The sequence below is a fragment of the Nonomuraea composti genome (assembly GCF_012034275.1).
In the GTDB taxonomy this organism is placed as follows: domain Bacteria; phylum Actinomycetota; class Actinomycetes; order Streptosporangiales; family Streptosporangiaceae; genus Nonomuraea; species Nonomuraea composti.
Genome location: NZ_JAATEP010000005.1, coordinates 1 through 54,427 on the forward strand (window position 1 = coordinate 1; position 54,427 = coordinate 54,427).

At 71.0% G+C, this 54,427-nt stretch carries 59 protein-coding genes and 2 tRNA genes (1 of these 61 cut by a window edge); 27 read left to right on the top strand and 34 right to left on the bottom strand.

The window, feature by feature from the left end; translation table 11 throughout:
- Positions 1-55: 55 nt before the first annotated feature.
- Together HCN51_RS08945 and HCN51_RS08950 are read right to left on the bottom strand one after the other, a co-directional pair.
- Positions 56-604 (bottom strand): hypothetical protein, encoded by a 549-nt coding sequence (locus tag HCN51_RS08945; RefSeq protein WP_168008638.1) that lies wholly within the window; start codon positions 602-604, stop codon positions 56-58.
- Positions 605-1,121: 517 nt separating this feature from the next.
- A tRNA-Arg gene (locus HCN51_RS08950) sits at positions 1,122-1,194 on the bottom strand.
- A gap of 862 nt (positions 1,195-2,056) precedes the next feature.
- Here HCN51_RS08950 and HCN51_RS08955 point away from each other — a divergent pair.
- Positions 2,057-3,115, top strand: a complete 1,059-nt coding sequence (locus HCN51_RS08955; protein ID WP_080044981.1) for a D-alanyl-D-alanine carboxypeptidase family protein — start codon at positions 2,057-2,059, stop codon at positions 3,113-3,115.
- A 10-nt stretch (positions 3,116-3,125) separates the two neighbouring features.
- On the opposite strand, the gene mscL is transcribed toward HCN51_RS08955, so the two are convergent.
- From mscL to HCN51_RS08970, 3 genes are read right to left on the bottom strand one after another with little or no spacing between them, the layout of a single operon-like run.
- Complete coding sequence (mscL, locus tag HCN51_RS08960) at positions 3,126-3,527, bottom strand: large conductance mechanosensitive channel protein MscL (RefSeq protein WP_168008640.1); 402 nt, start codon at positions 3,525-3,527, stop codon at positions 3,126-3,128.
- Positions 3,528-3,550: 23 nt separating this feature from the next.
- A complete protein-coding gene (locus HCN51_RS08965) occupies positions 3,551-4,138 on the bottom strand; it encodes a CpaB family protein (protein WP_168008641.1) in 588 nt (195 codons plus the stop codon).
- On the bottom strand, positions 4,135-4,941 hold the full coding sequence (locus HCN51_RS08970; RefSeq protein ID WP_168008643.1) for an S-methyl-5'-thioadenosine phosphorylase: 807 nt from the start codon (positions 4,939-4,941) through the stop codon (positions 4,135-4,137). Before HCN51_RS08970 ends, HCN51_RS08965 begins: the two co-directional genes overlap by 4 nt.
- Positions 4,942-5,100: 159 nt before the next feature.
- On the opposite strand from HCN51_RS08970, the gene HCN51_RS08975 reads away from it, so the two are divergent.
- Both HCN51_RS08975 and HCN51_RS08980 read left to right on the top strand, forming a co-directional pair.
- On the top strand, positions 5,101-7,071 hold the full coding sequence (locus tag HCN51_RS08975; RefSeq protein WP_168008645.1) for an MDR family MFS transporter: 1,971 nt from the start codon (positions 5,101-5,103) through the stop codon (positions 7,069-7,071).
- A 515-nt stretch (positions 7,072-7,586) separates the two neighbouring features.
- The gene (locus HCN51_RS08980) at positions 7,587-8,348 is read left to right on the top strand and encodes a class I SAM-dependent methyltransferase (protein WP_168008647.1); all 762 of its coding nucleotides are present in this window, start codon (positions 7,587-7,589) and stop codon (positions 8,346-8,348) included.
- Between the two features lie 590 nt (positions 8,349-8,938).
- Here HCN51_RS08980 and HCN51_RS08985 read toward each other — a convergent pair.
- The 3 genes from HCN51_RS08985 to HCN51_RS08995 form a co-directional block, all read right to left on the bottom strand.
- Complete coding sequence (locus tag HCN51_RS08985) at positions 8,939-9,247, bottom strand: FmdB family zinc ribbon protein (protein ID WP_168008649.1); 309 nt, start codon at positions 9,245-9,247, stop codon at positions 8,939-8,941.
- 71 nt (positions 9,248-9,318) lie between these two features.
- Positions 9,319-10,824, bottom strand: coding sequence for a potassium/proton antiporter (locus tag HCN51_RS08990; protein ID WP_168008651.1), 1,506 nt, complete (start codon positions 10,822-10,824; stop codon positions 9,319-9,321).
- 24 nt (positions 10,825-10,848) lie between these two features.
- A complete protein-coding gene (locus HCN51_RS08995; protein WP_168008653.1) occupies positions 10,849-11,418 on the bottom strand; it encodes a 5-formyltetrahydrofolate cyclo-ligase in 570 nt (189 codons plus the stop codon).
- Positions 11,419-11,442: 24 nt separating this feature from the next.
- Here HCN51_RS08995 and galU point away from each other — a divergent pair, with 24 nt between their 5' ends.
- The 7 genes from galU (at position 11,443) to HCN51_RS09030 (ending at position 16,045) form a co-directional block, all read left to right on the top strand.
- Positions 11,443-12,345, top strand: coding sequence for a UTP--glucose-1-phosphate uridylyltransferase GalU (galU, locus tag HCN51_RS09000; protein WP_080044989.1), 903 nt, complete (start codon positions 11,443-11,445; stop codon positions 12,343-12,345).
- Positions 12,332-13,519, top strand: coding sequence for a molybdotransferase-like divisome protein Glp (glp, locus tag HCN51_RS09005; RefSeq protein WP_168008655.1), 1,188 nt, complete (start codon positions 12,332-12,334; stop codon positions 13,517-13,519). The genes galU and glp overlap by 14 nt, the downstream gene beginning before the upstream one ends.
- Entirely contained in the window at positions 13,516-13,992 is a 477-nt protein-coding gene (gene moaC / locus HCN51_RS09010) for a cyclic pyranopterin monophosphate synthase MoaC (protein ID WP_168008657.1), read from the top strand. The genes glp and moaC overlap by 4 nt, the downstream gene beginning before the upstream one ends.
- 31 nt (positions 13,993-14,023) lie before the next feature.
- Positions 14,024-14,503: a MogA/MoaB family molybdenum cofactor biosynthesis protein gene (locus HCN51_RS09015; RefSeq protein WP_168009087.1), complete on the top strand. Its 480-nt coding sequence runs from the start codon at positions 14,024-14,026 to the stop codon at positions 14,501-14,503.
- Between the two features lie 57 nt (positions 14,504-14,560).
- Positions 14,561-15,214 (top strand): GNAT family N-acetyltransferase, encoded by a 654-nt coding sequence (locus HCN51_RS09020; RefSeq protein ID WP_186404701.1) that lies wholly within the window; start codon positions 14,561-14,563, stop codon positions 15,212-15,214.
- 124 nt (positions 15,215-15,338) lie between these two features.
- Positions 15,339-15,923 carry a divisome protein SepX/GlpR gene (gene sepX, locus HCN51_RS09025; RefSeq protein ID WP_168008659.1) on the top strand — a complete coding sequence of 195 codons (585 nt, stop codon included), beginning with the start codon at positions 15,339-15,341 and terminating at the stop codon, positions 15,921-15,923.
- A gap of 48 nt (positions 15,924-15,971) precedes the next feature.
- Positions 15,972-16,045, top strand: a tRNA-Ala gene (locus tag HCN51_RS09030).
- Between the two features lie 763 nt (positions 16,046-16,808).
- Here HCN51_RS09030 and HCN51_RS09035 read toward each other — a convergent pair.
- The 5 genes from HCN51_RS09035 to HCN51_RS09055 all read right to left on the bottom strand — a co-directional run bounded on the left by HCN51_RS09035 (position 16,809) and on the right by HCN51_RS09055 (position 19,917).
- Positions 16,809-17,285 carry a hypothetical protein gene (locus HCN51_RS09035; protein WP_168008661.1) on the bottom strand — a complete coding sequence of 159 codons (477 nt, stop codon included), beginning with the start codon at positions 17,283-17,285 and terminating at the stop codon, positions 16,809-16,811.
- 106 nt (positions 17,286-17,391) lie between these two features.
- Positions 17,392-18,378 (bottom strand): hypothetical protein, encoded by a 987-nt coding sequence (locus HCN51_RS09040; RefSeq protein WP_168008663.1) that lies wholly within the window; start codon positions 18,376-18,378, stop codon positions 17,392-17,394.
- Between the two features lie 106 nt (positions 18,379-18,484).
- Entirely contained in the window at positions 18,485-19,153 is a 669-nt protein-coding gene (locus HCN51_RS09045) for a transglutaminase domain-containing protein (protein ID WP_206066765.1), read from the bottom strand.
- Between the two features lie 23 nt (positions 19,154-19,176).
- Positions 19,177-19,335: a hypothetical protein gene (locus HCN51_RS09050; protein ID WP_168008665.1), complete on the bottom strand. Its 159-nt coding sequence runs from the start codon at positions 19,333-19,335 to the stop codon at positions 19,177-19,179.
- A 9-nt stretch (positions 19,336-19,344) separates the two neighbouring features.
- Positions 19,345-19,917 (bottom strand): dihydrofolate reductase family protein, encoded by a 573-nt coding sequence (locus tag HCN51_RS09055; protein ID WP_168008667.1) that lies wholly within the window; start codon positions 19,915-19,917, stop codon positions 19,345-19,347.
- Between the two features lie 73 nt (positions 19,918-19,990).
- Between HCN51_RS09055 and HCN51_RS09060 the strand changes: the two genes are divergently transcribed.
- Complete coding sequence (locus tag HCN51_RS09060; protein ID WP_346433583.1) at positions 19,991-20,581, top strand: TetR/AcrR family transcriptional regulator; 591 nt, start codon at positions 19,991-19,993, stop codon at positions 20,579-20,581.
- On the opposite strand, the gene HCN51_RS09065 is transcribed toward HCN51_RS09060, so the two are convergent.
- The 3 genes from HCN51_RS09065 to HCN51_RS09075 form a co-directional block, all read right to left on the bottom strand.
- Positions 20,568-21,548 carry an NADPH:quinone reductase gene (locus HCN51_RS09065; protein WP_168008671.1) on the bottom strand — a complete coding sequence of 327 codons (981 nt, stop codon included), beginning with the start codon at positions 21,546-21,548 and terminating at the stop codon, positions 20,568-20,570. The genes HCN51_RS09060 and HCN51_RS09065 overlap by 14 nt on opposite strands.
- Positions 21,545-22,705, bottom strand: a complete 1,161-nt coding sequence (locus HCN51_RS09070) for an alpha/beta hydrolase (protein WP_168008673.1) — start codon at positions 22,703-22,705, stop codon at positions 21,545-21,547. Before HCN51_RS09070 ends, HCN51_RS09065 begins: the two co-directional genes overlap by 4 nt.
- A 76-nt stretch (positions 22,706-22,781) precedes the next feature.
- Positions 22,782-23,675: a LysR family transcriptional regulator gene (locus HCN51_RS09075; RefSeq protein WP_168008675.1), complete on the bottom strand. Its 894-nt coding sequence runs from the start codon at positions 23,673-23,675 to the stop codon at positions 22,782-22,784.
- Between the two features lie 116 nt (positions 23,676-23,791).
- Here HCN51_RS09075 and HCN51_RS09080 point away from each other — a divergent pair, with 116 nt between their 5' ends.
- Positions 23,792-24,952, top strand: coding sequence for an MFS transporter (locus tag HCN51_RS09080; RefSeq protein ID WP_168008677.1), 1,161 nt, complete (start codon positions 23,792-23,794; stop codon positions 24,950-24,952).
- 4 nt (positions 24,953-24,956) lie between these two features.
- Here the strand turns inward: HCN51_RS09080 and HCN51_RS09085 are convergent, their stop codons facing one another.
- From HCN51_RS09085 to HCN51_RS09095, 3 genes are all read right to left on the bottom strand, one after another.
- Positions 24,957-26,150 (bottom strand): benzoate/H(+) symporter BenE family transporter, encoded by a 1,194-nt coding sequence (locus HCN51_RS09085; protein WP_240972654.1) that lies wholly within the window; start codon positions 26,148-26,150, stop codon positions 24,957-24,959.
- 168 nt (positions 26,151-26,318) lie between these two features.
- Positions 26,319-27,638, bottom strand: a complete 1,320-nt coding sequence (locus HCN51_RS61210; RefSeq protein ID WP_168008678.1) for an FtsX-like permease family protein — start codon at positions 27,636-27,638, stop codon at positions 26,319-26,321.
- Positions 27,635-28,402 carry an ABC transporter ATP-binding protein gene (locus HCN51_RS09095; protein ID WP_168008680.1) on the bottom strand — a complete coding sequence of 256 codons (768 nt, stop codon included), beginning with the start codon at positions 28,400-28,402 and terminating at the stop codon, positions 27,635-27,637. The genes HCN51_RS61210 and HCN51_RS09095 overlap by 4 nt, the downstream gene beginning before the upstream one ends.
- A gap of 69 nt (positions 28,403-28,471) precedes the next feature.
- Between HCN51_RS09095 and HCN51_RS09100 the strand changes: the two genes are divergently transcribed.
- A complete protein-coding gene (locus HCN51_RS09100) occupies positions 28,472-29,017 on the top strand; it encodes a TetR/AcrR family transcriptional regulator (RefSeq protein WP_168008682.1) in 546 nt (181 codons plus the stop codon).
- A 114-nt stretch (positions 29,018-29,131) separates the two neighbouring features.
- Here HCN51_RS09100 and HCN51_RS09105 read toward each other — a convergent pair whose 3' ends face one another.
- The gene (locus HCN51_RS09105; RefSeq protein ID WP_206066767.1) at positions 29,132-29,701 is read right to left on the bottom strand and encodes a DUF5937 family protein; all 570 of its coding nucleotides are present in this window, start codon (positions 29,699-29,701) and stop codon (positions 29,132-29,134) included.
- On the opposite strand from HCN51_RS09105, the gene HCN51_RS09110 reads away from it, so the two are divergent.
- The 4 genes from HCN51_RS09110 (at position 29,675) to HCN51_RS09125 (ending at position 32,819) form a co-directional block, all read left to right on the top strand.
- The gene (locus tag HCN51_RS09110) at positions 29,675-30,550 is read left to right on the top strand and encodes an MFS transporter (protein WP_206066768.1); all 876 of its coding nucleotides are present in this window, start codon (positions 29,675-29,677) and stop codon (positions 30,548-30,550) included. The two genes, HCN51_RS09105 and HCN51_RS09110, sit on opposite strands and share 27 nt — an antisense overlap.
- 105 nt (positions 30,551-30,655) lie before the next feature.
- Positions 30,656-30,817 (top strand): hypothetical protein, encoded by a 162-nt coding sequence (locus tag HCN51_RS09115; RefSeq protein ID WP_155129040.1) that lies wholly within the window; start codon positions 30,656-30,658, stop codon positions 30,815-30,817.
- Between the two features lie 59 nt (positions 30,818-30,876).
- Entirely contained in the window at positions 30,877-31,851 is a 975-nt protein-coding gene (locus tag HCN51_RS09120; RefSeq protein WP_168008688.1) for an MvdC/MvdD family ATP grasp protein, read from the top strand.
- Positions 31,851-32,819 (top strand): TIGR04500 family putative peptide maturation system protein, encoded by a 969-nt coding sequence (locus HCN51_RS09125; RefSeq protein WP_168008690.1) that lies wholly within the window; start codon positions 31,851-31,853, stop codon positions 32,817-32,819. Before HCN51_RS09120 ends, HCN51_RS09125 begins: the two co-directional genes overlap by 1 nt.
- Positions 32,820-32,854: 35 nt before the next feature.
- On the opposite strand, the gene HCN51_RS09130 is transcribed toward HCN51_RS09125, so the two are convergent.
- From HCN51_RS09130 to HCN51_RS09140, 3 genes are all read right to left on the bottom strand, one after another.
- Complete coding sequence (locus HCN51_RS09130; RefSeq protein ID WP_168008692.1) at positions 32,855-33,610, bottom strand: hypothetical protein; 756 nt, start codon at positions 33,608-33,610, stop codon at positions 32,855-32,857.
- Entirely contained in the window at positions 33,607-34,107 is a 501-nt protein-coding gene (locus tag HCN51_RS09135; protein ID WP_168008694.1) for a SigE family RNA polymerase sigma factor, read from the bottom strand. The genes HCN51_RS09130 and HCN51_RS09135 overlap by 4 nt, the downstream gene beginning before the upstream one ends.
- A gap of 67 nt (positions 34,108-34,174) precedes the next feature.
- A complete protein-coding gene (locus HCN51_RS09140; RefSeq protein ID WP_206066769.1) occupies positions 34,175-34,948 on the bottom strand; it encodes a helix-turn-helix domain-containing protein in 774 nt (257 codons plus the stop codon).
- Between the two features lie 78 nt (positions 34,949-35,026).
- On the opposite strand from HCN51_RS09140, the gene HCN51_RS09145 reads away from it, so the two are divergent.
- From HCN51_RS09145 to HCN51_RS09155, 3 genes are all read left to right on the top strand, one after another.
- Positions 35,027-36,406, top strand: coding sequence for an MFS transporter (locus tag HCN51_RS09145; protein WP_206066770.1), 1,380 nt, complete (start codon positions 35,027-35,029; stop codon positions 36,404-36,406).
- Positions 36,407-36,496: 90 nt separating this feature from the next.
- Positions 36,497-38,047, top strand: a complete 1,551-nt coding sequence (locus tag HCN51_RS09150) for a PP2C family protein-serine/threonine phosphatase (RefSeq protein ID WP_240972636.1) — start codon at positions 36,497-36,499, stop codon at positions 38,045-38,047.
- Entirely contained in the window at positions 38,044-39,072 is a 1,029-nt protein-coding gene (locus HCN51_RS09155; RefSeq protein ID WP_168008698.1) for a cobalamin-dependent protein, read from the top strand. Before HCN51_RS09150 ends, HCN51_RS09155 begins: the two co-directional genes overlap by 4 nt.
- Before the next feature lie 62 nt (positions 39,073-39,134).
- Here HCN51_RS09155 and HCN51_RS09160 read toward each other — a convergent pair whose 3' ends face one another.
- From HCN51_RS09160 to HCN51_RS09170, 3 genes are all read right to left on the bottom strand, one after another.
- Entirely contained in the window at positions 39,135-40,964 is a 1,830-nt protein-coding gene (locus tag HCN51_RS09160) for a rhamnogalacturonan lyase (protein ID WP_168008700.1), read from the bottom strand.
- Between the two features lie 321 nt (positions 40,965-41,285).
- Positions 41,286-41,681: a hypothetical protein gene (locus tag HCN51_RS09165; RefSeq protein WP_168008702.1), complete on the bottom strand. Its 396-nt coding sequence runs from the start codon at positions 41,679-41,681 to the stop codon at positions 41,286-41,288.
- A complete protein-coding gene (locus tag HCN51_RS09170) occupies positions 41,678-42,280 on the bottom strand; it encodes a hypothetical protein (RefSeq protein WP_168008704.1) in 603 nt (200 codons plus the stop codon). The genes HCN51_RS09165 and HCN51_RS09170 overlap by 4 nt, the downstream gene beginning before the upstream one ends.
- A 283-nt stretch (positions 42,281-42,563) precedes the next feature.
- Between HCN51_RS09170 and HCN51_RS62200 the strand changes: the two genes are divergently transcribed.
- The gene (locus HCN51_RS62200; RefSeq protein WP_346433584.1) at positions 42,564-43,781 is read left to right on the top strand and encodes a cytochrome P450 family protein; all 1,218 of its coding nucleotides are present in this window, start codon (positions 42,564-42,566) and stop codon (positions 43,779-43,781) included.
- Between the two features lie 124 nt (positions 43,782-43,905).
- Positions 43,906-44,178, top strand: a complete 273-nt coding sequence (locus tag HCN51_RS09180; RefSeq protein WP_168008708.1) for a hypothetical protein — start codon at positions 43,906-43,908, stop codon at positions 44,176-44,178.
- Positions 44,179-44,329: 151 nt separating this feature from the next.
- Here the strand turns inward: HCN51_RS09180 and HCN51_RS09185 are convergent, their stop codons facing one another.
- A complete protein-coding gene (locus HCN51_RS09185; protein ID WP_168008710.1) occupies positions 44,330-45,232 on the bottom strand; it encodes a LysR family transcriptional regulator in 903 nt (300 codons plus the stop codon).
- A gap of 73 nt (positions 45,233-45,305) precedes the next feature.
- Here HCN51_RS09185 and HCN51_RS09190 point away from each other — a divergent pair, with 73 nt between their 5' ends.
- On the top strand, positions 45,306-45,698 hold the full coding sequence (locus HCN51_RS09190; protein ID WP_168008712.1) for a RidA family protein: 393 nt from the start codon (positions 45,306-45,308) through the stop codon (positions 45,696-45,698).
- A 203-nt stretch (positions 45,699-45,901) separates the two neighbouring features.
- Here the strand turns inward: HCN51_RS09190 and HCN51_RS09195 are convergent, their stop codons facing one another.
- The 3 genes from HCN51_RS09195 to HCN51_RS09205 form a co-directional block, all read right to left on the bottom strand.
- The gene (locus HCN51_RS09195; RefSeq protein WP_168008714.1) at positions 45,902-46,090 is read right to left on the bottom strand and encodes a hypothetical protein; all 189 of its coding nucleotides are present in this window, start codon (positions 46,088-46,090) and stop codon (positions 45,902-45,904) included.
- An 84-nt stretch (positions 46,091-46,174) separates the two neighbouring features.
- Positions 46,175-47,197, bottom strand: coding sequence for a hypothetical protein (locus HCN51_RS09200; protein ID WP_168008716.1), 1,023 nt, complete (start codon positions 47,195-47,197; stop codon positions 46,175-46,177).
- 340 nt (positions 47,198-47,537) lie between these two features.
- Positions 47,538-48,761 carry a hypothetical protein gene (locus HCN51_RS09205; RefSeq protein ID WP_168008718.1) on the bottom strand — a complete coding sequence of 408 codons (1,224 nt, stop codon included), beginning with the start codon at positions 48,759-48,761 and terminating at the stop codon, positions 47,538-47,540.
- A gap of 117 nt (positions 48,762-48,878) precedes the next feature.
- Here HCN51_RS09205 and HCN51_RS09210 point away from each other — a divergent pair, with 117 nt between their 5' ends.
- The 3 genes from HCN51_RS09210 to pip all read left to right on the top strand — a co-directional run bounded on the left by HCN51_RS09210 (position 48,879) and on the right by pip (position 51,299).
- Positions 48,879-49,661 (top strand): neutral zinc metallopeptidase, encoded by a 783-nt coding sequence (locus HCN51_RS09210; protein WP_168008720.1) that lies wholly within the window; start codon positions 48,879-48,881, stop codon positions 49,659-49,661.
- Between the two features lie 64 nt (positions 49,662-49,725).
- Complete coding sequence (locus HCN51_RS09215; RefSeq protein WP_168008722.1) at positions 49,726-50,283, top strand: DUF6624 domain-containing protein; 558 nt, start codon at positions 49,726-49,728, stop codon at positions 50,281-50,283.
- A 47-nt stretch (positions 50,284-50,330) separates the two neighbouring features.
- On the top strand, positions 50,331-51,299 hold the full coding sequence (pip, locus tag HCN51_RS09220; protein ID WP_168008724.1) for a prolyl aminopeptidase: 969 nt from the start codon (positions 50,331-50,333) through the stop codon (positions 51,297-51,299).
- Between the two features lie 242 nt (positions 51,300-51,541).
- Here the strand turns inward: pip and HCN51_RS09225 are convergent, their stop codons facing one another.
- Positions 51,542-52,036, bottom strand: coding sequence for an Lrp/AsnC family transcriptional regulator (locus tag HCN51_RS09225; protein WP_080045028.1), 495 nt, complete (start codon positions 52,034-52,036; stop codon positions 51,542-51,544).
- A gap of 114 nt (positions 52,037-52,150) precedes the next feature.
- Between HCN51_RS09225 and HCN51_RS09230 the strand changes: the two genes are divergently transcribed.
- Positions 52,151-52,603, top strand: coding sequence for a DUF2000 domain-containing protein (locus HCN51_RS09230; RefSeq protein WP_080045029.1), 453 nt, complete (start codon positions 52,151-52,153; stop codon positions 52,601-52,603).
- 7 nt (positions 52,604-52,610) lie between these two features.
- On the opposite strand, the gene HCN51_RS09235 is transcribed toward HCN51_RS09230, so the two are convergent.
- The 3 genes from HCN51_RS09235 to HCN51_RS09245 form a co-directional block, all read right to left on the bottom strand.
- Positions 52,611-53,360: an SDR family oxidoreductase gene (locus tag HCN51_RS09235; protein WP_168008726.1), complete on the bottom strand. Its 750-nt coding sequence runs from the start codon at positions 53,358-53,360 to the stop codon at positions 52,611-52,613.
- Positions 53,361-53,441: 81 nt separating this feature from the next.
- Complete coding sequence (locus tag HCN51_RS09240) at positions 53,442-53,840, bottom strand: MerR family transcriptional regulator (protein ID WP_168008728.1); 399 nt, start codon at positions 53,838-53,840, stop codon at positions 53,442-53,444.
- Positions 53,837-54,427: the final stretch of a DHA2 family efflux MFS transporter permease subunit gene (locus HCN51_RS09245; RefSeq protein ID WP_168008730.1), read on the bottom strand. It continues 873 nt past the right edge of the window; the window shows 591 of its 1,464 coding nt (coding positions 874-1,464); its start codon lies beyond the right edge, outside the window; its stop codon occupies positions 53,837-53,839. Before HCN51_RS09245 ends, HCN51_RS09240 begins: the two co-directional genes overlap by 4 nt.

Genomic DNA, 54,427 nt, shown 5'->3' on the forward strand with positions numbered 1-54,427 from the left:
TGCGGCGTTCCGATGAGCTTCAGGCTGTCGATCAAAGCCTCGCTGGCGGGGGAAGTCACTTCTCTATCGTGCCATATGATCGGACATCGACATGCACACTCAGCGCATGTGCTACTTGTACCTTATCGCCCACTTTGACCGACAAGCGAGACACCAAAATCGTGCTCTGGCCGTTGAGGGACACCTTGTAAAGGCGCCAACCTAGAAGGTAGAGCGTCGGATTGACCACCGCTAGGTCGGACTGCACATAGATGGCGAGCGCAGTTGCGAAGTAGAAGACGTATGCCAGTGCATCGCCCCATCCTTGGGGTAGTTCGGTGAGGAATGGGAGTAGATAGGTCGCTAGGTACCCCGAGACGGCACCCCCTTGATCTTCGATGCTCTTGACTTCCATGCGAAGGTGGGCGTGGCGGAGCGAACCTCGTACCAGCCTCCATCCGTCCAGCGCTCCCCAGATGGCGATAGCGCCGAGTGTGCCGGTCCACCACCAATGTGGCGCGCTGCGGGCTGCGAAGATGGCGAAAAGTGGCGCATATGACACTATGAACAATCGTGCCCTTTGGATCCAAAGGGCTTTTTGGCTGCCCGGCCTGTCAACCATCATGCATCTAGGGTAGAACGTATGTACGACAATTTTGGCCCCATGAACGCTGTGGCCATCTGCATCGATTCGAGTCGCAGCATCCTGAGCAAAGGCCTGTGTCGGTTGTCAATGAGGCCCTCCATCGGAAGTCGTGATGCCTAGCGGGCTGCGCTACCAGTCAGGGAAGCCTGGCAGATGCCTTGTCCGGTGCCAGTGAGTGCGCGAGGCCAATGAGGTCCCTCGAGCGGGGCCTCAGGGCTGAGTTCCTTGTTGTGCCGGGTGTAGCCTCGAGACAATCGAGCTGATGGCGGGCTCAACGGACTGGCCGCAGCTCGTGTGGACCGGCAGGCCGGCACCGTCCTGGGGTTCGTGTCTCCTGGCTGCGATGCTGCAGCCATGATCATCCCCCGCATGTCCCCTGATCAAGGTCCTATGGCTGCATACAGGTGCTCTCCGTTACCTATCAAGGGTCTAGAAAGCAAAAGACCTGCGGTCACGAAGCCGCAGGTCAGAGGCCGAAATGCCTGACAGAGAAGCGTGCCCCCGGCAGGATTCGAACCTGCGGCACCCGCTTTAGGAGAGCGGTGCTCTATCCCCTGAGCTACGGAGGCGGACGCTCGTAAGCCTAGCGAAAGTTTGGCACTGTGTGTGACGCGGCCCCCCGCCAGTTTCCCCGGGTTGGTTATGGGTGCTCTGAGCTGCGGTAAAGGCATGACAAGTGATCAGAATCGTGCGCATCGTGCCCGGATACCGTCGGGGCTGTGACCAGGAGGCGATGTGCGCAGGCCCGTCGGCGGCCTGTTGTGCTGTTCGGGGCGTTGCTGGCGCCGGCGATTCTTGCGGGAGGGTTGCTGGCGGGGGAGATGCGTGGGTTTGAGTGGGGGGTCGCTCGTGCGGGGGGTGGGGAGGAGGGTGTAGCGGGGGTGGCGTTCGAGCCGGTGTTGGTGCCGGCGCCTCCGCGGCCTGAGCGGCGGTATGCGGCTGCCATGCCCTCGCCTGTGCGGGAAGTGCCTCGGCGGGTGCGGAGGGTGGAGGTCGAGGAGGCCGCTCCGGAGGAGCGTGGGAAAGAGAAGGAGCCTGTTACGCCGGCTCCCGTGCGGACTCAGGGTGGGTGTCCAGGAGAGTGGGTGGATACCTGGTTGTGGGAGTTGTGCCGGGATCGGGAGCAGGAGCAGGAAGGGGCGGGGCAGGAGGAGGGTTTGGTGGGTGATGGGTGGTTGCCGGGGGTTTGAACCGGTGAGGGCTTGAGGGCGTACACGATTGTGAGGAGCTGAGTGCGCCGGAGGCGTCGTGAGGGGGCGGGGCGTGGTTCGGCGGGCAAAGTGGGCTATTTGTCTCGTAACAGCTCTTCGGAGTTCGGTCCGGGCACTCGGGGGGCTGTAGTAACGTGCGTGCCTGACCAGGGTAACGAGATTGCAAACGGAGGAGTCGGACGTGCCAGCCCCTCGATCAGCGGGTCTGATCGCGGTTGTCATGGCGGTGGCTTCTCTTCTCGTGCCCTTGGGGGGTGTTCCGGCGCAGGCTGAGGTACGGGTTCAGCGCGCGCAGCAGGAAGCTGTGCGGAAGGATCCGGGCAATCTGACCGAGCTGCGGAAAGAGGCCGAGCGGTCGGCCAAGGAGCTCGAGGACGCCACCAAGGCGCTGGAGAAGCGGCGGGCCGAGATCGCGGCGTCCGAGAAGGAGCTCAAGAGCAAGCTGACCACGCTGCAGGAGCTCGAGCGGCGGCTGGCCGTGATGCGGCAGCCTGTCTCGCAGATGGCGGAGCTGTTGTACCAGCAGCCGTTCATCGCCGGCGGCATCGTGCCGTTCCTGTCCGGTAGTGCGGATGAGAAGACGTTGCGGGCGCTGATGGACGCCAACCAGATCGTGGCGGTGCGGCAGCAGGCCGTCGAGCAGACGAGCGCCCTGTACAAGGAGACCGAGCGGCTGGCGGGCGAGGCGCAGGAGCTGCGGGCGGGGAATCTGCTGGCCGAGGCGCAGTTGGCCGCTGAGGTCGACACCCTGCGGCAGCGGTCGGACAAGATCGTGAAGTCTCTGACGGCGGCGCTGGTCAAGCTGGGGATCAAGGTCGACAAGGTGGGGCGGGCGGCGCTCGGGTGCAATCCGCTCCGGGCGGCCACCGCTGATCAGTATCCCAACGGGCTGATCCCGAAGGCCATGCTCTGTCCGTTGCAGCAGAAGGGGTTCAGTCTCAGGGCGGATGCCACGATCGCGTTCGTCAGCCTGAACGAGGCTTATCGGCAGCGGTTCGGGAAGCCCATGTGCGTGACCGACGCCTATCGGAGCCTGGCCGAGCAGCAGTCGGTCTACTATCGGCGGCCTGGGTTCGCCGCTGTGCCGGGGCGGAGCAACCACGGGCTCGGGCTGGCTGTGGACCTGTGCGGTGGGGTGGAGAGGTCCGGGTCCGCGGAGTTCGTGTGGATGGAGAAGAACTCCAAGCGGTACGGGTGGTTCCACCCCTCCTGGGCCTACAGCAGCCCGTTCGAGCCGTGGCACTGGGAGTACGATCCTAAGATCGACAAGCTGCTCTGAGCCGTCGGGCTCAGGCGGCCGGGGCCACCTGAGCGCTGCAGTAGGCGCAGCGGGAGGCGGGCTTGGGGATCTCCGACAGGCACTCTGGGCAGTCGCGGGTCTTCGACTCGACCTTGGCGGCACCGCGCTCCTTGAGGTGGGTGTACGGCTTCACCACCAGGAAGTAGATCACGCCTGCGACCAGCAGGAACGATACGACCGCGTTGATGAAGTTGCCGTACATGAAGTTGGACCGGCCGACCGTCACCTTGAGCGAGGAGAAGTCGGGCAGGCCGCCGAAGGCGGAGATGAGTGGTGTGAGCAGGTCGGCCACGAACGACTGCACGATCGAGTTGAAGGCGGCCCCGATGACGACTGCCACGGCCAGGTCGATGACGTTCCCCTGCATGAGGAACTTCTTGAATCCGTTCATGGGAATGGATCGTAGTCGAACGATTACCGTAAGTTAGGTTTGATGGTGAGCGACAGGCGGGCGTGAGCCTGGGCGGTGGCCAGGTCGGCTGCTTGGGTCGGGGTTGTGGCCAGAACGATCAGTGTGCCGGCGTCGTCGTCGGTGGTGGTGGGCTTCGGGATGGACAGGACCGTGGTGTCCTCGGCGAGCCGGCGGGCGGGGGTGCTCGCATCGTAGGCGGCCAGGAGGGTGATCGTCGAGCCGGGGGAGACCAAGGCCGCCGCGGCGGCGTCGGCTATGCGGACCGGGGTGGCGACCAGGCCCGGCGGGAGGCGGTAGGAGGCGAGCAGGCGGACGTCGGTGAGAGGCTCGCCCTTGCGCATGGGGGTGGCCAGGGTCTGGCCTGCCGGGATCGTACGTATGGCTCCTGTGGGTGGAGGGACGAGGGCGGCCGGGTGGAAGTCAGCGGCGTTGAGTGGGCCGGGGGAGAGGTCGCGGGAGGCCACCAGGACCGTGGGGGCGGAGCCGGCGGGGCGGGTGGCGGCGAAGGCCGCGACGACGGAGACGGCGGCGAGCGCCGCCGCTACGAGGCGGCGGCGACGGCCGTGGCGCGAGAGCCAGGACTGGATCACGGCAGCTCGAAGGGGAGCTTGATGCCGTCGAGCGCCGACCCGCAGGGGCAGGTGCGCTCCTCCGGCAGGGACTGAACGGTCTCCGAGACCAGAGTGCGCATGCGGGTGACGTTTTGCGCGAAGAACTCGAGGACCTCGTCGTGCGTCACGCCCTGGCCGGCCTCCACTCCGGCGTCGTGGTCGGTCACGAGGGAGATGGACGTGTAACACAAGGCCAGCTCGCGGGCCAGGATCGCCTCGGGGAAGCCGGTCATGCCCACGATCGACCAGCCGTTGCCCGCGAACCACTGCGACTCCGCGCGGGTCGAGAAGCGCGGGCCCTCGATGACCACCAAGGTGCCGCCGTCGACCGTCTCCCAGCCGCCCGCGCGGGCCGACGCCACGGCCGTCGAGCGGCCCGCCGGGCAGTAGGGGTCGGCGAAGGAGACGTGGACCGCGCCGTCGATGTCGTAATACGTCTGGGTGCGGCCAGAGGTGCGGTCAACGAGCTGATCGGGGACGACGATGGCGCCGGGGCCGTACTCGGCTCTGAGCGAACCTACGGCGCTCGGCGCGAGCACCTGCCGGACGCCGAGCGAACGCAGTGCCCAAAGGTTGGCACGATAGGGGATGCGGTGCGGGGGGAAACGGTGATCTCGCCCGTGTCTGGGGATGAACGCCACCGAGCGGGAGCCGATGCGCCCGACGGTGACGACATCGCTCGGGGGGCCGTAGGGTGTGGCGAGCTCGATCTCCTCCGCGTCGTCGAGCAGGGAGTAAAAGCCGGAACCGCCGATGACACCGATATCTGCACGAGTGACCATGGCGCAGAGAGTATCCGGAGCGGTGGTGGGTGAGGCGGACACGAACGACGTTCTGTGGATAACCGCGACTGGCACGCGGTGAGCTGTGGACAGCGGGGTCGGCTGTGGATAGTTGGTCGCGCGGAGTAGGCACACCAGTACGAAGAGTAGGATCGCCGCATGCGGCAACAGGGCCTCGGGCTCATCATCCTCGCGCTCATGCTCGGCATGCTGCTCGCGGCGCTCGATCAGACGATCGTGTCCACGGCGCTGCCGACGATCGTGAGCGACCTCGGTGGGCTGGAGCGGCTGTCGTGGGTCGTGACCGGTTACCTGCTGGCCTCGACCGTCTCCACGCCGCTCTGGGGCAAGCTCGGCGACCAGTACGGGCGCAAGAAGCTGTTCATCGGGGCCATCTGCATCTTCCTGGCCGGGTCGGCGCTGTGCGGGCTGAGCCAGAACATGGGCGAGCTCATCGCCTTCCGGGCCGTTCAGGGGCTGGGCGGGGGCGGGCTGATGGTGCTGGCCCAGGCGATCGTGGGCGATGTCGTCTCGGCGCGGGAGAGGGGGAGGTACCAGGGCTTCTTCGGGGCGGTCTTCGCGGTTTCCAGCATCGTGGGGCCGCTGCTCGGCGGGCTGTTCGTCGATCATCTGTCGTGGCACTGGGTGTTCTACGTCAACCTGCCGCTGGGGGCGGTGGCACTGTTCGTCATCGTGGCGGTGCTGCCGGGGGACGACACGCGTACCAAGCACACCATCGACTACGCGGGGGTGGTGCTGCTCGGTGCGGCGACCTCCTGTCTGGTGCTGATGACGACGTGGGGCGGCACCACGTACAGATGGACGGATCCGATCATTCTGGGCTTGGCGGGGGCGGCGGCGGTCCTGCTGGCCGGGTGGGTGCTCGTGGCGCGGCGGGCGAAGGAGCCGGTGCTGCCGCTCGGGCTGTTCCGGGTGCGGGCGTTCGCCATGTCGTCGGTGGTCGGGTTCGTGGTGGGGTTCGGGCTGTTCGGGGCGCTCACGTACCTGCCGCTGTTCCTGCAAGTGGTGCACGGGGTCAGCCCGACGCTGTCGGGGGTGTACCTGCTGCCGATGATGGCCGGGATGCTCACCCTGTCGATCGTGAGCGGGCAGATCATCTCGAAGACCGGCAAATACCGATTCCTTCCCATCGCGGGCACGGCTGTCGCGACCGTGGGGATGTTCCTGCTCTCGACGCTCACGGAGGGGAGCAGTCTGCTCGCGATGGGGGTCTACCTGCTGGTCCTCGGCGTCGGGCTGGGGATGACCATGCAGGTGCTGGTCATCGTGGTGCAGAACGCGGTCAGCTTCAAGGATCTCGGCGTCGCCACTTCCGGGGCCACGTTCTTCCGGTCCATCGGAGGGTCCTTCGGGGTGGCGACCTTGGGATCGGTGTTCTCGGCCACGCTGAACGACGATCTGCGGGAGGTGCTGCGCGGGGTGCGGCTGCCGGCCGGGTTCGATCCTGGGCGGGTTCAGCAGGACCCCACTGTCATTCAGCGATTGCCGCGCGGGCTCGCGCAGGGATTCCTGCATGTGTACGCGGATGCGATCGCGTCCGTCTTCCGCGTGGCGGCGCCCGTGATGTGCGGGGCGTTCCTGCTGAGCTGGTTCATTCCGCAGGCGCGGCTCAGGGAGACGACGAAAGCGGCGGACCTGGGCGAAGGGCTGGGGGCCACGTCCGCCGAGCGGTCGTCGCTGGCCGAGGTCGAGCGGGGGCTGGTACGGCTGGCCGATGCGGACCTGCGGCGCGGCTACTACGACCGGCTCGGGGCATTGGCCGGGCTGGACGGGATCGCGCCCCAAGGGGTGTGGGTGATCGCCCGGCTGAGCGGTGAAGGGTGGGTGCGGGCTGAGGAGCTGGCCGCGCGGGCCGAGGTGAGCAGGGAGTACGGGCGGCCTTATGTCGATCAGCTCGTGGCGGTGAATCTGGTGCGCCGATCCGCGGACGGGGACGCGTTGTGCCTCACGGAGGCGGGGGAGGAGGCGGCTGCGCGGCTGCTGGGGTGTGCTTGTGAGGGGCTTCGGGGGCTGGTGGCGGATTGGGGGGCGGATCCGCAGCTTGAGCGGCTTGTTGAACGGATCGCGCCGGAGCTGCTCGGTGCGCCGGCTGATCGGCCTTCTCGATGAGGGAGTGGTGCTTCGGCGGGTGGTGAGGGTGAGGGGGAGTCAGGCGCTTCGATGAGCGCCGGGCGGCGTTCCGGCGGCTGGTGGGCGGAGTCTCGGGGGCTGGCGGGTGCTGGGCGGATGGGTCCAAGCGGCTGGCGGTTGCTGCGTGGATGGGGTCCAAGCGGCTGCGCGTGCTGTGGCGGCGGAGTTTCGGGAGCCGGCGGGTGCTGTGCGCTGGCCTTGGGTGCTGGTGAAGGTGCTGTGCGGGTGTGGGCTCGGTTGCTGGTGAAGGGCTGCGCGGGTGTGGGCTCGAGAGCTGGCCAAGGGCTGTGCGGGTGTGGGCTCGGAGCTGGCGAAGGCTGTGCCGGATGTGGTGCCGGATGTGGTGCCGGGAGGTTGTGGAGTCGTTGGGCGGAATCGGGCGAGGTCGGGATGGGCTCTTGCCGCTGGGGTCAGTGCCGCCTATCGTCTCGATGTATCGGCTCGATATATCGGGCTGGAGGCTTTGCGAGTAGTTCGACTGACCGGGAGCGGTGATGAGGCGGATCGACTACGACAAAGAGCAGTACCGGAACTACGCGCGCGGCCGAGCGCTTAGCGAGCAGCAGTCGCAGGTGTGGATCAGGGCGTTCGAAGCGGTGTTGCCCGAGCGGCGTCCGCTGGCGGGGCTGGACGTCGGGTCGGGGACCGGGAGGTTCACCCCTGCGTTGGCGCGGGCGTTCGGGCCGGTTGTCGGGGTCGAGCCGGCCGTTCGGATGCGGGAGATCGCGGAGGCGGAGTCGCGGCATCCTGATGTGCGGTACGTGGCGGGTTCCGCCGAGGACATGCCGGTGCCGTCCGGGAGTGCTGATTACGCGCTCATGTTTCTGGCCTGGCACCACGTTCAGGACAAGGTGCGGGCGGTCGGGGAGCTGGGCAGGGTGCTCCGGCCGGGCGGGCGGCTGCTTCTGCGGGCGAATTTCCGGGATCATCACCCCAGGCCGTGGTGGCTGGAGCACTTTCCTCGTGGCCTTGAGGCGGACACCGCGTTGTTCCAGCCGCTGCACGAGGTGATCGCCATGTTCACGTCGGACGGGTGGCGCGTCGCCGGCTTCGGTACGGTCACCGAGCCGTCCTCCGGCACCTACAGTGACGTGTTCGAACGGCTGCGGTTGCGGACCCTTTCGATCTTCGGGCAGCTGAGCGACGAGGAGATAGAGATCGGGTTCCGGCGGCTGGAGGAGGTTGTGGCCGCGAATTCCGGAGCGCCTGCGCCTGTCTTCGCTGAGCCGCTGCTGACGCTCGAACGGTGCCAGTGAGGTCGAGGACGCAGCCTTGGGGGTCCGAGAGTCTCGTAGCCGCAGGTGGTGCCGAGGGCCGGCCCGGTCTTGCCGTGGAGTTCTGTGAGCGTGATCGATGCGGTCCTGCGGCGGAGTCCCGTGAGCGTGATCGATGCGATCCTGTGGCAGAGTCCGCGAGCGTGATCGTGCGATCCTGTGGCAGAGTCCGCGAGCGTGATCGTGCGATCCTGTGGCGGAGTCCCGCGGGCGTGATCGTTCGGTCTTATGGCAAGGGTCCCGCGAGAACGGCCGCCCGGTAGCGCGGAGATAGTCTCCGCGGCCGTGGCCGTCCGCTGGGCGCGCGGCGGTGGCCTTCCGGGGTGGGAGGCTCCGCGGCTGCGCGCGGATGGGCGCAGTGTAGGCAGGCCAAGACCAGGCCGGGTGGGAGGTCGGTGGCGGCATGCGAAGCGCGCGGGACCTCCCGCCGACCGCCTCTTACCGCCACCGGTTCAGTCGCAGCAGCTCCAGAGCACTTGCCGCGCGTGCCGGATGGGCGCCGCGGGCCAGGCGAGGGGCAGCGGCGCGCCGTACGGGCACGGCTCCGCAGGTGGTGGGAGCCGTGCGGGACCTCAGCTGGACGCGGCAGCCGGGGCAGGGGTCGAGCTGGTGGTGGACGAGCTCGAGTCCGACGACTTGCTCTCCCCGGACTTCGACGAAGACGAAGAGGAAGAAGAGGTCGAGGACGACGAGGTCGACGAGGACGAACGGTTGTCGGTCTTGTAGAAGCCAGAGCCCTTGAACACGATGCCGACCGCGGAGAACACCTTCCGCAGGTTGCCCTGGCACTTGGGGCAGACCGTCAACGCATCGTCGGTGAACTTCTGGACGACCTCGAGCTGCTCACCGCAGTCGTTGCAGGCGTACTGATAGGTCGGCACGCGCTCCTCCTTTAACAAGCTCTAGCACTCGAGCGATGCGACTGCTAATGGTAACCGATCGGGTCAATCACCTATTCCAACCCCCGCTCTCCGTACCATCCGGCCAGCTTGCCGCTGCGGCTGACGGCGCGCAGGCGGCGTTCGGCCTGGTCGCGGCAGGCGGCGGTGGTGACGACGAGGAGCTGGTCGTCCACGCGGACGCGGGTGGTGGAGGCGGGGACGAACGATTTGCCGTCGCGTACGACGAGCGTGACCTGGGCGCCGGCGGGCAGGCGGAGCTCGAAGATCTCCACGCCGTGGAGGCGGGAGCCGGGCGGGATCGTGACCTGCAGCAGGTCGGCCTTGAGCTCCTCCAGGGGCGCGGACTCCACGGAGAGGTCGTGGGCCTCGCCGGGGGCGGACACCCCGAGCACGCGGGCCACGAACGGCAGCGTCGGCCCCTGGAGCAGGGTGAACACGATGACGATCACGAAGACCTGGTTGAAGATGTCCTTGGAGCCCTGGACGCCGGACGCCCAGGGGATGGTGGCCAGGACGATCGGGATCGCGCCGCGCAGCCCCGCCCACGACAGGAACGCCTGGTCGCGCCAGCTCACCCAGCCCAGGCGCACGGCCCAGGCGAGCGCGGAGCTGGCCACGACCGAGAGCGGGCGGGCCAGGAGGACGAGGATGGTGCCGGTGATCAGGGCGGGGACGATGGCCGACGGCATCTCGTGCACGTCGGCCAGCATGCCCAGCATGACGAACAGGCCGATCTGCGCCAGCCACGCGGCTCCCTCGGCGAATCCCCTGGTGGCGGCCCGGTGCGGGAGGCGGGAGTTGCCGAGGATGAGCGCCGTCAGGTAGACGGCCAGGAAGCCGGAGCCGTGCAGGAGGACGGCGCCGCCGTACGAGACGAAGGTGAGCGCCAGCACGGCGATCGGGTAGAGGCCGGAGGCGGGCAGGGCGACGCGGCGCAGGGCGTACGCGCCGGTGGGGCCCACGGCGAGCCCGACGGCCGCGCCGATGATCAGCTCGACGGTCGTCTCCAGCAGGAACGTTCCTAGCGTGGCCTGCGAGCCGGACGCGCCGCTGAGCAGGACCACCGCGATGACCGTGGGGGCGTCGTTGAAGCCGGACTCCGCCTCCAGCACCCCCGCCAGGCGCGGCGGCAGGCGCAGCCTGCGCAGCACGGAGAAGACGGCGGCGGCGTCGGTGGAGGCCAGGACGGCGCCGAGGATCAGCGCGGTGGAGCCGTTGATGCCGAGCAGCCCCTGGACGAGCAGGGCGACCACGACGATGCTCACCGTCACGCCCACGGTCGCCATCACCAGGGCCAACGGGACGGAACGCCGCACATGGGACCAGTTGGTGGTCAGACCGCCCTCGGCGAGGATCACGGCGAGCGCCGACAGGCCGATCTGCTGGGCGAGCTGCGGGCTCTCGAAAGGGATCCCGAACCCCGAAGGCCCCAAGGCCAGACCGAAGCCGAGAAAGATGAGCAGGCTGGGCAGACCGGTACGATGCGCCAGCCGTACGGACGCGATCGCCGCGATGACGATCGCGGCACCGATGAGGAGCCAGAGATCAAGCGTCATCTGGCTCCTCTCCGGTATCTGCGTTCACATAAGCCTAGTGAGTCCTGAAGGGGTCATCGCAAAGCGGACCGGGCGGTCATGGGGCTCCGCGGGGACATCGTCGATCAGCTCGCCGTCGTGCAGCAACGCCACGGTGGGGACGTTCGGGCCGACGCGGGCGAGGGCGCGGTCGTACGAGCCGCCGCCGCGCCCCAGGCGGACCCCCGTGCGCCGGTCGACTGCCAGCGCGGGCACGATCACGAGGGCGGCGGTGCGCACGGCGTCGACGCCGCGGCGGGTGTCGACCGGCTCCATGATCCCGAAGCGGCCGGGCGCGAGGGTGTCGGGCCCGTCGTACACCGCCCAATCCAGGTCATTGTCCTCACGGAGCACCGGGAGGACAACGGTGGCTCCATGTTTCCAGAGAGCGAACACCAGCCCGTGCGTCTCCGGCTCCGACCCCGCTGACCAGTAGCAGGCCACCAGACCGGCCATCTGGACCCAGGGCTGTTCGAGCAGGGTTTCGCGGACCTTGATGGCGTTTGCACGCAGTTGTTCGGGGGAGAGGGAAGCACGCGCCGCGCTCACCTCGCGACGCAGGTTCAGCTTGTCCACAGGTCCCTCCACTAGGGTCTACTCATGGCTGACTTCGACCCTGTGACGAAAGCCGTCGTGCCCGCCGCGGGTCTGGGCACCCGGTTTCTTCCGGCGACCAAGGCGACACCCAAGGAGATGTTGCCCATCGTCGACAAGCCCGCGATCCAGTATGTCGTCGAGGAGGCCGCCTCCGCTGGGCTCCTCGACGTCCTCATGGTCACCGGCAAGAACAAACGCTCCATCGAAGACCATTTCGACCGGGCGTTCGAGCTCGAGGAGGCCCTTGAAGCCAAGGGCGATGAGCACCGGCTGTCCCAGGTTCGCGAGCCCGCCTCGCTGGCGACCCTGCATTACGTACGGCAGGGCGAGCCGAAGGGGCTCGGCCACGCGGTGCTGTGCGCCAAGCACCACGTCGGCGACCATCCGTTCGCCTGCCTGCTCGGTGACGACCTCATCGACCACCGCGACCACCTGCTGCGCCGCATGATCGAGGTGCGCGACACGTTCGGGGGGAGCGTGATCGCGCTGATGGAGGTCCCCAAGGAGCAGGTTTCGCTGTACGGCGTGGCGACCATCGAGGCGACCGCCGAGGAGGACGTCGTCCGCGTGACGGACCTGGTGGAGAAGCCGCCGGCCGACGAGGCGCCGTCCAACTGGGCGATCATCGGGCGTTACGTGATCGACCCGGCCGTCTTCGAGGTGCTGGAGAACACCCCGCCGGGTCGCGGCGGCGAGATCCAGCTCACCGACGCGCTGCGGACGCTGGCCTCGCGTGGCTCCGAGGAGGGCGGGCCGGTGCACGGCGTGCTGTTCAGGGGGCGGCGCTACGACACGGGCGACAAGCTCGACTATTTGCGGACCGTGGTGAAGTTCGCGGCGGATCGCGAGGATCTGGCGCCGGAGTTCGTGCCGTGGCTGCGGGAGTTCCTCGATGAAATCAGTTGACGCGCATCTGGCCGAGATCCTGGCCACTGTTCGTCCGCTGGCCCCCCTTGAGCTGGAGCTGGAGCAGGCTCTGGGCACGACGCTGGCCGAGGACGTCTCCTCGCCGGTGCCGTTGCCGCCGTTCGACAACTCCGCCATGGACGGCTACGCGGTCCGCGCCGAGGACCTGACAGACCTTCCTGCGACGCTGCCGGTGATCGACGACGTGGCGGCCGGGTCGGTGGAGCTGCGGGCGGTGGGGCCCGGGCATGCCGTACGGATCATGACCGGAGCCCCCTTGCCGGCCGGGGCCGATGCGGTCGTGCCGGTCGAGTGGACCGACGGCGGCACGGTCACCGTACGCATCGACCGCCGCGCCGAGGCCGGCAACGCGATCCGGCGGGCCGGCGAAGACGTGCAGGCCGGCGAGGTCGTGCTCAAGGCCGGCACCGTGATCGGGCCGGCGCAGCTCGGGATCATCGCGGGCGTGGGGCGGCGGCGCGTGTGGGCGCGGCCGCGGCCCCGGGTCGTCGTGATCTCCACCGGCGCGGAGCTGGTGGAGCCGGGCGGCACCCTCCAGCCCGGCCAGATCTGGGACTCCAACAGTTACACCCTGACGGCCGCCGTGCGGGAGGTGGGGGCCGACGGGTTCCGCGCCGGCTCCGTCGGGGACGATCCGGGCGTCCTGCTCGATCGGCTCGACACCCACCTCGTACGCGCCGACGCGATCATCACCAGCGGCGGGGTGTCGATGGGGGCGTACGAGCCGGTCAAGGAGGCGCTGTCGCCGCTGGGCACGGTGCGCTTCGAGAAGGTGGCGATGCAGCCGGGGATGCCGCAGGGGTTCGGGGTCCTGGGTGACGACCAGGTGCCGATCTTCGCGTTGCCGGGCAATCCGGTCTCGTCCTTCGTGTCGTTCATGCTGTTCGTCCGCCCCGCGCTCGACAAGATGCGCGGCTTGCCCGGCGGGATGCCCGAGACGGTCACCGCGGTCACCACCGGGGTGTTGCGCTCGCCGTTCGGGCGGCGGTCGTACCTGCGCGGGGTGCTCGCGGCCGACGGCACCGTGTCGCCCGCGCACGGGCAGGGATCTCACCAGCTCGCCGCGCTGGCCTCGGCGAACGCGCTCATCGTGGTGCCCGAGGACGTGACCGAGGTGGCGGCGGGCGCTTCCGTGGAGGTGGTCCGGCTGTGAGCGAGCTGACGCACATCGACGAGACGGGCGCCGCGCGCATGGTCGACGTGTCGGCCAAGGACGTTTCGGCGCGCAGTGCCGTCGCCACCGGGCGGGTGCTGCTGTCGGCCGAGACCGTGGCGTTGCTGCGGTCGGGCGAGGTGCCCAAGGGCGACGCACTCGGGGTGGCGCGGATCGCGGGGATCATGGGGGCGAAACGGACGCCCGACCTGATCCCGCTCTGCCATCCCATCGCGTTGCACGGGGTGAAGGTGAGCCTCGACGTCGAAGACTGGGGCGTGGGGATCACCTGCCGGGTCAAGACGGCCGACCGGACCGGGGTGGAGATGGAGGCGCTGACGGCGGTGTCCGTAGCGGCTTTGGCCCTGATCGACATGGTCAAGGCGGTGGATCCGGGTGCGGTGATCACCGACGTGCGGGTGGAGGAGAAGCTGGGCGGCAAGACGGGCCGGTGGACGCGCGATCCGGCCTGATCCGGCCTGATTGGGGAGCGAGGTGGCTGTGGTGCGGGCGTTGGTGATCACGGTGTCGAACCGGGCGTCGGCGGGGATTTATGAGGATAAATCGGGGCCGCTGCTCGTCGACCTGCTCCGGCAGGACGCCGGGTGCGAGGTGGTCGACGGGCCGGTGGTGGTGCCCGACGGCGAGCCGGTCGAGACTGCGCTGCGTGACGGAGTGTCCAGTGATTACGACGTGATCGTCACCACCGGAGGGACCGGGCTGACGCCCATGGATTTGACGCCGGAGATGACGGCCAGGGTAATTTCTCGCGAAATTCCGGGCATTGCGGAGGCCATCCGGTTGGCAAATCGCGAAAAAGTGCCGACCTCCGTACTGTCGCGTGGATTGGCCGGGCAGGCGGGCAACACCTTGATCGTTAATCTGCCCGGTTCGTCGGGCGGCGTGCGTGACGGCGTCGCCGTACTGGCTCCGATTCTGCGGCACGCGGCCGATCAGATCCGGGGAGGCGATCACCCGCGCTGACGGCGGATCCGATCGCCCTCGATGATCCGTGGCGACATCGCGCCCGATAGGGGGATGATGAGAGATGTGGATCGACTTCGTGGCTGGCCGGTGACCCTGAACGAAGGTCCGGTAGGCCTCCGGCCGCTGCGGCTGGGCGACGTGCGGGTGTGGCGCGAGACTCGGCTGCGCAACGCCGACTGGCTACGCCCGTGGGAGCCCAGCAATCCCGAGACGCCGCTGTTCAGGACGGGGCTCGGGCCGTACATCTCGATGGTCGGCACCCTGCGCCGCGAGGCGCGGCAGGGGCTCGCGCTGCCGTGGGTGGTGACCTACGACGGGCGGTTCGCGGGGCAGCTGACCGTGGGTGCCATTGTGTGGGGCTCCGCCCGTTCTGCCCAGGTCGGCTACTGGGTCGACGGGGCCCTGGCGGGTAAGGGCATCATCCCCACCGCGCTCGCCATGGCCGTTGACCACTGCTTTTTCACCACCGGTTTGCATCGGCTGGAAGCGAACATCCGCCCCGAGAACCAAGCCAGCCGTAGAGTGGTTGAGAAGCTGGGATTCAGGGAAGAAGGCATTCGGCGTCGCCAACTTCACATCGACGGAGCCTGGCGCGACCACATTTGCTACGCGCTGACCGTTGAGGATGTTCCTGGCGGGCTGCTCGTGCAGTGGCGTCGCGCGCGTGAGTCAGCCGCTCACGGCGGGTCTCCTGTCGAAGAGGTTTGACGATCTCGCGACACACCGCACCGAATGCTCGTCAATCAGTGACACGCGGTCTTACGGTGCGTGACGTGAGCATATTGAAGGCGCGACGAGCACATCCGCGTCTTCGTGCTGCCCGGAGGTGGTCGTGAGCAGCGTCCTCCTCTACTTCGCCATCGTCGTGATGTGGCTGTGCGTCCTCATCCCGATGTGGCTGCGCAAGGACAAGGCCAACCTCGCCGAGCTGGCCGAGCTCGAAGAGTATTACACCGGCGAGCACCAGCTCCCCGATCTCGACAACCTCGCCCCGCCCGACTCCGACGAGGACGACGAGGCGCCGCCGGTGGAGATCGAGAAGGTCGACGTCCGCCAGTTCCGCCTCCGGCGCCGCGCCATCATCGTCGCCCGCCGCCGGCGCCTGCTCTTCTTCACCGCCCTGCTGGTGCTCGCGTCCGTCGTCACCGCCGCGGTGAAGGTCATCCCGTGGTGGGGCGTCGCACCGTCCGTCGTCATCATGCTCGCGTACATGACGTTTCTCCGCATCGCCGTACAGGTGGACAGGGAACGCCGCGAACGGGCGCTCCAGGCGCATGCTGAGCGGCTGCGGCGGCAGCGTGAGCAGCGGCGGGCCGCCGCCGAGGCGGAGGCCGAGGTCATCGACCTCACGCCGCACCATCCCGACGTCCTCTTCGATCAGTACGCCGAACCGCCCAAGCGGGCGGTGGGGGATTGATGGGTGGCGCGAGGACTCTCGGAAGTTTGCTAATCTAGTCGAGTCCTTGGGGATGTAGCGCAGTCCGGTAGCGCACTTCGTTCGCATCGAAGGGGTCAGGGGTTCGAATCCCCTCATCTCCACCCAGGTCAAAGGCCACTTCCGGTGATCGGAAGTGGCCTTTTTGATCTTCTGAGTGACTAGTGGTTCTGCGACGATGACCACCATGTCGCGGATCGAGTTCTCCTATGGAGCGCCGGAGCACGGATGGTCTGTGGTCACCATCGCCCATGAAGGGCGTGAGGCCCGGATGGTCGTGTCGTACGTGACTGATGCTCTCCGCGACCTCCTGTGCAGCCTGGTGCGGGTTACGCAGGGCGACGACATCCGCTTTTCCTGGGATGGTGAGCCCGCCGAGTACCGATGGGTATTCACGCGTGAGGACGATGCGGTCCGGCTGCGCGTCCTCAGGTTCCGGGACGGGAGGAGACGGGAACCGGACGACGGCGCGAGCCGAAAAGGGCTGGACGACCACGACCGCGCCGAGCCCGGCAGCAGGACCCGCGTGCCGCTGTGGGTGGAGCGAATCCGGGCGCCGCGAAGGCGTCGATCACGTCGATGCGGCTGGAGATGTCCACCGGCGTGGGCTGGCGGCAGGTGCCGGTCGTGCGGGATGGCACGCGGTGGACGGCTGTGCTGCTGAACCCGGGGTAGCCCGGGTTCGTGTCACTGCCGGTGACGGTGTCCGACTCGCCGAGGGCGGGGGCGGGGCAGGGGTGACGCAGACGATCACTCGTGCGTACGCCGTCGGCTGATGTGAATCGGGGGACGGGGACGTGCGCGGCCGGCCGACCGTGCGTACCGTCTCCCCCTGCGTCGACCGTACGGGCACTCGCCCGGTTGGGGTCAGCTCCACCACGGCGATCCAGGCATGAACTCCAGGACGATGACGACCGCGAGCCCTGCCGCGATGACGATCCTGGTCATCCTGCCCGCGGCCGTACTCACCGCCCAGGTTGTGGCGCCGTAGCCGATCGCGCAGGCGAGCGCGAAGACCACGCCCATGTACATCTCGTCGGAGATCGGGATCCAGGTTGATGCGGGGATCGGGACCCAGGCCAGAGCCATGGTCAGAGCCACGAACAGGTTCACGCTCAGGGCAGAGGCGGCGATGGGGCCGATCAGTGCGACGAGCCACCAGCGCGGCAGCCGGCCCAGTAAGAGCAGCACCGCACCCAGAGGAGCGGCGACCAGGAACATCACGTCTAAGTCCGGGCTGGAGGGGTCTTCCGGACTGTACGAGTTGTAGATGGCAGCCACCAGAACGCCGCAGGCGGCGCCCGCCATTGCGCCCCGGGTCACCATCCGCATGATCTTCGGCATCCGCACAGCTAAGCACAGCGGTCAAGGTCCGGAGAGGCCGAAGGCCGCTTCCGAGCGTCGGAAGCGGCCTTCGCGTTGCCGGGGACCGGCGTCCGAGCGTCCGGGGTCAGCTGCAGCTCCACCGAGCCCAGTACGTGTTCTGGTAGTCGTCCGTGACCCACATCGCGTGGACGATGTTGTTGTCGCCCAGGTAGATGTCGCCCGGCCAGGCGAGCGGGTCCGGATACGGGAAGATCACCGGCGCTCCGGAGGCTCCCCAGAACCCCGAGTCGTAGCCGGCGGTGGTCGTGCTCTTGACCAGGCCGACGGTGTCGCCGGCGGTGTTCGCCGCCACCGGGCGGGCGCCCGCGCGGGTGTGCAGCACCGAGCCGTCGCTGTTCCACACGATGGCGACCTCGCCGCCCGACGTGGCCGTGCCGTAGCCCACCGGCCGGCCGCTGTTGTCGCTCTCCGTGATGGAGAAGCTGCTCACTCCGGCCGGCGTCTGCAGGTCGTGCAGGGTGCCGTCCGGGTACAACATTTTCTTGGACGTGAGCAGGATGCGGCCGTCCTTGTCGATGCTCACCGGGCGGCCCTGCCCGACGACGCGGTACGTCGAGTAGTTGGACGCCGGCCACACCACCACCGAATTTCCGGAGCTGACGCTGGCCAGGCCGACGATGTCCCCCTTGTCATTGATCGCGATCTCTTCCGTGTAGGTGGAGCCGGACACCTTGGCCAGCTTCACCTTGGACCCCGAGCCGGGCCGCCACACGTACGGCTCCGACGGCCCTCCCCACGGGGTGAGCCTGCCGATCACCGTGCCGCTGCTGTTGACGTCTCGCGGGGTGTCGCGCTTGTTGCCGTCCATGGTGGGCCACTTCGCCACGGTCTGGCCGTTGCGCCATAAGAAGCGGCCGTTGTCCTCGCTGGCGCCTATCGCGTACTCGCCGCTGGCGCTCGCGCCCGCGATCGAGGCGTAGTCGTCGCCGTTCTGGTCCGGGAGGTTGCCCAGGTAGGTGCAGGCCGTGGCGGCGGACGCGGGGTTCGCCGGCACCATGAGCCCGGCGGCGGCCAACGCGCTCACCAGGATTGTGCGCACGTGCTTACGCATGGAACTCCTCGCGGGTCGATTCCCGGCTTTCAGGACGAGCTGCCGGATCGAGCGCAGCCTCCCAGCCGCCCATCAAGGGGACCTCGAATTGATATGGGGAGGCGTCTCAAGCCGCCCGGCGGCCCATGATGAGGTCTACGGGGATCCGTACCGGCAGGCACAGGGTTTGGCCGTGCTGGTCGAACAGGTCGTCGCGGGCGGTGAAACAGCCCAGATCGGCCAGGACGTGTCCTGAGAGGTCGCAGGAGGAGCAGGTGCCGCCGTCCCAGTCCACGGCGGTGTGCGCGATCGCGTCGAAGAGTGTCACGCTTCCGGTGTTGGTGAATCGGCCTCCCGTTCGTAGCGCGGTCAGGTCGCCGTAAAGCTCGGAAACGGCCACCCACTTCCCGTCGAGGAGGAATTCCGGCCAGGCCAGCACCACCCGCCGGGGGATCAGCGCACGCAGCCGCGGGAACCGCGGATGCCAGAAACGTCCATCGAGCAGCAGCCCTCTGACGCGCGTGGGGATCCCGCGGCCGCGTGCCGCCGCCTCCAGCAGGGCCAATCGCTGGCTGCACGAGCCGCGGCCCAGACGCAGGGTCCGGGAGGCGGGCTGCCTTTCGTTCATGGCGTAGACGGGGCGCACGCGGGCTGCGATGAGCTGGTGCGCCGTGATCAGGAACGCTCGCTCTCCCGTAGGGGCGACGTCCCGGATCTCGGCCAGCAACGCCAGGATCAGGGGGTGCCGCCAGTCGAGGATCGGGGTGGCCGCCGTACTTCCTAAGGAGATCGCCACGTGATTGCTCCTCGGCGTCCTGCTCAGTACCCGCCGCGCCGTGGGGCGGCGGTCGGGCGGCGGGAGAGGGTGGGGCGGGCGGTGGGTTTGAGGTCGCGGGCCGGTGGTTCGTGGCGGTGGGAGGAGTGGGACCGCGGGTCGGTCTTGGACGGGGTGATCGAGGCGGGGAGTCTGATGTGCATGGATTCTCCTCAAGCCCTGGTGAGCCAGGTGACCTGGGCGCCGTTGTCGAAGGACTCGCGCCGGGCGGGGGTGAACAGGGTGGGGCGGAAGTGGCCGGAGAACATGGGGATGCCCGCGCTGGCCACCACCGGGTAGCTCTTGAGGATGATCTCATCGATCTCCGGGAGCAGGGAGGCGGCGAGTTTGCCGCCGCCGCACAGGTAGATGTCCATGCCGGTGTCCTCGGCCTTCAGGCGCCGGACGAGCTCGATCGGGTCGCCCGGCTCCACCTGGACGGTCGGATCGTCGATCGTCAGGGTGCGGGAGACGACGTACTGGCGCAAATGGGCGTAAGGGCTGGTGGTGGGGACGTCGAGGGCCGGCTCGTAGGTGCCGCGGCCCATCACCAGCGTGTCGAAGACCTTGTTGGGCGCGTCCTCCAGGCCGACGAGTTTGCGGATGTGGGTGGGGAGGGTCTCGGGGTAGCGGGCGTTGATCCAGGCGGCCATCTGGTCGGACACGGGGTAGAAGTCGAACTCCGCGTTCGGGCCGGCGATGTAGCCGTCGAGTGAGACGCCGATGTAGTAGACCAGCTTTCGCATGAACGTTCAACTCCTGATGTAGTACTCTGTTTGAAGTGGTTTGAAAGTAGTACTACGGATGGAGTGGTGTCAAGTGCGCAGGAATCCGAAGCGGCGGCAGGCGCTGATCGACGCGGCCATCGAGGTGCTGGCCAGGGAAGGGGCGCGGGGGCTGACCTTCCGGGCCGTCGATGCGGAGGCGGCCGTTCCCCCCGGCACGGCGTCCAACTACTTCGCCAACCGCGACGACCTGTTCACCCAGGTCGGCGGGCGCATCTACGAGCGGCTGCTGCCCGACGAGGCCACGATCGCGCGCGGCCGGGAGGGCGTGCAGGACGAGACGCGTTACGCCGAGCTCATGCACGAGCTGGTGGATCGGGTCTCCGCCTTCAACTCCGGCTACCTGGCGCTGCTGGAGCTGCGGCTGGAGTCCACGCGGCGCCCCGAGCTGCGGGCCGTGCTGACCAGGCGCATCCGGGAGGACATCGACGCCAACATCGGCTACCACGCCGCCTCCGGCCTGCCCGGCGACTCGACCTCGGTGGTGCTGCTCTACCTGGCCCTCAACTGGCTCATCGTGGAGCGGCTGACGTTGCCCGACATCTTCACCGAGCAGGAGGTGCACGAGCTGGTGGACGCCGCCGTCCGGAGGTCGCTGGCGAGCGACGGGGTCACGGGAGGATGAGGACCTTGCCGGGGGCGTGGCCGGTCTCGACGTCGCGGTGCGCGTCCGCCGCCGCGGCGAGCGGGTGGCGGGCGGCGATGGGGTGGGTGAGGACGTCGTCCTCCAGCACGCGGGTGACGTGCTCGGTGGCGGCCCGCAGGGCCGGGGCCGGCATGACGAACACCAACGTGGTCCGGATCGTCGCGCCTTTCCGCATCAGCCGGTAGAACGGCAGCGCCGGCTCCGGTACGGCGTCGGAGGCGTACGTGGCGATGGTGCCGCCGGTGGCGATGACCTCGGAGGTGAACGGCAGGTTGGCGCCGAAGGCCACGTCCACCACCCGGTCCACGCCCCCGGGCACGAGGTCGAGGACGGCCTCGGCGGCGCCGGGCGCGCGGTTGTCGATCACGTGGTGGGCGCCGGCGTCCAGGGCCGAGGCGCGCTGTTCAGGCGTGCGGGCCGTGGCGATCACGGTGGCGCCGGCGTGCGCGGCGAGCTGGACGGCGTAGTGGCCGACGGCCCCGGCCGCCCCGATGACCAGCACCGTCCGCCCGGCCACCGGGCCGTCGGCGAACAGGCAGCGGTGGGCCGTCAGCGCCGGCACGCCGAGGCAGGCCCCTGCCTCGAACGACGTCTTCGCGGGCAGCTCGATGGCCTGGGCGGCGGGCACCACCACGTACTCGGCGGACGTGCCGAACGGGCGGCCGTGGTTCGCGGAGTGCACCCACACGCGGCGGCCGATCCACGACGTGGGAACGCGGGGGCCGACGCGGTCGATCACGCCGGCGCCGTCGTCGCCGGGGATCACGCGCGGGTCGCGCATCACCCGGTCGCCCGCGCCCTGTCGCCGCTTGACGTCGGCCGGGTTGACGCCGGCGGCTCGTACGCGGACGCGCACCTCGCCGGCGGCGGGCTCGGGATCGGGCAGCTCGCCCACCGTGAGCACGTCGCCGGCGGGGCCGGTGCGGTCGTACCAGACGGCCCTCATGACGCGCGCGGGAGGAAGGCGTCGAGCGCGGCGGCGACCAGGTCGGGCCGTTCCAGCGACATCATGTGTGGAGTGCCGGGAAGCTCCTGGTAGGTGGCGCCGGGGATGCGCCCGGCCAGCGCCTTCATGATCTCCGGCGTGCACGAGGCGTCCAGCTCTCCGGCCAGCACCAGCGTCGGCGGCTCGAACCCGGCCAGCCGTCCCTGCACGTCCACCCCCTTGAACGCGCGCCACGCGGCGGCCCAGTCGGCCGGGTCGGCGCGCAGCACCAGCTCCCGCGCGTAACGCACGCCGGGACCGTTGACGGCGAGCGCGGCCGGGGTGAACCACCGGGTGAGCGACGGCACGATCTGGGCCGCCATGCCCTCTTCCTCGGCGGACCTGGCCCGCCCCTCGAACGCCTCGAAGGCATGGTCGGTGGTGCCCAGCAGGGCCAGGGAGGCGAACCGTTCCGGCCTCGCGACGGCGGCGGTCTGCGCGATGCCGCCGCCGTACGACAGGCCGACCACGTGGGCCTGCTCCAGGCCGAGCGCGTCGAGCACGCCGAACAGGTCGGCGGCGGCGTCCTCCATGGTGAACGAGGTCGGGGCCCCGGCGGCTGCGCCGTGCCCGCGCAGGTCGTAGGCGTACACCTGCCTGGTTCGCGCGAGTTGTTCCATGACGGGCTCCCACATGCGCCAGCCGAGCCCGAGCGCGTGCAGCAGCACGACGGGCGGCCCCGACTCGCCGTGCCGGGCGACGACGGTCTCGTGGTCGGCGAGCCGGACCCGCTGGAGGGCGGCGGGCGCGGGCGTCCCGGCCGCGGTCAGCACCTCGTCGATCACGCGCAGCGCGTTGAGCGCCCGCGGCATGCCGGCGTAGAGGGACACGTGCTCGGCGAGGGCGCGCAGCTCGGCGGGGGTGACGTCGTTGCTCAGCGCGGCGGCGGTGTGCACGGCGAGCTGCGGCTCCGCGCCGCCGAGCGCCGCGAGCATGGTGACGGTCGCCAGCTCTCTCGCGGTACGGCTCAGCTCGGTGCGGGCGATCGGCCCGCCGAAGCCTTCGAGGATGGCGTCGAACAGCTCGGGCGACTGCCTGCGCAGGCCGGCCAGGGCCTGCTCGGGGGCCGATCCCATCATGGCCGTGTACTCGCGGCGGCCTCGTTCCTGGCGGTCCATGTCGTGGTCTCCTGTTCTTTCGTGGTGAGACCACGATGCCGCCGTACAAGGTGATAAGTCCAAGACATGATCGGACTTATGGTGATATTGCGGAGTTATCGCCGGTCATGAAGCCGATGAACGCCGCCAGCGCGGGAGCGGGACGGCGGCCGGACGGCCAGGCCAGCGTCGGCCGCCAGACCGGCTCGGGATCCAGGGACGCCACGCTGACCGGCGGGCCCGGCGCCACGGCGACCGAGCGCGGCATGATCGCGGCGGCCAGGCCGACCGACGCGAGCGCGCGGGCCGTGCCGTACTCCCTGCTCTCGAACCGGGCGTGCACGCTCACCCCCGCCTCGGCCAGCGCCGCCTGGACGATCGCGCCCACCGCCGACCCCGAGGCGTAGACGACCAGGTCGGCGCCGTCGAGCTCGGCGAGCCGCACCTGCTCCCGCCCCGCGAACGCTCCCTCGGCGGCCGTGACCAGCACCAGCGGCTCATCGCCCAGAGACCGCCAGGCCAGCCGCCGGTCACCGGGCGGCGGCGGGGCCGCCAGCGTGGCCACGTCGAGCCGGCCCGCGTGCAGCGCGGCCGACATCTCCTCCGTGTTCAGCTCGCGCAGCTCCACCTCGACCGCCGGGTACGTGCCGCAGAACACCGCCAGTGCCTCGGCCAGCCGCCCCATCAGTCCGCGCGCGGCACCCAGGCGGATCCGGCCGCGAACCCCGGCGGCCCAGCCGAGCATCTCGTCCTCGACGGACACCAGGTCGGCGAGGATGCGGTCGGCGTGCTCCAGCAGCGCGGCGCCCGCCGGGGTGAGCGCCACCCGATGGTTGTTGCGCTCGAACAGGGCCAGGCCGAGCTGCCGTTCGAGCTTGCGGATCTGCTGGGACAGCGCCGGCTGCGCGATGCGCAACGCCTCGGCCGCCCGGGTGAAGTGCAGCTCCCTGGCGACCGCCTGGAAGTACTCCAGCTGGCGCGAACTGATCATAGGACGATTATCCGGCCGTACGGGCTGATGGTCGCGTCCGAAACGTGCCGGTACCTGCGCCTTCCTCGCTGCTTGGCTGGAGCCCGCACCCACACGCACCTGCCCGAACGGAACTCATGTCCACCACCACGCTCGCCCGTCCCCTCGTCGGCCGGCTCGCCGTCACCTCGCTCATGCTGGGCATCTTCGCCATCGTCACCAGCGAGATCCTGCCCATCGGCCTGCTGACCGCCATCGGCGCCGACTTCAGCACCTCCGACGGCGTCACCGGGCTGACCATGACCCTGCCCGGCATCGTCGCCGCGCTCGCCGCGCCCACCGTCACCCTGACCACCGCGCGCCTGGACCGCCGCGTGATGCTGTGCGTCCTCATGGCGGTGCTCGCCGTGGCGGACGTGCTGGCCGCGGCGGCGACCTCCTACTGGGTCATGCTGGTCTCCAGGGTGCTCGTCGGCCTCACCATCGGCGGCTTCTGGTCGATCGGCGCCGGGCTGGCCGGACGTCTGGTGCCGCCGCACGCCGTCGGCACCGCCACCGCAGTGATCTTCTCGGCCGTGCCGCTGGGGTCCGTGCTCGGCGTCCCGGCGGGCACGCTCATCGGCGACCTCGCCGGCTGGCGGACCGCCTTCCTGGCCCTCGCCGTGCTGGCGCTGCTGGTCATGGCCGCCCTGCTCGTGCTGCTGCCGCCGCTGCCCGCCGAGCAGGTCACCAGCCCGCGCGTCCTGCTGGGCCTGCTGCGTGCCCGCGGTACGGTGCTCGCCCTGATGGCCACGTTCCTCGTCGTCCTGGCCCACTTCGGTACCTACACCTACGTCACCCCCTTCCTCCTGGACGTCACCGGCCTGACGCCCGCGGCCGTCAGCGCGGTCCTGCTGGTGTACGGGGTCGCGGGGATCGGCGGCAACTTCCTGGCCGGCCGGGCCGCCACCACGCGCCTGCGGGCCGCCTTCGCGGTCGCCGGAGGTTTGATCGCGGTCGCCACCCTGGTGCTGCCCTTCGCCGGCGGCACTTCCGTCGGGGCCGTGGTGCTGCTCGTGGTCTGGGGGCTGGCCTACGGGGGTGTGCCCGTCTGCTCGCAGGCCGCCTTCATGGCCGCCGCCCCACGCGCGCCCGAGGCCGCGACGGTGATCTTCACCTCCTCCTTCCAGGCGACGTTCGCGCTCGGGGCGCTTGCGGGTGGGCGGGTCGTCGACGCGTTCTCGGTCTCGGCCGTGATGGTCTGCGGTGGGGTGATCGCTGCGATCATGGCGGTGGTCACCTTTGTGAAGCTGCGCTGAGCTCCTACGTTCGCTGCTCGGCCACTTCGTGGCGTTCCTGGTCGGCTTTCACGGGAGTGGGCCGCCTGTGCAGGAGGAGGGCGGTCAGGCCGCCCGCGACCAGGCCCCAGAACGCAGCTCCGATGCTCAGGATCGTCATCCCCGAGGCGGTGACCACGAAGGTGACCACCGCGGCCTCCCGCCCCTCCGGCTCGGTCACCGCGCCGGCCAGCGACGAGCCGAGCGCCGACAGCAGCGCGAGGCCCGCCACGGCGGTGACCAGCACGGGCGGGGACAGCAGCACCAGCGCCATCGCCAGCCCGGCGCCGAGGCCGAGCGCCAGCTGGCCGGCGCCGAGCGCGACCGTCGCGATCCACCGGCGGCCCGGGTCGGGGTGGGTGTCGGGGCCGGCGGTCAGCGCCGCGGTGATCGCGGCCAGGTTGAGCGCGTGGCCGCCGAACGGCGCCGCCGCCGCGCTGGCCAGACCGGTCGTGACGAGGAGCGGGCGCAGGGGCGGCGCGTACCCGTAGGTCGACATGACCGCCATGCCGGGCACGTTCTGGGCGGCCATGGTGACGAGGAACAGCGGGACGGCGATGCTCACCAGCGCCGACGGGCTCATCGTGGGGACGGTCAGCTCGACCGCCGGACGCAGGGTCGCACTGGACAGGCCGCCGCCGGTGCCGTGGATCGCGATGGCGACGACCGCCACGACGAGCGCTCCAGGAACGGCCCACTGCCGCAGGTATCTCTGCAACACCGCCCAGGTCAGGACGACGGGCACGGCCAGCAGCGGGACGTCGACGACGGCGCGTACCGGTGCGGTGCACAGGCTGAGGATGACGCCCGCCAGCATCGCGCTGGCGATCGGGCGCGGGATGGCGGCGATCGCCCGGGCCGGCCAGGGCGACAGACCGGCCAGGACGATGAGCGCCGCGCACACGACGAACGCACCGACCGCGGCCGGGAAGCCGCCGGGCACGGGACCGGTCGCCAGCAGCAGCGCCGCCCCTGGGGTGGACCAGGCGATGCTGATCGGCATGCGGTAGCGCAGCCCGAGGAAGATCGCCGTCGCGCCGATGCCGCAGCAGAGGGCGAGCAGCCCCGACGCCGCCTGCCCGGGCGTCGCGCCGACGGCGCGCAGCCCGGCGAGCACGACGGTGAACGAGCTGGCGTAGCCCACCACCGCGCTGACCAGCCCCGCCATGACGGCCTGCATCCGCACGCCCACTCCTCGGTGTCGCCGTTCGTTCCGCATACGGAACGAACCATAGCCAGCCATGTCATCACCGGACAAGCCTCCGGCCATCAGCGAGGGTCGAAGGCCGTTGCCGCGGGTGGTGCTCCTCGGCCGCGAAACCGTACGGGCGGGGGACGGTAATGGGGATCATGGTGTTGCCGTGCGGATGACGTGCCTGCCGACCAGGGACGAGACGCCGAGGGTGACGCCGATTCCGATGGCGATCGTGATCGCGTAGGGGAGGGGGGCCGCCGCCTGGAGGGGGTTGCCGGTCTTGACGATGGCGAAGGGGAGGACGGCGAGGAAGGCGCCGACGCTGCCGGCGACGACGCTGATGGCGGTGGCGGCCCCGATCTCGCGGACGAGCATGCGGTGGGTCTGGGTGCTCGTCGAGCCGACCAGGGACATGACCGCGAACTCGGTGCGGCGCTGGGAGATGGCGGCGACGAGGTTGTTGGTCAGGGCGATGGCCATGAAGGCCGCGATCAGCGCCACCACGAAGTAGTTGATCGAGGCGAGCACCTGGCCCGTGCTGCCGGTGGTGCCGGCCGCGTTCTCGATGCCCTGCATGCTGAGCGTGCCCGCCGCCACGCCGACGAACAGGGTGAGGAACGTGACGGTGGGGCGTACCCGGCCGGGGGCGGCGGAGAGGTTGATCGCGGCCAGGTGCGAGGGGGCGGCGCGGTGGGTGCGGCGGGTGGACGCGCGGTTGACGAGGGCGATGAGCTCGGGGGCGAGGACGCAGAGGCCGACGGCGACGAGCACGCAGCCGGGCCCGGTCATCGCCGTGGTGAGCACGTCGGACGGGTCCATGCCGAGCACCGCGGCGGATGAGCCCAGGCCGGCGATGATCATGAGTGTGGCCGTGACGCGGCGCCCGGGTGGGGTCGCGCGGGTGCGGCGGGCGAGGGGCGGGGCGTCGGCGACGGGGCTGCGGTGGGCCAGGGAGCGGCTGCCGATCCAGGCGGCGAGGACGCTCGCGGCCAGCACCACGAGCACGCCGAGTGCGGGCAGCAGCACGCCGGGGGCGAACACCGAGGTCGCGCTGGTGAGGCCGGCGGCCTGGATGTCGCCGGTCACGATCCGGCCGATCACGTAGCCGCCGGCCAGGCCGAACGGGGCTGTGACGGCTGTGACGGCGGCGGTCTCCACGACGAGCATCCGCTGGACCTGCCGGGGGCCGGCGCCGATGAGGCGGATGCCGGCGATCTCCCCGGCGCGGCCGGCGAGGGCGACGTTGATCGTCGAGACCATGGCGAACAGCACGATCGCGACCGTCCAGCCGCCCATGATGAGCGGGAACTGCACCAGGAACGCGCGGTCGGCGGCGGCCGTGCTCGGGGCCAGACCGGTGCCGAGCAGGGTCATCATGCTGGTGATGAGGATCGTGCCGACGAGTGCCACGAGGCCGGTGGCGATGGCGGCGGTGCGGTGGTAGGCGAAGGAGCGTACGGCGATTCTGATCATCGGCTTGTCACCGCGCTGTTGGCGGCCTGCTCCGCCGACTCGACCAGGACGGCCATGCGGCCCGCCACCTGCTGGGCGGTGGGCTGCTTGAGGCTGTCGACGATGCGGCCGTCGGCGAGGAAGAGCACGGCGTCGGAGTAGGAGGCGGCGACGGGGTCGTGCGTGACCATGATGATCGTCTGGCCGTGGTCGGCCAGCTCGCGCATCAGCCGCAGGACCTCTCTGGCGCTGCGGATGTCGAGGGCGCCGGTGGCCTCGTCGGCGAAGACGATCTCGGGGTCGGTGATCAGGGCCCGCGCGACCGCGACGCGCTGCTTCTGGCCGCCCGAGAGCTGGTCGGGGCGGTGGCTGCCGCGGTTGCCGAGGCCGACGCGGGTGAGGAGGTCGGCGGTGCGGGCCGGGTGCGTCCTGCGTGCGTCGAGGCGCAGGGGGAGCTCGACGTTGTCGACGGTCGAGAGCGCGGGCAGGAGGTTGAACGACTGGAAGACGAATCCGACGCGGCGCCTGCGCAGTTGCGCGAGTTGTGCCTGGTCGAGGCTGCGCAGGTCCTGCCCGTCGAGCTCGACCGAGCCGGACGTCGGCCGCTGCAGGCCGGCGGCGCAGTGCAACAAGGTGGTCTTGCCGGAGCCGGACGGGCCCATGATCGCGATGAACGACGACCTCGGGACGTCGAGGTCGATGCCGCGCAGGGCGTGGACCGGGCCGGCTTCTCCCGGGTACTCGCAGCGCAGGTCGCGGATGCGCAGCACGGGTGGCGCGTACATGAAGAGCTCCCTAAAGGATCGTTTTAGACGTTCGTTTCATATGAACGTTTATTTGATACCGTAGGGCATATGAGTGCCAAGGACAAGCTGCTGACGGCAGCACGCGACTGCCTGCTGACGAAGGGATACGCCCACACCACCGTCCGAGACCTGGTCGCGGCGTCGGGAGCCAACCAGGCGTCGATCAACTACCACTTCGGGTCCAAGGAGCAGCTCCTCACCAGGGCGCTGCGCGACCTGAACGCGGAGTGGGGTGAGCTGCTGTTCGCGGTGCTCGGGGAGGGCGGCGAGCCGGAGGATCAGGAGGCGCTGTGGGGGCGGATCATCGAGTCGATCCGGACCAACCGGGAGCTGTGGTTCGTCAACTTCGAGTCCGTCGCGTCCGCCCGGCAGGACGGTGAGATCCGGGCGATGATCGCCGCCGGGCAGGAGCTGGCGCGGGCGTCGCTGGCGCGGGCGTTCGCGGGGCTGGGGCCGGACAGCGACCCGGAGGAGGTGCACGCGGCCGGGTCGCACTACCTCGCGCTGCTCGTCGGGCTCGCCTCACAGTGGCTCACCGACCCCGAACGGGCGCCCACGGCGAAGCAGTTCGTCGCCGCGCACGGCCGCCGCTGATCAGCGGCGACGGCAGACGCTGATCCGAGGCCGAGAGCCGCCGCTGATCAGCGGCGCAGGGCAGGGTCCGGGCCGGCCGTGCCCTGCCAGGGTGGCGGGCTCGCCGAGGGCTGGTCAGGGGTTGGCGAGGAGGGAGAGGCCGAGGGCCGTTGTCACGTACAGGACGTGGCGTCCCGAACGCTCGCAGGCCACCAGGCCGCTCTCGCGCAGCACGCGCAGATGTTGCGACACCGCGCTCGGCGTGACGCCGAGCGCGCGGGCCAGGTCCGTCGTCGTCGCGGGGGAGCGCAGCGCTTCGAGCAGGCCGGCGCGCACCCGGCCGAGCAGGCGGACCGTGCTGCCCGCCGGGGTGCGCGTGCCGGCCGTCCACAGGGTGCCGACGCCGCGGGCCGGGTAGCGCACCGTGGTCTGGGTGGACGTCCTCTTCTTGATCAGCACGTACGGCGTGCCGAGGGCGACCGGCATGAGCACCAGCCCGCCGGGCCCGCGATCCACGGCCAGGCCGGAACGCCAGCGGGAGCCCTCCAGCCGCAGCCGGCCGTCGTGCCAGTGCAGGTCCGGGTGCAGGTCGGCGAACAGCCGCGCCGCCCCGCCCGCGGCCAGTTGCCTCGCGCGGTAGGTCACGTCGGCGTCGAGCACGGCCCGGACGCGGGGCCAGTGCGGCGCGATGAGCCGTCGCTGCACCGGGCGAACGGGCACCAGCAGGCGATCACCACGGTCGGCCTGCAGTTCGCGGGGCCGCCGGTCGGTGGGCTGCTCTTCGGGGTGGCGGCGGCGCTGCCGTTCGGGCTGGACGCGATCTCGTTCGCCGCGTCGGCGGCACTGCTGGCGACCCTGCGCGATCCAAGGCGCCGGCGGGCGCCTGGTGAGCATCCGTCGACCAGGCGCGGGCGTGAGCGTGATCAGCAGCCGCCGATGCGGGCGGCGATCGCGGAAGGGCTGCGGTGGCTGGCCCGGCACCGCCTCCTGCGCACCCTCGCGCTCCTGCTCGCCCTCAACACCTTCTGCTGGCAGCTCGGCAACGTCTCCCTGATCCTGCTGGCCACCCAGAAGCTCGGCCTGGACGCGCCGGGTTACGGCCTGCTGCTGGCCGCGGCCGCCCTGGGCAGCCTGCTCGGCGGGCTGGTCGGCGCGGCCGTCATCGAGCGGGCGGGCCCGCTGCCCGCCCTCGTCGCCGCTCTCCTCACGAACGCCGCCGCCTTCGTCGGCATCGCTCTGAGCCCGAACGCGGTCGTGCTCGGCGCCCTCCTGGCCGTCACCGGTTTCGTCACCACACTCTGGAACCTGGTGACGGTCGGTCTGCGGCAGGAGATCGTGCCGTCGGGGCTGCTGGGCCGGGTGAACAGCGTGTACCGGATGCTCGGCTGGGGGCTGATGCCGCTGGGGGCGCTGGCGGGCGGGCTGGTGGCGCACGGGCTCGGGGTGCGGGCGCCGTACCTGGTGGCGGGCGGGCTGCGCGGGGTCGTTCTGCTGGTCGCGGTGCCTGTGCTGGTCAGCGCGATGCGGGGCCTGCGGAGGGCGCCGGTGGATTAGGTCTCCCTCCAAGTCACATTCAAGCCGGCTCCAAATTCGGGCTGATGTGCTCTGTCCCGCGCCGCCGGAGCCCCGGCGCCGCAAGCGAGAAAAGGGAGGGAAGACATGGGCAAGAAGATCGTGAGCCTGGACGACCTCAGCGCCGAGCTGCCGGTGATCGACGAGGCCGACCTCGGCCTGGTGTCCGGCGGCCGGCCGATGGAGCGCTGTTACCACACGGCCGGCACCGACAGCCAGCCGTCCGACGGCTGGGTGTCCGACTACTAAACGCTCGGCGTCGCGCGGGAGGGGCCTCGTGCTCCTCCCGCGCGGCTGAGGGGGGCCACATGCTACTGATTCTGAGCGAGCCGGGTGACGCCACCGTTCGCATGGTCCTGCCCAAGCTGAAGGCCAGGGGCGCCGAGGTCGTCTGGTGGGATCCGGCCCGGTATCCGGCCGCCGCACACCTGACGGCGCGGTTCAAGACGGGCGGGCCGCACCTCACGCTGGTGACCGGCGGGGAGAGCGTCGATCTGTCCGGGACCACGGCCGTGTGGTACCGGCGGCCCGGACGGCCGACCGCCGCGCCGGATGTCACCGCCGGCGATCTGCGGACCCGGGTGGAGGAGCTTTCCGAGTGGTTCCTGGAGGGCTTCTGGGACCTGCTGGACGCGCGGTGGTTGCCGGGCAGGCACCCGGTGCTGCGCCGGGCGCACAACAAGCTGGTGCACCTGGCACTGGCGGAGCGGCTGGGTTTCGCCGTACCGCCGACGGTGATCACCAACGATCCGGCCGAGCTGGCGCCCGCCTACGAGCGGGCCGGGGGGCGGCTGATCGCCAAGCCGGTCGAGTACGTGCCGTTCGAGATCGACGGCGCGCGGCACACCGTCTACACGACCGTGGTGCAGCGCCGGGACCTCGCGGGGCGCGCCCGGCTCGCCCACGAGCCGACCATCCTGCAGCCGTACGTCGGCAAGGCCGTGGAGCTGCGGGTCACCGTGGTGGGGCGGCAGGTGTTCGCGGCCGAGATCGCCTCGCAGGACTCGGCGCGCACGCGCGACGACTGGCGCCACTACGACTTCGACCGGGCCCGCCACAGCGTCCACCACCTGCCGGACGACGTCGCCGGCCGGTGCGTGGACCTGGTGGCCGCGCTCGGGGTGACGTTCGGGGCGATCGACCTCATCCTGACCCCGGACGGCGAGTACGTGTTCCTGGAGATCAACCCCAACGGCCAGTGGGCCTGGATCGAAGACCTGACCGGCCTGCCGATCGGCGACGCCATCGCCGACTGGCTCGTGGCCGGGGAAACGGACCTGTGATGACTCAGCCCGCACTCGGCGCGGCCCTGGAGAGCGGCGTGAGCCTGCTGCGCGGGCTGACCCGCCGCCGCTCCGCCGTGGACGACGCCCGCCGCGCCGCCGCCACCTGGGCCGCGGCGCATCCCTCGCTGGCCGCCCAGCTCGTGAGCAACCCGCGCCCCGGCTCGCCGATCGTGGACTACGACCTGCTCATCGACGACCCCGAGGGCGGCACGATCATGCTCGGCACGCAGCCGGACGACGGCACGTCCTGGCTGGTCGACCACTCGACGCACTGGGCGGCGGGCAACCTGCTGACCGTGGACGGCATGCAGATCTCCGTCCCCGAGGCGATGCTCATGCTGCGCTCGCTCACGCGCGCCGGGCTGTCGCCGCAGGAGGAGCTGGTGCGCTTCTGCGTGCTGCGCGGTGCCGCCGCGAAGGAGGAGGTGGATCTGGACGACGTCCAGGCCGCCGCGGACGCCTTCCGCCGCCGCCACGGCCTCCTCACGGGAGAGGCCATGCGGAAGTGGCTGGAACGCATGGGGATGAGTGCCGAGGCGTTCCATGACCACATGGTGACGAATGCGAAGGACCAGAGGTTCCGTACGCGGAAGAGGGCCGAGCTGGCCCCCGAGTACCTGAGCCGTCATCGCGACCGGTTCGCCCGGGTGTGGGCGGTCTGGGCGGTGTCGGGGGAGCCGGTGGACCCCGCCGAGCTCGACGGCTCCCTCGGTGACCGCTGGGACGTGCGGGTCAGTCGCGTCCGGACGTGGTCGGGCGAGCTGCCCGAGCCGCTGCGCGCGGTGCCGGCCGGAGGTGAGGTCGGCCCCGTTCCCTTCGAGGACGGTCACCTGACGGGGTCGGTGCTCAAGCGGGAGGACGCCGTGGCGGACGCGGACACGCTGGCCGCCGCCGGGACGGCGGCCTTCGACGACTGGCTGGCGGAGGCGGCCGAGCGGGCCCGCGTCACCTGGCACTGGCTCTGACCACGCCGCTGACCCCCGTACCGGCTCACGCGGGGTCAGCCGGAAGAAGCGGGCCGGTCGTAGATCCCGACCGCCCACCTGCCCGGCCGCTCGCCGACCTCGGCCTCCAGCCGCTCGCGGACCTTCGGGTCGAGCAAGCCGCTGATCAGGGCCGACTCGCCGCAGCTCGTCTTCCGGCATCCCCTGACAGCCCGCGCGACCTCCAGCATCGGGGCGTTCGAGGGGAAGACCCAGACCTGCAGCGACTGCGGGCGCTCCAGCCAGTCGGCGGGCGCGGACAGCTGGTCGTGCTGCCCGCCGAGCCCGTCACCGCACCGCGCGGCCGCGCCGCCGCGCTCGCCGCCCTTGAGCCGGTGCGCCGTGACGATCCAGGCCTCGGGGTCCTCGCAGACCACCTTGTACCCGGTCCAGGTGCTGGTCGGGGTGAAGGTGACCGAGCGGCCGCGGCCCATGGTGTCGAAGCGTTCGGAGTGGATCAGCGGCAGGTCGAACTGCTTGGTTGCTCCGAGCCATACCTTGAAAGTGGCGGGGATCTCGGGGCCGGCCGGCGGCTCCACGCGGGCGGAGTCCACCGGCTGCTGCGCGACCGGCGCACCCTCCGGCCGCAGCGGGAGGCCGATGACGGCGAGCGCGGCGACGGCCAGGGCCGCCACACCGGCCGTCACGGCCCGGCGGGTGCGGCGGATGCGGCGGCCGCGCCGGAGGATCGTGCCGAGGTGGGCGAGGTCGCCGTCCTGGTCCTCGGCCCGCTCGGTCAGGAGGTCGCGCAGATCGTTCTCGGTGTGCCTCATCGCTGTACCCTCTCCAAGCTCATGCTCTGAACGTCCGGATCGACCCGGAGGCGGGTGAGGGCCCGGCTGAGCTGGCTCTTCACCGCCCCCAGCGAGCACCCGACGATGTCGGCGACCTGCGTCAGGGTGCGGCCCTCGTAGTAGTGCAGGACGATCACCGCCCGCTGGCGCGGCGACAGCGTGCCGATGGCCCGCCACAGCGCCGCCTGGTCGTCCACCTCGGCCGCCGCGTCGCGCGGGTCGGCGGTCTCGGGGAGCGTCTCGGACGGGACCTCGCCGCGCCAGCGCCTGCGCCACCACGACGTGTGGGTGTTGACGATGATCCGGTAGACGTACGGGTCGGGGTTGCCCTCGATCCGCCGCCAGGCCAGCCACGCCTTCGCCAGCGCGGTCTGCACCACGTCCTCGGCCGTGCCCCAGTCCCGGGTGAGGAGGTACGCCATCCGGCGCAGGCGCGGCTGCCGGTGTGCCACGTACTCGGCGAACCCGTCGTCCATCCGTCATCTCCGTCTCGTCGTCGTCCGGTGATGACTACCGTCCGGGGGCCGGATGCGGTTTACAGGGTCACGAGGCGAGCAGGGCGCGGACGCGGCCGGGCGTGTGCCCCAGCTCGGCCCGCATCACGCGGGTCAGGTGGGCCTGGTCGCTGAAGCCGAGGGCGGCGGCGAGCGCGGCGAGGTCGGTCTCGCCCTGGTCGAGGCGGGCGAGGGCGCGGCTGACGCGGACGCGGTTGCGGTAGCGGCTGACCGGCATGCCGACGTGGTGGCGGAAGGTGTGGCTCAGGTGGGACGGCGAGGTGTCCAGCAGCCGGGCCAGCTCGACCAGGCTCGCGGCGGCGAGCGGGTCGGCGAGGACGGCCTCCCTGGCGCGCTCGGCCAGGTCGGCCCGGCCGGGCGGCGGGGTGTCGTGCGGCTGCTCGCGCAGGGCGAGCCGCACGAGGTCGAGGACGGCTTCGGCGGCGGCGAAGCCGGGGTCGCCGCCGCTGCGCAGGAGCAGCCGGTGCGCCAGTTCGAGCCGCGCGTCCAGCCGCACGGCCCCTGACCCCACCCGCGCCCCGCCCGTCAGCTCGTCGTCGGACAGCGTGACCGCCGTGCACACGTCGCCGCCCGCCGGATGGGCGAACCGCAGCTCCTCCCCGGGCAGGTGCAGGTACCCGGTGGCGGGCTCGGCGGTCACCTTCCGCCCTTCGACGTCGACGCGGAAGTGCCCGCGCTGGACCAGCACGATGTGCGCGGACGGCGCCGGTTCGGGCGCCGACCAGCGGGGATGGTCGTCGGTGCACGCGACGGCGCGGATCGCGAAGTGGCGGGTCTCGATCACCGTCCTGGTGGTACGCACGAGCACCACCGTACGACAGCCCGCAAATCCGCACATTCGTTCAAGACCGGGCAGCCACCCCGGCACCATGCTGGGCGAATGATCACAACTGTCCGTCGTGGCCCGATGCTGGCCGTGCTGCTGACCGGCCAGGTTATGGCGTCCATGGACGGCTCCATCGTCTCGGTGGCGGCGCAGACCATCCGCGAGGGGCTGGGCGCCGACGGCGCGGCGATCCAGCTCGTCGTCTCCGGCTACCTGCTGACCATGGGCGTGCTCCTGGTGACCTGCGCGCGGATCGGTGACGTGATCGGGCACCGGCGGGCGTTCCTGCTGGGGCTCGGCTGGTTCACCGGCGCGTCGCTGCTGTGCGGGCTGGCGCCGTCGGCGGGCGTGCTGGTGCTCGCCCGCGTCGCGCAGGCCGCGGGGGCGGCGCTGCTGACGCCGCAGATCTTCGCGCTCATCCTGCGCAACTGGGAGGACGGCCCGGCCCGCCGCCGGGCGATCGGCGTCTACAGCATGGTGCTCGCCCTGGGGGTCGCGCTCGGGCAGGTCATCGGCGGGCTGGTGGCGGGGGCCGACCTGCTCGGGCTGTCGTGGCGGCCGATCTTCCTGGTGAACGTGCCGATCGGGGTGGTCCTGCTGGCGGTCGGGGCGCGGGTGCTGCCGGGCTCCCGCCCCGACGACGAGCCCGCCCGGCTCGACCCGGCGGGGGTGGCGGTGCTGACGGTCGCGATGACCGCGCTCACCGTCCCGCTCATCTTCGGGCGGGAGAGCGGCTGGCCCGCCTGGGCGTGGATCTCGCTGGCCGGCGGCGTGGCGCTGCTGGCGGCGTTCGCCGGCTACGAGAGCCGGGCGCGGCACCCGCTGCTGGACCCGGCGGCGCTGCGGCCGGCGGGCGTGAAGCCGGGGCTGGCCGCCTGCTGGATCGTCATGGGCTGCTACACGGTCTTCCTGCTCACCCTGACCCTGCACCTCCAGGGCGCGCTCGGGTACTCGCCGCTGCAGGCGGGGCTGGCGTTCGTGCCGTACACGCTGGGGTTCGGCACGCTCAGCCTGACCTGGAGCCGCTACCCGCGCTGGCTGCGGGACGCGCTGCCGGTGGCGGGCCCGCTCGCGTTCGCCGCCGGGGCCGGGCTGCTGGCCCTGAGCTGGCATCCGCTCGGCTCCGTGCCGCTGCTGATGCTCGCCGGCGCCGGGCACGCCGCCGGGTACAGCCCGCTGATCGCCCGGATCACGTCGCTGGTGGAGCCCCGGCTGGCTTCGGCGATCTCGGCGCTGAACTCCACAGGCCCCGTCCTCGCCGGGGTGACGACGGTGGCGGGTCTCGGCAGCGTCTACTTCGCCGCCCCCTCCTCCGCCGCGGGGCTGTTGCGGGTGGTCGCGGCCGTCGTCGTGCTCCTCCTCATCGGTACGGCCTGCGCCGCCCGCGTCGCCCTGCTCCAGACAGGGGCGCGTACGGCGGAGGCGAACGAGTGAAAGATCCTGCAAAGAAGCGATATGGCATGAGGTGGACCGTGGCGATCCGGCAATAACCGAAGAATTCGGGGTGTCGTGCGGGATGGTGCCATGGTCGGGATGGTGTGGGAGGACGCTCCGTACCCGATGCTGGCGGTCAGCACCTCGGGCGTCGTCGAGCAGGCGAACGAGGCGGCCCGCCTGCTGTTCACCGGCCCGGTCGTCGGTCAGCGCCTGGAGCACGCCGCCCCGGAGTGGCTGGCGCGGGCCCACGACCGGCTCGGCGCGGGCGCGGCGGAGCCGTACGGCGAGCTGGGCGAGCGCGTGTTCCAGGCGCACGCCGTGTACGCGGCGGGCGGCCGGGTCGTCTGGTGGCTCATCGACGTCACCGGCAGGCAGCACGAGATGGACGCGCTGCGGGAGTGGACCGCGTTCCTGGCGGAGGCGTCCAACGAGCTGCTGCCGTCGCTGAACCTGGACCGTTGCCTGGAGACGACCGCCTGCCTGGCCGCGCGCCGCCTGGGGGAGAGCGCGCTGGTGGTGCTGCCGCGCGCCGGCCGCCGCTACGCGATCGCCCGCTGCGGGGCCGACGGACGGGCGGTCAGGCAGGACGCGGTCATCGACCCGGGCACGCTGCCGGGGCTGACCGAGGCGTTGCGCGGCTTCCCGCCGGTGCCCACGCGCTGGCTCGCCCCGCAGGAGGCTCCCGGCTGGGTGGGCCCCGAGGAGGGTGCCGGATCGGTGGCGGTGATCGCGTTGCCCGGCCACGGCCTGCCGGCGGGCGCTCTGGTGCTGGTGCGCCGCTCGCGCGAGCGGTTCACCGCCGACGAACGGGTCTTCGTGCGGCTGTTCGCCCTGTGGGCGGGCTCCGCGATCGCGGTCGCCCGCCTGTACGTCGAGCAGGCCGCCATCACCGAGACCCTGATGGCCGAGCTGCTGCCGCCCGCCACCCCGGCCCTGGACGGCGTGGAGCTGGCGGCGCGCTACCGCCCGGCGGGGCCGGGGGAGCGGGTCGGCGGCGACTTCTACGACGTGTACCCGGTCGCGGGCTCGGGCCGCGAGTCGCTGGTGGTGCTGGGCGACGTGGCGGGCAAGGGCCTGGAGGCGGCCGTGCTCACCGGCAGGATCCGCAACACCCTGCGCGCCCTGCTGCCGCTGGCCGACGACCATCAGCGGATGCTGGAGCTGCTGAACGGGGTGCTCCTCAACGATGGCGATCCGACCCGTTACGTCACGCTCGTCCTGGCCTCGTTCCAGCGGCGCGGCCCGCGCGTCGCGCTGCGGCTGACCAGCGCCGGGCACCCGGCGCCGCTGATCATGCGCAATGACGGCCGGGTGGAGACCGTCCCCGCCGTCGGCACGCTGATCGGCGTCCTGGAGGACATCACCAGCGTCACCGACACGGTGCTGCTGGAGCCCGGCGAGACCTGTCTGCTCTACAGCGACGGCATCACCGAGGCCAGGGGCGGCCCGCTCGGCCGCGAGCTGTTCGGCGACGAGCGGCTGTGCGAGCAGCTCCGGCAGTGCGCGGGCATGCCGCCCGAGGCGCTGGCGGAGCGCGTGCAGATGCTCGCCTCCGAGTGGGCCGGCGAGGGCGAGCACGACGACATGGCGGTCGTCACCATCTCGGCCCCGCGCGCGCCCGGCGAGGACGGCTCGTGACCGGCGGCGTCGAGGAGCGGGTGGAGGCGTTGTGGGCGGCGGCGACGGCCGGTGACGAGCGGGCCGCCACCCGCGTGGCGACGGACGCGCTCGACGCCGGCATCCCCATGGAGACCCTGCTGCTGGACGTCGTGGCCGCCGTGCAGTCCCGCGTCGGCCAGGAGTGGGCGGCCAACCGCCTCTCGGTCGCGCAGGAGCACACGGCGACGGCCGTCAACGAGCGCGTGCTCGCCGCCCTGGCCCACCACCCGACCCGGCAGAACGACCCGGCGCCCGGCATGGGCCGGATCGTCGTGGCCTGCATCGACGGGGAGTGGCACGCGTTCCCCGCGCGGCTGCTGGCCGAGGTGCTGCGGGCGCGCGGCTGGCACGTCGACTACCTGGGCGCCCAGGTTCCGACGCCGCACCTGGTCGCCCACCTGCACCTGACCAACCCGGACGCGGTCGCGCTGTCCAGCTCGCTGGCCATCCGGCTGCCGGCCGCGCACACGGCGATCAGCGCCTGCCAGGCGGCGGGCACGCCCGTGGTGGCCGGGGGCGCCGCCTTCGGCCCCGACGGCCGCTACGCCCGCCTGCTCGGCGCCGACGCCTGGGCCCCCGACGCCCGTACCGCCGCCGACCTCCTGGCCGCCGGGCCGCTGCCGCGCCAGGCCACTTCCGGCGAGGAGCCACGGCAACTGGCCGACCGCGAGTACACGGATCTCACCCGGTCCGCCGGCAGCCTGGTCGGCGCCGTCATGGACGACCTGACCCGGCGCGTCCCCGCGATGGCCGGCTACACCGAGCAGCAGCTCGAGCGGACCGCCGAGGACGTCGCCTACCTCGTCGACTTCCTGCGGGCCGCGCTCTACGTCCACGACCCCGAGCTGTTCTCCGCGTTCGTGGGCTGGATGACGAGCGTGCTCACGGCACGCGGCGTCCCGGGGTCCGCGGTCCTGGCGGCCCTGGACGCGCTCGCCGGCCGCCTCACCGGCTTCCCCCGCGCCCTCGACACGCTGACGCGGGCCCGCACGACACTCGGGTGAACCCTCAACCGGGCTCTTCGAGGGGGATCCCGCCGCACGGCGGGATCCCGCTCGTACGGAGGTCAGCGCACGTAGATGTCCGGCCGCGGGGGCGTGGGCATGCGGTCGCCGAGGAAGAAGCCCGTGTGCGGGGGCTGGTTGTAGGCCGTGTTCTGCCAGGCCACCGAGACGCGGTAGAGCGGGTCGTGCATCAGCGTCCAGATGCGCCGGTCCGTCGGCGTCGTGGTGGAGTAGATCCGCAGCGCGCGGTTGTCGCTGGTCGGCCAGACGACCTCCTCGCGCCAGTCGCCGAACAGGTCCGCCGACAGCGACGGCGTGGCCTTCGTGCCGTTGTTGGAGTGCACGCCCGACGCCGTCAGCAGGCGGGTGTCGGCGTCGGTGCCGTACTTGTCGATCCTCGTCTGGTCCAGCAGCTCCCTGACCGGGTCGCCGTCCCACCAGATGAGGAAGTTCACCGACGACGGCTCCCGGCCCGCGCTGTTGCCGGTGACGCTGCGCAGGGTGGTGTCCGAGGCGGACCAGAACTCGCTGGCCACCCGCACCGTCGAGATGTCACCCGCCACGCCCCGGCCGTTGTCGGAGCCGGACGCGGTCGACCACAGGATCGTGCCGGTGCGCGGGTCGATGTAGAGCGAGCCCGGCTGCGAGGTGGACTCGCTGACCTTGAAGTACTCCAGGCCCGCCCTGGCCGGGTCGAAGTCGCCCAGATGCTGGGCGTCGCCGTGGCCGGTGCGGGTGCTCCACATGCCGGTGCCGTTGTCGTTGACCGCCATGGCGCCGTAGACGATCTCGTCGCGGCCGTCCTGGTCGATGTCGCCGACGGACAGGCTGTGGCTGCCCTGCCCGGCGTACTGCGCGCCCGCCGCGTTGCTGTCGAACGTCCACCGCTTGGTGAGCGTGCCGTTCCTGAAGTCCCAGGCGGCGATGACGCTGCGGGTGTAGTAGCCGCGCGCCATGATCAGCGAGGGGCGCTCCCCGTCCAGGTACGCGGTCCCCGCCAGGAAGCGGTCCACCCGGTTGCCGTAGCTGTCGCCCCACGAGGAGACCGTGCCGCGCGGCGGGTCGTAGCTCACCGTGGACATCGCGGCGCCCGTCAGGCCGTTGAACATGGTCAGGTATTCGGGGCCGCTCAGGACGTACCCGCTGGAGTTGCGGTAGTCGGCGCTGGAGCTGCCGATCACCGTGCCGGCGCCGTCCCTGGTGCCGTCGGCGGTCTTCATCGCCACCTCGGCGCGGCCGTCGCCGTCGTAGTCGTAGACCTGGAACTGCGTGTAGTGCGCGCCCGCGCGGATGTTGCGGCCCAGGTCGATGCGCCACAGGCGGGTGCCGTTCAGCCGGTACGCGTCCACGTACACGTTGCCGGTGTAGCCGGACTGCGAGTTGTCCTTGGCGTTGGACGGGTCCCACTTCAGCACGATCTCGTACTGGCCGTCGCCGTCCAGGTCGCCCACGCTGGCGTCGTTCGCGCTGTAGGTGTAGGCGACGCCGTCGGGGGTGGTGCCGCCCGACGGGGGCTGGATGGGCACGTCCAGGTACGTGCCGCCGGTGAAGCGCAGCGAGGCGGGGGAGGCGGCCTGCTCGGCCCCGTTCACGACGGCGCGGACCGTGTAGGAGGCGTCGGCGGCGGCCCCGTTGTCGAGGTAGTTGGTGGACGCGGTGAGGTTCGAGGCGATCCGGGTGGAGCCGCGGTAGAGGTTGAAGGCGACGCCGTCGGGGTCGGTGCCGAGCAGCCGCCAGGAGACGAGGTTGCCGGAGCCGGACCTGACGCTGATCACGCCCCGGTCCAGGTCCTCCATCTGCTTGGTCGGAGGTGCGGCTTGGGCGGGGGCGGTGGGGATCGTGATCGCGGTCAGGGCCAGGACGGTGGCCGCGGCGGCCAGGTGTAAGCGCATGGCGATTTCCTTTGCGGTTTTCCGTGCGGAGGGTAAGCGCTTTCCCAAGGGGTGAAAAGAAAGTTTCACGGGACGGGGACGGCGGCGTGATAGCGCTAACAGAGGAGGGGTGGGCTGATCTGCGGGGATGGTCACAGAAGCTCCTCGTCTGCGGCGGCGCGGCCGGGGTGTATTTAAGGCCAGCCGGTAGGCCCCGCGCAAGAGCGTCCTTGCCGCCGCTTTGACGCCGGGCGGGGTACGTTGTCATCCCTTTGTTGTGACGGCTCCTCCTCGCGGTGGCGAGCGCTATGGCTGTGACGGCCCACGTCGCGGCGGCGAGCGCTAGGGCTGTGAGGGCTCCACCTCGCGGGACGCCGCCTCCGCGTGGCGCCGGCCGCGCAGCAGCGGGACGGCCGCGGCCATGGACAGCGCGACGGCGAGGACCAGGCCGGGCAGCAGGCGCGACGGCGAGGACGCGTCCTCACCGGCCTCGCGCAGCCATTCGCCGGGCAGGCCCAGCAGGAGCGCCCCGGCGGGCTCGCCCAGCGCGGCCACGGCGACCAGCGTGCCGGTGACCCGGCCGAGCAGCCGGGCGGGCGTGATCGCCTGCCGGTGACTCGTCAGCGCGATGGTGGCCGCGATCGAGCCGGCCAGCGGGACCAGGATGCCGATCATGTACCACGACCATCCGCCGGCCACCCCGGACAGGGCGACCAGCAGCGTGCACGGCTGGCTCACCAGCAGGGCCCCCAGGCCAGGCGGTAGGCGCCGAGCCTGCGGTGCAGCAGCACCGACGCCAGTGCCCCCAGCACGAGAGCGCCGTAGACCGACCCCATCCTCGCCAGGGCGATCTCGGCCGGCGGAACGTCCTCCACCAGCACGTGGAACGCCATGCCCACCATGTCGTCGGCGAACTCGCCGGTCAGCCCCGTGACGAACAGGCACAGGGCGATCGCCCGCAGCACCGGGTCGCGCAGGGTGAAGCGCACCCCTTCGGCCGCCTCCCGCCAGAACCCGGCCCCGGGCAGTGGCGGCTCCTCGACCGCCGCCGGTGGCTCCGCGACCGTCTCCACCGCGTGGAAGACCACCGCCGCGCTGGCGGCCGCGCCGGCGACCACGATCACGAACGCCAGGCCGCCGGGATCGGCCACCGCGACCAGCAGCACGGGAACGACGAAAGCTCCCGCCCCCTCCGCCGCCACGCCCGCGACCACCAGCGTGAGCGCGAGGGCGGCCGCGAGCGTGACCGGCACGACGCGACGGCGCCGCACCCGATCCAGGAGCACCCCCAGCAGCGGCGCCAGCAGAAGGGACCCGAGCCCCGACGCGCTCGACAAGTGGGCGGACGCGGGCGGCGTCAGAGCGCCCAGATCGTACAGGGACGGAAGAGCGGCATCCGCCGGAGTCGTAACGGGCTGGGAGAGTTCATCGGGACATCGTCGTACAAGGTGGAAGATGCAGGCGGCCGGTGCGGGTGGGACTGGATGAAGTCAACCCATAGCAGAAGGTAACCATGGCGGCAGGTGTCGCGCACTGCGTGGTGACATGACCACGCAGCGGTATGGCCCAGGCCCGTGGTTGAGCGGACAGTTGAAGTCCCTCCGACACGAAAGACTGCGCATGGAACCCCAGCAGATCCCAGTCCCCGGTGAACGCACGTCCCGGACGATCCGCCGGTTCAGAGACCACGGTGGCCCCGTGGTCCCCATCGAACTGCCGGGCAAGGTCAACGCGTGGATGGTGACCTCGTACGACAGCGTCAGCGAGGTCCTGCTCAACGACGGCACCCTCTTCAGCAAGAGCCCACTCAACTTCCCCGCCCTGCACGACGGCACCATCCCGCCCGACTGGCCGATCCGCCAGCTCATCCAGGGCGACCACCTGCTCACCAAGGACGGCGCCGACCACCGCCGGCTGCGCGGCCTCATCAACCGCGCCTTCACCCCCGCGCGGGTGGCGTCCATGGAGCCGCGCATCCAGGAGCTCACCGGCGGGCTGCTCGACCGGCTGGCCGGCGAGGGCGAGCCGATCGACCTCGTACGGCACTTCAGCGAGCCGCTGCCCATCGCCGTGATCTGCGAGCTGTTCGGCGTGCCCGAGGGGGAGCGCTACCAGATCCGCGAGTGGACCAACACGATGCTCTTCCACACCGCCACCCCCGAGGAGGCCGCGGCGGCCGGCGGCCAGATGCTGGCCTACCTGGGCGCCTTCGTCGAACGCAAGCGCGCCGAGCCCGGCGACGACCTCACCAGCGGCCTCATCCAGGCGCAGGAGGACGACGGCGACCGGCTCTCCGACAACGAGATGTTGTGGATCCTGTGGCTCGTGCTCATCGCCGGCCACGAGACCACCGTTCACCTCATCGCGAACACCGTCGTCGCCCTGTGCGCCGACCGCGCCCAGATCCCCGCCGCCGACGATCGCGACGCCTGGGCCAAAGTGGTGGAGGAGGCGCTGCGCAGCCGCAACTCCGTCCTCAACGTGCTGTTCCGCTACCCGCTCCAGGACGTGCAGATCTGTGGCACGAAGATCCGGGCCGGCGAGCCGATCTCCGTCGCCCTCGACGGGGCCGGCACCGACCCGGCCAGGTACGGCGCCGACGCCGAACGCTTCGACGCCTCCCGCGAGCCGGACGCCCACGTCGGCTTCGGCCGCGGCCCCCACTTCTGCCTGGGCGCGCCCCTGGCCAGGCTGGAGATGCGGATCGCCCTGTCGTCGCTGTTCGGCCGCTACCCCGGGTTGCGGCTGGCGATCGACGCGGACGCGATCCCGTACACGCCCTCGCTCGTCACGGAGGGCCCGATGAAGCTGCCCGTGGTCCTTGGGCCCCGTCGCTGACCCGTTTGCCGGTCACCGGAGCCCCAGGGGCGACGCTGGGGCTCCGTCCAGCCTCCTAACTCAACACTGTAGAGTTGTACTGAAACTCCACATCGTTGAGTTATTGCCCCCGGAGGCTCTGATCATGGAGTACCTGCTCATCAGGCAGCGGTTCACCGACTACGACACGTGGCGGAAGGCGTTCGACGGCATGGCGGACGTGCGGGAGGCGGCCGACATGCGCACCGTCCTGGTCAGCGTCGACGCGCAGCAGCCCGACGAGGCGGTCGTGCTGTTCGCCTGCTCGGACGCCCAGGCGATGCGCCAGCACTTCGCCTCGGACGCCCTCCAGGAGGCCCACCGGCAGGCGGGAGTGGTGCCGGGCAGCAACCAGGCCAGCGTGCTCCTCCCGCGCTGAACACCCCGGCCCACCCTCGGGAGCGCCGCCCACCCTTACCCCGCCTCGACCGGCCACGGAGCGGCCCTCGCCCTGACCGGGGCCACCGAGCGACCCTCGCCCGCCGCCCCGCCCGGCAGCCGGGGCGTCGGCCAGGCCCTTGCGGTGCCCGTCAGAGCATCGCTTCCAGCAGCCCGGCGACGAGCGGGTCGGAGTCGTTCACCCGCCAGGCCGCCGCCACGCTCGTGCGCGCGTCACCCGGCATCACCCGGCGAAAGGCCACCCCCTTCAGCCGGATCCGCCGGATGCTGGCCGGCGCCAACGACACCCCGAACCCTGCCCCGACCAGCGCACACACGGTCTGCCACTCCACCGCGTGCTGCACCACCTCAGGCGTGAACCCGGCCTCCTGGCACACCGCCACGATCCGGTCGTACAGGCCGGGCCCGTGCTCGCGCGGCAGCAAGACGAACGGCAACCCAGCCAACCGCGCCACCTCAACCCCCCGCCCGGACGTACTGCCGGCCACGAGCGGATGCGCGGTCGGCAGCACCGCCACGAACGGCTCGCGCAGCACGGTCGCGAACCCCAGCCCCGGCTCCTTGTCCGGCGGCTCCCGCAGCAGCCCGACATCGATGCGCCGCTCCCGCAGGGCGGCGAGCTGCGGCGCCGTCGTCATCTCGTGGACCTCGACCTGCACGCGCGGAAAGCGCTCGCGATAGGTGCGCAGCAGCTCCGGCAGGATCGTCAGCGCCAGCGAGGCGGCGAACCCGAGCCGGATGCGCCCCGCCCGCCCGCTGCCCACGTCCCGCGCCGCCGCCAGGCCACCCTCAAGCTCGGCCAGGGCCCGGCGCGCGGCCGGCAGCAGCTCGCGACCGGCCGGCGTGAGCGCCACCCGCCCCGGCGTACGGTCGAACAACGCGTGCCCGACCCTGCCCTCCAGCCGCCGGATCTGCTGGCTCAACGGCGGCTGCGCGATCCCCAGCCGGTCGGCGGCGTGGCCGAAGTGCAGCTCCTCGGCGAGCACGACGAACGCGTGCAACTGCACCAGCGGCGGCAACTCCGAACGGTCCATACCTCTAGAGATATCAGCCGATCCTTCTGGCCGTCATGGACGTATCGTTCCTGGTGGCGGTACGGTTCCGCGCATGACGGAGCGACGCGCGATCCTCAGCGGTTCCACGTTCGAGGAGCAGATCGGATATGCCAGGGCCGTGGTGGACGGCGACTGGGTGCACGTCTCGGGCACCACCGGTTTCGACTACTCGACGATGACCATCTCCGACGACGTGGTGGAGCAGGCCAGGCAGTGCCTGCGCAACATCGGCCAGGCCCTGGAGGAGGCCGGCTGCGGCTTCGGCGACGTCGTCCGCGTGCGCTACCTCCTGCCCGACCGCGCCGACTTCGAGCCCTGCTGGCCGGTGCTGCGCGAGTGCTTCGGCGAGGTACGGCCGGCCGCCACGATGCTCATGTGCGGCCTGTCGGACCCCCGCATGAAGATCGAGATCGAGGTGGACGCCCGCCGTCCCACCACCACCTGACCCTCGGGGCGAAACGCCGGACACGCGCAACCCGCACCACCTGCTCCTCCTGCTCCTCCTGGCGAACTGCCGGACATGCGCGAGCCGCACCACGCCACCGTCCTGCTCCTCCTCGCCCGCACAAGCCCGGCCCTCAGCCAGTACGCCGTCTTCTGGCACGCCGACGACGGCAACGAGAGGCGGAGGCGCCGGCATCCGAGATCTCAGCGGTCGGGGCGGCGGGCGGCCCTGCTGACGAGGGCGGCGAAGGAGACCAGGACGCCGAGGGCGAGCACGACCATGAGCACCATCGCAGGCAGCCCCGACAGGCCCGAGGCGGTGACGAGCGCGAGCCCGACGGCGCACGCGCCGCCCAGCAGGATCAGCCATAACGTGGACAGCTTGCCGTTCACACGATCGGGCCTTCCCCTGAGCGCCCCGCGCTATCCGCCGCTTCGCGCATCCAGCTCGATCGGCCTTCCCCTGAGCGCCCTGGGTTACCCGGGGCTTCGCCCATCCAGCTCGACGGGCCACACCACCAGCAGGTAGGACTCGCCCGGCCGGTTCGACAGCCGCTCCCGGTCGCGGGCACGCCCGTAGACGCGCAGACCGTAACGGCCCGCGCCCTGATAGGTCAGGTTCGGCCGCTGGTCGTCGTCGGTGGTGAGGGTCGTGAGGTGCATGACGCCCGTCGTCGTGACGAACTCGATCTCCTCGCTCTCCTCCCAGCCCCGCGCCTGCATGCGAGGCGTCGCCGGCTGCCAGTTGATGTGCACGCCGACCCTGCCCCGGCGTTTCAGCGTACGAATGACCAGCGAGTCGGGGGCGGCGGCGACCAGCCCGGCAGGCAGCTCCGGCGCCGGCGCGGTGTCCTGGTAGGGGTTGACCACACGTAAGCGGTGCTCGTCGGCCATGGCGACGGCGCGCAGCGGCGGGGGCGCCGTCAGACGCTGCTCCGCTCTCGCGAGGCGGCCGGGTTCGTGCTGTGGTTGGGCGTGCTGCCTGGCCCACTCGCGGATCGCGCGGGACTTGTCGGGCAGGCCCAGCTCCTCCGCGACGCCGACCCCGAGCCGGGCACGCGCCTGCGGCCCGACGTCGATCGGCCACACGGTCACCTGGTAGAACTCGAACGGCACCTTCGCCACGCCGTCACGGTCGAGGCCCCTGCCACGGGCGTGCACCCGCATCCCGTACCGGCCGGGGCCGTGCGCGGTGAGGACGGGCGGCTCGTCGGTCAGGCCCATGCCAAGGCCGGCGAGGCGCATCTCGCCCGTGAAGCTGATCAGCTCGACGTCCTCCACCTCCTCCCACCCCTCGCCGGAGCCGGCGGGCGGGGCGTCGGTGATCCGCACGGTGACGTCCACGACGCCGGTGTGGATGCCGGTCAGGATGACGGCGGCGCCGGGCACCGACGCGGTGAGCCCGTTCGGCACGTCGGAGGGCGGGGTCGCGTCGCCCCGCTCGTGGACCAGGAGCTGGTGGTAACTCACGTGGACATCGGCCCGGACGGACGTGCTCACAGCGGCGACCCCTTCGGCACGGACGGCTGCGACGACCGCGACAGGTGCGACGACTGTGGCGGCGCGGCAGCTGCGACGTATGCGATGACCGGGCCAGCGTGTCAGCCGCCACCGACAAAAGCTGCTCGATGGTGCCATGCGGCCGCCACCGACGAAGCTGCTCGATGGTGCCGTGCAACGCCTCACCGCCAGCCCCTGCGCCAAGGATCTCCACCGCGCGCCGCGAGCGTCGGCCGCTTACCGCCGCTGCGCGCCGGTCTCCGTCACTCTCCCCGGGCAGTTGCAAGGCGGCGTGCCGGTGAGCGCCCTGCGCGGTCAGGGCCTGGGCCGTTGGTGAGGCTCAGCCGGTCAATGCCTTGAACAGGTTCGTCACGCCGATCGAGTCCAGGAGCGACGTGGAGGTGCCGCCTGCGGCCTGCGGGGTGCCGCAGGCGGATGAGTAGCCGGTGATCGTGCCCAGGAGCTGGTTCACGCCGATGACGTCCAGCAGCGACGCCGAGCTCTGGGCCGCGCTGGGAGCGCTCGCGCCGGACGCACTCTCCGAAGCCCCGTCCACGGAGGCGTCGCCGGGCGTACCGGTGGAAGTGGTGCCGGTGGAGGCGCAGGCGGACGAGAAGCTGTTCATGAGCGATTCGAGGTAACGGGCGATCTCGGCGGTGTCGATGGCCGGTGCGGGCGGCACCTCCGTGCCCGGGGCGGCCGTGGCGTGGGAGCACACCAGCACCCGTCCGATGAGGTCCTCGAACATGGCCTGGACGGGCGAGACCGGTGTCCCGTCCGCGTTCAGCGGCGAGGGAGCGACGCCGGGCGCGGTGGAGGCCGAGGAGCTGGGGGCGGCCGATGCGCTCGGGTTGGGGCGTGGCGGCAACTGGCTGGGGTTGGGGCCTGACGACCCGCTCGGGCTGGGCAGCGGCGGCAGGCTCGGGCTGGGGCCGCCGATCCCCGGCTGGTTCGGGTTCGGATTCGCACCACCGGTGCCGGGCTGGTTGGGACTCACACCGCCAGTTCCTGGCGGGTTCGGGTTCGCACCGCCGACCCCCGGCTGGTTGGGGTTCGCGCCGCCCGCCCCTGGCTGGTTCGGGCTGACGCCACCGACGCCGGGCTGGTTCGGATCGGTGCCCGGCTGGCCCGGCCCCGCGTCAAGAGGCTGGCCCGCCGGCGCGCCCTGGGGCGCCACAGAAGAGGCACGGGGTGCGGCTCCAGGAGCAGCCGGAAGGCCGTAAGGAGCGGCGGCCAGGTCGTACGGAGCGGCGGGGACGCCGTACGGAAGGCCGTACGGAACGTACGGCACCGCCGGAACGGCAGGCGCCCCGGCTCCGGCGGAGAAGAACCCCTGGAGCCGGCTGCCGGCGATGATCGTGTCCATCAGCCCCCTGATGTCGTCGGCGGTGACGCTTCCGGCGAGCGGCGCGGGCGGCGACACGTTGATGCTGAACACGTCCTGGTTGCTGCACTGGGCGGCGGCGGTCTCGTTCTTGGTGTCGTCCGCGAGCGCCGGTGCGGCGGTCGCGAGCAGGGCGGCGGCGGAGGTGGCAGTGACGGCGGCAACGGCATGCCGGTACATGGTGCTCCCTGAGGGTGATGATCCGGTTATCGCTGCGATCAGTACCCTTAGTGGTGGTTCAATTACTTCATAGTTGGATCTAGCCCTCTTTACGCCTGGCCTCTATTGTCACGCTTCGTGAAATCATTGAAGACAGCCGTCCTGGCGTGTGCCCTGGTTGCGCCATTAGTCGGCACGACGAATGCCGCAGCGGCGACATACCCCGTGAAACATCCCAAACTCATCGCGAACCCGCTCTACAAGGCGGGCGCCCTCCCCGCGTCCACGTGTGCGGAGCCGGAGGTCGCGAGCGGCAGCGTCAAGCAGGCGCGCGCCTACTTCGACGCGGTCGTCGAGTGCCTGGAGACGACGTGGAAGAAGCACCTCACTGACGCCGGTCTGAAGTACACCGACGTAAAGGTGCAGCATGTCACGAAGTTTCCGAAGAAGTGGTGCGACATGGAGACGAACAAGGACGATTCTCAAGCGTGGTACTGCACCGACACCCGCACCTTGGCCGTCAAGACCGGTAAGAGCTGGACCTCTGACCCGTCCGACCTCTGGCTCTTCTACGTGGCCGCATCGACCTACGCCTACCACATTCAGAATGTGGTCGGCATAGACGCCGCATATCAGGCGATTCCGTATGGCAAGAGAGCAGAATTGCTCGAGCAGAACCGCCGTTACAACCTCCAGTCGACGTGTTTCGGCGGCGCCTTCATCAAGAGCGTCTGGCCGATGGAAGGCCGCACGTCGAAGGACTGGAACGAGCTGGTGGCCCTGGTCGAGGGCGATGAGCCGGGCGATGAGCGCTGGGACGGCAAGACGGCCAACCAGCGTTTCTGGCTCAAGCGTGGCTTCTCGACCGGCGACCCGGGCTCCTGCAACTCCTGGACGGCCCCGCCCTCCAAGGTGGCCTGACCAAGCGATCGTCCCGCGGCGGCACGCCGGTCGCCGCGGGACCCCCGGTGGAAGGAGGCGGCGCATGCGCGCGTTCCTCATCTCCCTGCTCACCGCCCTGGCCTTGGTCGCGGCCTGCGGTGAGGCCGCGCCGGAGAATCCGGCGTTGCGCGCCGAACTGCTCGACCGGCTCAAGCAGGATCAGGAGATCAGGACCCTGGAGGCGTCCCAGGAGGACTGGGATCGGGTGGAGAAGGCGAACACCGAGCGCATGCGGCAGATCCTCGACCAGTACGGGTGGCCGGGGTTCGCGCTGGTCGGTGAGGACGGGGCGCGGGCGGCGTGGGCGCTGGTGCAGCATGCCGATCGTGATCTGGCGTTGCAGAAGCGCGGGCTGGAGCTGATGCGCGCGGCGGTGGAGAAGGGCGATGCCGACCCGTCCGACCTGGCGTTTCTGGTGGATCGGGTGCGGGTGGCGGAGAAGCGGCCGCAGGTGTACGGGACGCAGTGGGAGACCGATCCGCAGGGGCGGTGGCGGCCGCGCACCCCGATCGAGGACGAGGCGAGGGTGGATGAGCGGCGGGCCGAAGCGGGGCTGAAGCCGCTGCGTGAGTATCTTGAGGAACTCAAGTCGGCGGGGTGAACTCCAGCTATATTGAAGCGCTGTTATATCGCTGAGAGGAGCCCGCTTTGTACCCCGCGATCGAACCTTACGAGCACGGCATGCTCGACGTCGGTGACGGCAACCTTGTGTACTGGGAGGTCTGCGGCAACCCGGACGGCAAGCCCGCCGTGGTCGTGCACGGCGGGCCCGGCTCGGGTTGCTCGGTCAACATGCGCCGCACCTTTGATCCGGAACGGTTCCGCATCGTCCTGTTCGACCAGCGCAACTGCGGTCGCAGCCGCCCGCACGCCAGCGACCCGGCCACCGACCTGAGCAACAACACCACCCACCACCTGATCGCCGACATGGAGCTGCTGCGCGAGCACCTGGGCATCGACAAGTGGCTGATGTACGGGGGGTCGTGGGGCTCGACGCTGATCCTTGCCTACGCCGAGACGCACCCGGAGCGGGTGTCGGAGATCGTCATCCCGGCCGTCACGATGACCCGCCGCTCCGAGACCGAATGGCTCTACCGGGGCGTCGGCAGGTTCTTCCCGGAGGCGCAGGAGCGGTTCCTGCAAGGGGTGCCGGAGGCGGATCGCGACGGGGACGTGTTCGGGGTGCTGGCGGCGTACTCGCGGCTGCTGGCCGACCCCGACCAGAAGGTACGGGAGAAGGCCGCGCAGGACTGGGTCGCCTGGGAGGACGCGGTGATCTCCCAGGAGGTCAACGGCAAGCCGAACGCCTACAGCGACCGCCCGGCCGACGCCGTCATGGCACTGACCCGCATCTGCGCCCACTACTTCGCCAACGGCGCCTGGCTGGAGGAGGGCGTCCTGCTGCGGAACGCGCACCGCCTGGCCGGCATCCCAGGCGCGCTGATCCACGGCCGCATGGACATGGGCGGCCCGCTGCAGACGGCGTGGGAGCTGACCAAGGCCTGGCCGGACGCCAGGTTGTACGTGGTGGAGGACTCGGGGCACACCGGCAGCCCGACGTTCAGGGACCTGCTGAGCCAGGCCATCGAGGGCTTCTCCCCGCCGAAGAAGGGGTGAGCCCGCGGCTCGCGATCATCTGGGGGTTTTGGACGGTGCCCCTGGTGACCATCGCCTCGCCGTCGGACGACTCCGTACGGTGAGCCGCGGGCCCACGAGGCCGGCAGACGGACAGGGTGCGGCGAGGCGCCGCCAGCGGCATCGCCACCCCTTGTCCGCGCGCTGACCTGCCGTAACCGTAACCGGGCGAGCCATTCGGCCACCACCTATTTAGTGTTGCGGTCGGCAAGTGTTCATGATGATCAACGTTTGCGGCCGGTGCGGGGCCGCGAGGGGCGCTCGGGCGGCAGCACCTCCACCGACGTCTTGCGGATGTGGTCATAGACCAGGGACGTGCGGACGTCGGCGATGTTGCGATGCCGGGAGACGTGGTCGAGCACGAAGTCGCGCAGATGCCCGGCGTCGCGCACCCCGACCTGGATGATGAAGTCGTCCCCGCCCGACACGACGAACACGGCCAGCGTCTCCGGCAACGCGGCCACGTAGTCACGGAACCCCTCCACCGCCTCCCGGATCTTCGGATGCAGCCGTACGTTGATCAGCGCCTGCACGGGACGGCCGATCGCGTCGAGGTTGACCTCGGCGTGGAAGCCCTCGATGACGCCGGACGCGCGCAGCGAGCGCACCCGCTCCAGGCAGGTCGAGGGCGCGATGCCGAGATGCTCGGCCAGCTCCCGGTTGGTCTGGCGGCCGTCGCGCTGCAGCTCGGCGAGTATCGCCGCATCAAGTTCGTCCACGTACGCATCCTGGCACGTCTTTCCGAATTATCTTCGGAAAGACGTGCTTGTGTTTGGCGGACGAGCGGCCCTGCTGTGATTCTGCTGAGAGAACTTCGGAGAAGGGATCCGTGGATGACCGTGCTGGACGAGCTCGACCGGCGTACCGACCTGCCCACCAAGGAGCTCGCGGTCAAATGGGTGATCGTGATCGACCGCGATCTGCCGCGCGGGCTGCAGGCCAACGCCGCCGCCTGCCTGGCCGCCTCCGTCGGGGTCAGCGTCCCGGCGATCGTCGGGTCGGGCGGCGTGGACGCCTCCGGCCTGCCGCACGCCGGGCTGCCGTGGACGGGCTGCACCGTGCTCGGCGCGCCGGCCGCGATCGTGGAGCGCGTCAGGAAGGACGCCGCCGCCGAGCCGGAGCTGGTGGTGGCCGACATGGCGGCGATCGCCCAGCGCACCAACGTGTACGACGACTACCTGGCCGAGCTGGCCCGCACCGAGGAGCCCCCGTACTACGCGGTCAGCCTCTTCGGGCCCCGCGCGATCGTCGACCGGCTCACCGGGCGGCTGCCGTTGCTGCGATGAGGTGCCCTCAGAGGAGGGTGCCTCCTGAGGCGTCGAGCCAGTGGCCGGTCACCCAGCGGCTGTCGTCGCCGGCCAGGAACGCCACCGCGCCGGCCACGTCCTCAGGGGTGCCGACGCGGCCCATCGGCGACAGCGACGACACCCAGGCCAGCGCGTCTCCGACGAGCCTGCCCTCGTGCATGTCGGTGTCGATGACGCCGGGCGCGACGGTGTTGACGGTGATCGCGCGCGGGCCGAGCTGCTTGGCGAGCGTCGAGGTGAGCACGTCGAGCGCGCCCTTGGACATCGCGTAGCTGATGGACTGCGGCATGGCCGAGCCGCGGGTCAGCATCGTGGAGATGTTGACGATCCGGCCGCCGTCGCGCAGCCGGGGCAGCGCGTGCTGGGTGATGAAGAACGGGGCGGTGGCGTTGACCGCGAAGATCCGCTCGAACTGCTCCCGGGTGACGTGCTCGATGCCGGGCTCGTCGTTCAGGATGCCGGCGTTGTTGACCAGGATGTCGAGCCCGTCGGCGCGGGCGTCGAAGGCGGCCCACAGGCGTTCGGCGTCGCCGGGTGTGCCCAGCTCGGCTCGCAGGGCGAACGCCTGCCCGCCGGCCGCCTCGATGGCGGCGACGGTTTCGGCGGCGGCCCGCTCGTTGCCGCCGTAGTGGACGGCGACGCGGGCGCCGTCACCGGCCAGGCGGCGGGCGATGGCCCGGCCGATTCCCCTGCTCGCACCGGTGACGAGGGCGGTCTTGCCGTGAAGGGTGTGCATGCTGTGTGTTCCTGCCTGCTGTAAGGCCGTGCGGATGCGGAAGGGGCCTCCCTGAGGGGAGGCGGTCGGTGCCCGGGGCGATCAGCGGTGCGGCCGGGTGTCCTGGAGGAAGTCCATGGTGGCCAGCTCGTTCACGGTGGCCTGGAGCTGGTCGACGCGGGCGCGGCCGGCCCGGACGAGCTCTTCGCCGGCGGCCAGCCACTGGCCGAGGTCGCGGGAGAGGGGCGGGATGCCGGCGAGGATGTCGGCGCTCTCCTTGAGGGTGAGGCCCACGCGCTGGGCGGCCAGGGCGAGCCTGATGCGGCAGATCGCGTCGACGGTGAAGCGGCGGGCGTTGCCGCTGTTGCGGTGGGCGGTGATCACGCCGTAACGCTCGTAGAAGCGGACCGCGTTGGCCGTCACGCCGGCGGCGGCGGCCACCTGCCCGACCGTGAGCGAGGCCGAGCCTGCCTCCGGGCCGGGATGGCCGGTGACCGTCATGGCACACCTCCGACCTTCGCCGCCGCCTCTCGCCCGTCCAGTATGGCCGAGGCGGGCCTCGGGAAGCGCAGCCGCACCAGCAGGGCGAGCGACATCAGGACGACGGCCGCCGCCTGGGTCCACCGCAGCGCGTCCACGGCGGCGGCCACCTGGGCGGATCTGCCCGGGCCCGACAGGTCGATGAGCGACGCGCCGCCGGTCATCGCGGCGGTGAGCACCGTGAACAACGCGCTGACCGCCACGGTGCCCATGCCGTTGGCGACCGTGTTCACCAGGGACAGCAGCGCGGAGCCCGAGGCCAGGTCGGGGCCGTTCAGGTCGCGGCTGGAGCTGGACATCGTCGGCATCATGATCGCCCCGGTGCCCGCCCCCTGGAGGAATCCCAGCACGCCGAGCAGCGGATAAGGGGTGTCCGGGCGCAGGACGAGCACGCTCAGGAGGCCGGCGGCGATGGCCAGGCCGAGCCCGGTGCCGACGACCAGCCGGGGGCCGAGCCGTTCCAGGAGCCGGGCGGCGATCTGCAGGCTGACGCCCATGCCGACCGCGCCAGGAACCATCAGCGCCGCCGTGACCGACGCGCCGTCGCC

Coding starts and splice junctions, on each gene's coding strand:
- HCN51_RS08945 (WP_168008638.1), bottom strand. CDS start 604: ATGATGGTTGACAGGCCGGGCAGCCAAAAAGCCCTTTGGATCCAAAGG.
- HCN51_RS08955 (WP_080044981.1), top strand. CDS start 2,057: ATGGCGGTGGCTTCTCTTCTCGTGCCCTTGGGGGGTGTTCCGGCGCAG.
- mscL (WP_168008640.1), bottom strand. CDS start 3,527: ATGAACGGATTCAAGAAGTTCCTCATGCAGGGGAACGTCATCGACCTG.
- HCN51_RS08970 (WP_168008643.1), bottom strand. CDS start 4,941: ATGGTCACTCGTGCAGATATCGGTGTCATCGGCGGTTCCGGCTTTTAC.
- HCN51_RS08975 (WP_168008645.1), top strand. CDS start 5,101: ATGCGGCAACAGGGCCTCGGGCTCATCATCCTCGCGCTCATGCTCGGC.
- HCN51_RS08980 (WP_168008647.1), top strand. CDS start 7,587: ATGAGGCGGATCGACTACGACAAAGAGCAGTACCGGAACTACGCGCGC.
- HCN51_RS08990 (WP_168008651.1), bottom strand. CDS start 10,824: ATGACGCTTGATCTCTGGCTCCTCATCGGTGCCGCGATCGTCATCGCG.
- galU (WP_080044989.1), top strand. CDS start 11,443: ATGGCTGACTTCGACCCTGTGACGAAAGCCGTCGTGCCCGCCGCGGGT.
- glp (WP_168008655.1), top strand. CDS start 12,332: ATGAAATCAGTTGACGCGCATCTGGCCGAGATCCTGGCCACTGTTCGT.
- HCN51_RS09020 (WP_186404701.1), top strand. CDS start 14,561: ATGAGAGATGTGGATCGACTTCGTGGCTGGCCGGTGACCCTGAACGAA.
- HCN51_RS09035 (WP_168008661.1), bottom strand. CDS start 17,285: ATGCCGAAGATCATGCGGATGGTGACCCGGGGCGCAATGGCGGGCGCC.
- HCN51_RS09040 (WP_168008663.1), bottom strand. CDS start 18,378: ATGCGTAAGCACGTGCGCACAATCCTGGTGAGCGCGTTGGCCGCCGCC.
- HCN51_RS09050 (WP_168008665.1), bottom strand. CDS start 19,335: ATGCACATCAGACTCCCCGCCTCGATCACCCCGTCCAAGACCGACCCG.
- HCN51_RS09055 (WP_168008667.1), bottom strand. CDS start 19,917: ATGCGAAAGCTGGTCTACTACATCGGCGTCTCACTCGACGGCTACATC.
- HCN51_RS09065 (WP_168008671.1), bottom strand. CDS start 21,548: ATGAGGGCCGTCTGGTACGACCGCACCGGCCCCGCCGGCGACGTGCTC.
- HCN51_RS09070 (WP_168008673.1), bottom strand. CDS start 22,705: ATGGACCGCCAGGAACGAGGCCGCCGCGAGTACACGGCCATGATGGGA.
- HCN51_RS09075 (WP_168008675.1), bottom strand. CDS start 23,675: ATGATCAGTTCGCGCCAGCTGGAGTACTTCCAGGCGGTCGCCAGGGAG.
- HCN51_RS09080 (WP_168008677.1), top strand. CDS start 23,792: ATGTCCACCACCACGCTCGCCCGTCCCCTCGTCGGCCGGCTCGCCGTC.
- HCN51_RS09085 (WP_240972654.1), bottom strand. CDS start 26,150: ATGCAGGCCGTCATGGCGGGGCTGGTCAGCGCGGTGGTGGGCTACGCC.
- HCN51_RS61210 (WP_168008678.1), bottom strand. CDS start 27,638: ATGATCAGAATCGCCGTACGCTCCTTCGCCTACCACCGCACCGCCGCC.
- HCN51_RS09095 (WP_168008680.1), bottom strand. CDS start 28,402: ATGTACGCGCCACCCGTGCTGCGCATCCGCGACCTGCGCTGCGAGTAC.
- HCN51_RS09100 (WP_168008682.1), top strand. CDS start 28,472: ATGAGTGCCAAGGACAAGCTGCTGACGGCAGCACGCGACTGCCTGCTG.
- HCN51_RS09115 (WP_155129040.1), top strand. CDS start 30,656: ATGGGCAAGAAGATCGTGAGCCTGGACGACCTCAGCGCCGAGCTGCCG.
- HCN51_RS09120 (WP_168008688.1), top strand. CDS start 30,877: ATGCTACTGATTCTGAGCGAGCCGGGTGACGCCACCGTTCGCATGGTC.
- HCN51_RS09125 (WP_168008690.1), top strand. CDS start 31,851: ATGACTCAGCCCGCACTCGGCGCGGCCCTGGAGAGCGGCGTGAGCCTG.
- HCN51_RS09130 (WP_168008692.1), bottom strand. CDS start 33,610: ATGAGGCACACCGAGAACGATCTGCGCGACCTCCTGACCGAGCGGGCC.
- HCN51_RS09135 (WP_168008694.1), bottom strand. CDS start 34,107: ATGGACGACGGGTTCGCCGAGTACGTGGCACACCGGCAGCCGCGCCTG.
- HCN51_RS09145 (WP_206066770.1), top strand. CDS start 35,027: ATGATCACAACTGTCCGTCGTGGCCCGATGCTGGCCGTGCTGCTGACC.
- HCN51_RS09150 (WP_240972636.1), top strand. CDS start 36,497: ATGGTCGGGATGGTGTGGGAGGACGCTCCGTACCCGATGCTGGCGGTC.
- HCN51_RS09160 (WP_168008700.1), bottom strand. CDS start 40,964: ATGCGCTTACACCTGGCCGCCGCGGCCACCGTCCTGGCCCTGACCGCG.
- HCN51_RS62200 (WP_346433584.1), top strand. CDS start 42,564: ATGGAACCCCAGCAGATCCCAGTCCCCGGTGAACGCACGTCCCGGACG.
- HCN51_RS09180 (WP_168008708.1), top strand. CDS start 43,906: ATGGAGTACCTGCTCATCAGGCAGCGGTTCACCGACTACGACACGTGG.
- HCN51_RS09185 (WP_168008710.1), bottom strand. CDS start 45,232: ATGGACCGTTCGGAGTTGCCGCCGCTGGTGCAGTTGCACGCGTTCGTC.
- HCN51_RS09190 (WP_168008712.1), top strand. CDS start 45,306: ATGACGGAGCGACGCGCGATCCTCAGCGGTTCCACGTTCGAGGAGCAG.
- HCN51_RS09205 (WP_168008718.1), bottom strand. CDS start 48,761: ATGTACCGGCATGCCGTTGCCGCCGTCACTGCCACCTCCGCCGCCGCC.
- HCN51_RS09215 (WP_168008722.1), top strand. CDS start 49,726: ATGCGCGCGTTCCTCATCTCCCTGCTCACCGCCCTGGCCTTGGTCGCG.
- HCN51_RS09230 (WP_080045029.1), top strand. CDS start 52,151: ATGACCGTGCTGGACGAGCTCGACCGGCGTACCGACCTGCCCACCAAG.
- HCN51_RS09235 (WP_168008726.1), bottom strand. CDS start 53,360: ATGCACACCCTTCACGGCAAGACCGCCCTCGTCACCGGTGCGAGCAGG.
- HCN51_RS09240 (WP_168008728.1), bottom strand. CDS start 53,840: ATGACGGTCACCGGCCATCCCGGCCCGGAGGCAGGCTCGGCCTCGCTC.